This window comes from Streptomyces sp. NPDC101225, assembly GCF_044767585.1.
Classification (GTDB): Bacteria; Actinomycetota; Actinomycetes; order Streptomycetales; family Streptomycetaceae; genus Streptomyces.
This window is the reverse complement of the sequence record NZ_JBIWOE010000051.1, coordinates 1-54,083: the sequence shown is the minus strand read 5'-3', so window position 1 is coordinate 54,083 and position 54,083 is coordinate 1. Positions and strand designations below refer to the sequence as shown.

At 72.5% G+C, this 54,083-nt stretch carries 49 protein-coding genes and 2 pseudogenes; 28 read left to right on the top strand and 23 right to left on the bottom strand.

Annotated elements, in window-relative coordinates; all coding sequences use genetic code 11:
* The 10 genes and pseudogenes from ACIRPX_RS40575 to ACIRPX_RS40530 all read left to right on the top strand — a co-directional run.
* A pseudogene (locus tag ACIRPX_RS40575) lies at positions 1–95 on the top strand (acetyl-CoA acetyltransferase); the annotation flags it as partial.
* Positions 96–108: 13 nt separating this feature from the next.
* A complete protein-coding gene (locus tag ACIRPX_RS40570; RefSeq protein ID WP_404204920.1) occupies positions 109–705 on the top strand; it encodes an alpha/beta fold hydrolase in 597 nt (198 codons plus the stop codon).
* The gene (locus ACIRPX_RS40565; protein WP_404204918.1) at positions 675–890 is read left to right on the top strand and encodes an alpha/beta fold hydrolase; all 216 of its coding nucleotides are present in this window, start codon (positions 675–677) and stop codon (positions 888–890) included. The genes ACIRPX_RS40570 and ACIRPX_RS40565 overlap by 31 nt, the downstream gene beginning before the upstream one ends.
* A 54-nt stretch (positions 891–944) precedes the next feature.
* Positions 945–1,664, top strand: coding sequence for a response regulator transcription factor (locus tag ACIRPX_RS40560; protein ID WP_404204916.1), 720 nt, complete (start codon positions 945–947; stop codon positions 1,662–1,664).
* Entirely contained in the window at positions 1,639–3,156 is a 1,518-nt protein-coding gene (locus tag ACIRPX_RS40555) for a sensor histidine kinase (RefSeq protein ID WP_404204914.1), read from the top strand. The genes ACIRPX_RS40560 and ACIRPX_RS40555 overlap by 26 nt, the downstream gene beginning before the upstream one ends.
* Positions 3,157–3,320: 164 nt before the next feature.
* On the top strand, positions 3,321–4,652 hold the full coding sequence (locus ACIRPX_RS40550; RefSeq protein WP_404204911.1) for a DUF3500 domain-containing protein: 1,332 nt from the start codon (positions 3,321–3,323) through the stop codon (positions 4,650–4,652).
* 111 nt (positions 4,653–4,763) lie between these two features.
* Positions 4,764–5,681, top strand: a complete 918-nt coding sequence (locus ACIRPX_RS40545; RefSeq protein WP_404204909.1) for an aminoglycoside phosphotransferase family protein — start codon at positions 4,764–4,766, stop codon at positions 5,679–5,681.
* Between the two features lie 221 nt (positions 5,682–5,902).
* Complete coding sequence (arsM, locus tag ACIRPX_RS40540) at positions 5,903–6,814, top strand: arsenite methyltransferase (protein WP_404204907.1); 912 nt, start codon at positions 5,903–5,905, stop codon at positions 6,812–6,814.
* A 212-nt stretch (positions 6,815–7,026) separates the two neighbouring features.
* The gene (locus ACIRPX_RS40535; protein ID WP_404204905.1) at positions 7,027–7,470 is read left to right on the top strand and encodes an STAS domain-containing protein; all 444 of its coding nucleotides are present in this window, start codon (positions 7,027–7,029) and stop codon (positions 7,468–7,470) included.
* A gap of 381 nt (positions 7,471–7,851) precedes the next feature.
* Complete coding sequence (locus tag ACIRPX_RS40530) at positions 7,852–10,245, top strand: M4 family metallopeptidase (RefSeq protein WP_404204903.1); 2,394 nt, start codon at positions 7,852–7,854, stop codon at positions 10,243–10,245.
* A gap of 56 nt (positions 10,246–10,301) precedes the next feature.
* Here ACIRPX_RS40530 and ACIRPX_RS40525 read toward each other — a convergent pair whose 3' ends face one another.
* The 4 genes from ACIRPX_RS40525 to ACIRPX_RS40510 form a co-directional block, all read right to left on the bottom strand.
* Entirely contained in the window at positions 10,302–11,498 is a 1,197-nt protein-coding gene (locus ACIRPX_RS40525) for a glycoside hydrolase family 64 protein (RefSeq protein ID WP_404204901.1), read from the bottom strand.
* Between the two features lie 208 nt (positions 11,499–11,706).
* Positions 11,707–12,471 carry a dienelactone hydrolase family protein gene (locus ACIRPX_RS40520; RefSeq protein WP_404204899.1) on the bottom strand — a complete coding sequence of 255 codons (765 nt, stop codon included), beginning with the start codon at positions 12,469–12,471 and terminating at the stop codon, positions 11,707–11,709.
* A gap of 124 nt (positions 12,472–12,595) precedes the next feature.
* Complete coding sequence (locus ACIRPX_RS40515; protein WP_404204897.1) at positions 12,596–13,216, bottom strand: L-threonylcarbamoyladenylate synthase; 621 nt, start codon at positions 13,214–13,216, stop codon at positions 12,596–12,598.
* A gap of 9 nt (positions 13,217–13,225) precedes the next feature.
* Positions 13,226–13,723 carry an FBP domain-containing protein gene (locus ACIRPX_RS40510; protein ID WP_404204895.1) on the bottom strand — a complete coding sequence of 166 codons (498 nt, stop codon included), beginning with the start codon at positions 13,721–13,723 and terminating at the stop codon, positions 13,226–13,228.
* An 84-nt stretch (positions 13,724–13,807) separates the two neighbouring features.
* Between ACIRPX_RS40510 and ACIRPX_RS40505 the strand changes: the two genes are divergently transcribed.
* The 4 genes and pseudogenes from ACIRPX_RS40505 to ACIRPX_RS40490 all read left to right on the top strand — a co-directional run bounded on the left by ACIRPX_RS40505 (position 13,808) and on the right by ACIRPX_RS40490 (position 18,389).
* Entirely contained in the window at positions 13,808–14,386 is a 579-nt protein-coding gene (locus tag ACIRPX_RS40505; protein WP_404204924.1) for a TetR/AcrR family transcriptional regulator, read from the top strand.
* A gap of 61 nt (positions 14,387–14,447) precedes the next feature.
* Positions 14,448–15,632 carry a GDSL-type esterase/lipase family protein gene (locus tag ACIRPX_RS40500; RefSeq protein WP_404204893.1) on the top strand — a complete coding sequence of 395 codons (1,185 nt, stop codon included), beginning with the start codon at positions 14,448–14,450 and terminating at the stop codon, positions 15,630–15,632.
* Between the two features lie 125 nt (positions 15,633–15,757).
* Positions 15,758–17,260, top strand: a complete 1,503-nt coding sequence (locus ACIRPX_RS40495) for a helix-turn-helix domain-containing protein (protein WP_404204891.1) — start codon at positions 15,758–15,760, stop codon at positions 17,258–17,260.
* A 346-nt stretch (positions 17,261–17,606) separates the two neighbouring features.
* Positions 17,607–18,389 (top strand): annotated as a pseudogene (locus ACIRPX_RS40490) (alpha/beta fold hydrolase).
* Between the two features lie 18 nt (positions 18,390–18,407).
* Here the strand turns inward: ACIRPX_RS40490 and ACIRPX_RS40485 are convergent.
* Positions 18,408–18,941, bottom strand: a complete 534-nt coding sequence (locus ACIRPX_RS40485; RefSeq protein ID WP_404204889.1) for a DoxX family protein — start codon at positions 18,939–18,941, stop codon at positions 18,408–18,410.
* Between the two features lie 331 nt (positions 18,942–19,272).
* Between ACIRPX_RS40485 and ACIRPX_RS40480 the strand changes: the two genes are divergently transcribed.
* The gene (locus tag ACIRPX_RS40480; RefSeq protein WP_404204887.1) at positions 19,273–20,214 is read left to right on the top strand and encodes a LysR family transcriptional regulator; all 942 of its coding nucleotides are present in this window, start codon (positions 19,273–19,275) and stop codon (positions 20,212–20,214) included.
* A gap of 109 nt (positions 20,215–20,323) precedes the next feature.
* Here ACIRPX_RS40480 and ACIRPX_RS40475 read toward each other — a convergent pair whose 3' ends face one another.
* Positions 20,324–20,524, bottom strand: coding sequence for a DUF4177 domain-containing protein (locus ACIRPX_RS40475; protein ID WP_404204886.1), 201 nt, complete (start codon positions 20,522–20,524; stop codon positions 20,324–20,326).
* 107 nt (positions 20,525–20,631) lie between these two features.
* Between ACIRPX_RS40475 and ACIRPX_RS40470 the strand changes: the two genes are divergently transcribed.
* Positions 20,632–21,024: an MmcQ/YjbR family DNA-binding protein gene (locus ACIRPX_RS40470; RefSeq protein ID WP_404204884.1), complete on the top strand. Its 393-nt coding sequence runs from the start codon at positions 20,632–20,634 to the stop codon at positions 21,022–21,024.
* A 79-nt stretch (positions 21,025–21,103) separates the two neighbouring features.
* Here the strand turns inward: ACIRPX_RS40470 and ACIRPX_RS40465 are convergent, their stop codons facing one another.
* The gene (locus ACIRPX_RS40465) at positions 21,104–21,607 is read right to left on the bottom strand and encodes a hypothetical protein (RefSeq protein ID WP_404204882.1); all 504 of its coding nucleotides are present in this window, start codon (positions 21,605–21,607) and stop codon (positions 21,104–21,106) included.
* A gap of 139 nt (positions 21,608–21,746) precedes the next feature.
* Between ACIRPX_RS40465 and ACIRPX_RS40460 the strand changes: the two genes are divergently transcribed.
* Positions 21,747–22,733, top strand: coding sequence for an NAD(P)H-dependent flavin oxidoreductase (locus ACIRPX_RS40460; RefSeq protein ID WP_404204880.1), 987 nt, complete (start codon positions 21,747–21,749; stop codon positions 22,731–22,733).
* A gap of 139 nt (positions 22,734–22,872) precedes the next feature.
* Here ACIRPX_RS40460 and ACIRPX_RS40455 read toward each other — a convergent pair whose 3' ends face one another.
* From ACIRPX_RS40455 to ACIRPX_RS40440, 4 genes are all read right to left on the bottom strand, one after another.
* Positions 22,873–23,148, bottom strand: a complete 276-nt coding sequence (locus ACIRPX_RS40455) for a hypothetical protein (protein ID WP_404204878.1) — start codon at positions 23,146–23,148, stop codon at positions 22,873–22,875.
* Positions 23,149–23,328: 180 nt separating this feature from the next.
* Positions 23,329–23,523, bottom strand: coding sequence for a hypothetical protein (locus ACIRPX_RS40450; RefSeq protein ID WP_404204876.1), 195 nt, complete (start codon positions 23,521–23,523; stop codon positions 23,329–23,331).
* 138 nt (positions 23,524–23,661) lie between these two features.
* Positions 23,662–24,870 carry an MFS transporter gene (locus ACIRPX_RS40445; protein ID WP_404204875.1) on the bottom strand — a complete coding sequence of 403 codons (1,209 nt, stop codon included), beginning with the start codon at positions 24,868–24,870 and terminating at the stop codon, positions 23,662–23,664.
* The gene (locus tag ACIRPX_RS40440) at positions 24,867–25,466 is read right to left on the bottom strand and encodes a helix-turn-helix domain-containing protein (RefSeq protein ID WP_404204873.1); all 600 of its coding nucleotides are present in this window, start codon (positions 25,464–25,466) and stop codon (positions 24,867–24,869) included. Before ACIRPX_RS40440 ends, ACIRPX_RS40445 begins: the two co-directional genes overlap by 4 nt.
* A 28-nt stretch (positions 25,467–25,494) precedes the next feature.
* On the opposite strand from ACIRPX_RS40440, the gene ACIRPX_RS40435 reads away from it, so the two are divergent.
* Positions 25,495–25,983, top strand: a complete 489-nt coding sequence (locus tag ACIRPX_RS40435) for a GNAT family N-acetyltransferase (protein ID WP_404204871.1) — start codon at positions 25,495–25,497, stop codon at positions 25,981–25,983.
* Between the two features lie 15 nt (positions 25,984–25,998).
* Here the strand turns inward: ACIRPX_RS40435 and ACIRPX_RS40430 are convergent, their stop codons facing one another.
* The 4 genes from ACIRPX_RS40430 to ACIRPX_RS40415 all read right to left on the bottom strand — a co-directional run bounded on the left by ACIRPX_RS40430 (position 25,999) and on the right by ACIRPX_RS40415 (position 29,391).
* Positions 25,999–27,798, bottom strand: a complete 1,800-nt coding sequence (locus ACIRPX_RS40430; RefSeq protein WP_404204869.1) for an MFS transporter — start codon at positions 27,796–27,798, stop codon at positions 25,999–26,001.
* Complete coding sequence (locus tag ACIRPX_RS40425; protein ID WP_404204867.1) at positions 27,795–28,262, bottom strand: MarR family winged helix-turn-helix transcriptional regulator; 468 nt, start codon at positions 28,260–28,262, stop codon at positions 27,795–27,797. The genes ACIRPX_RS40430 and ACIRPX_RS40425 overlap by 4 nt, the downstream gene beginning before the upstream one ends.
* A 124-nt stretch (positions 28,263–28,386) precedes the next feature.
* The gene (locus tag ACIRPX_RS40420) at positions 28,387–28,866 is read right to left on the bottom strand and encodes an iron chaperone (RefSeq protein ID WP_404204865.1); all 480 of its coding nucleotides are present in this window, start codon (positions 28,864–28,866) and stop codon (positions 28,387–28,389) included.
* Positions 28,867–28,935: 69 nt separating this feature from the next.
* Complete coding sequence (locus tag ACIRPX_RS40415) at positions 28,936–29,391, bottom strand: carboxymuconolactone decarboxylase family protein (RefSeq protein WP_404204863.1); 456 nt, start codon at positions 29,389–29,391, stop codon at positions 28,936–28,938.
* 179 nt (positions 29,392–29,570) lie between these two features.
* On the opposite strand from ACIRPX_RS40415, the gene ACIRPX_RS40410 reads away from it, so the two are divergent.
* Together ACIRPX_RS40410 and ACIRPX_RS40405 are read left to right on the top strand one after the other, a co-directional pair.
* Positions 29,571–32,039, top strand: a complete 2,469-nt coding sequence (locus tag ACIRPX_RS40410) for an ATP-binding protein (protein WP_404204861.1) — start codon at positions 29,571–29,573, stop codon at positions 32,037–32,039.
* 123 nt (positions 32,040–32,162) lie between these two features.
* Complete coding sequence (locus ACIRPX_RS40405) at positions 32,163–32,828, top strand: TMEM175 family protein (protein ID WP_404204859.1); 666 nt, start codon at positions 32,163–32,165, stop codon at positions 32,826–32,828.
* 167 nt (positions 32,829–32,995) lie between these two features.
* Here the strand turns inward: ACIRPX_RS40405 and ACIRPX_RS40400 are convergent, their stop codons facing one another.
* The 4 genes from ACIRPX_RS40400 to ACIRPX_RS40385 form a co-directional block, all read right to left on the bottom strand.
* Positions 32,996–34,507: an aldehyde dehydrogenase family protein gene (locus tag ACIRPX_RS40400; RefSeq protein ID WP_404204857.1), complete on the bottom strand. Its 1,512-nt coding sequence runs from the start codon at positions 34,505–34,507 to the stop codon at positions 32,996–32,998.
* A 76-nt stretch (positions 34,508–34,583) separates the two neighbouring features.
* Positions 34,584–35,477: a 4-hydroxy-tetrahydrodipicolinate synthase gene (dapA, locus tag ACIRPX_RS40395; protein ID WP_404204855.1), complete on the bottom strand. Its 894-nt coding sequence runs from the start codon at positions 35,475–35,477 to the stop codon at positions 34,584–34,586.
* Between the two features lie 29 nt (positions 35,478–35,506).
* The gene (locus ACIRPX_RS40390; RefSeq protein WP_404204853.1) at positions 35,507–36,883 is read right to left on the bottom strand and encodes an NAD(P)/FAD-dependent oxidoreductase; all 1,377 of its coding nucleotides are present in this window, start codon (positions 36,881–36,883) and stop codon (positions 35,507–35,509) included.
* An 81-nt stretch (positions 36,884–36,964) separates the two neighbouring features.
* Positions 36,965–38,305: an MFS transporter gene (locus ACIRPX_RS40385; protein WP_404204851.1), complete on the bottom strand. Its 1,341-nt coding sequence runs from the start codon at positions 38,303–38,305 to the stop codon at positions 36,965–36,967.
* A 347-nt stretch (positions 38,306–38,652) separates the two neighbouring features.
* Here ACIRPX_RS40385 and ACIRPX_RS40380 point away from each other — a divergent pair, with 347 nt between their 5' ends.
* Positions 38,653–40,506 (top strand): helix-turn-helix domain-containing protein, encoded by a 1,854-nt coding sequence (locus tag ACIRPX_RS40380; protein ID WP_404204848.1) that lies wholly within the window; start codon positions 38,653–38,655, stop codon positions 40,504–40,506.
* Positions 40,507–40,645: 139 nt separating this feature from the next.
* Here the strand turns inward: ACIRPX_RS40380 and ACIRPX_RS40375 are convergent, their stop codons facing one another.
* Positions 40,646–41,311, bottom strand: a complete 666-nt coding sequence (locus ACIRPX_RS40375; RefSeq protein ID WP_404204846.1) for a GntR family transcriptional regulator — start codon at positions 41,309–41,311, stop codon at positions 40,646–40,648.
* Positions 41,312–41,405: 94 nt separating this feature from the next.
* On the opposite strand from ACIRPX_RS40375, the gene glyA reads away from it, so the two are divergent.
* The 6 genes from glyA to purU are packed head-to-tail and all read left to right on the top strand — an operon-like array spanning position 41,406 to position 48,626.
* Positions 41,406–42,722, top strand: a complete 1,317-nt coding sequence (gene glyA / locus ACIRPX_RS40370; RefSeq protein WP_404204843.1) for a serine hydroxymethyltransferase — start codon at positions 41,406–41,408, stop codon at positions 42,720–42,722.
* Positions 42,719–43,939, top strand: coding sequence for a sarcosine oxidase subunit beta family protein (locus ACIRPX_RS40365; RefSeq protein WP_404204841.1), 1,221 nt, complete (start codon positions 42,719–42,721; stop codon positions 43,937–43,939). The genes glyA and ACIRPX_RS40365 overlap by 4 nt, the downstream gene beginning before the upstream one ends.
* Before the next feature lie 23 nt (positions 43,940–43,962).
* On the top strand, positions 43,963–44,259 hold the full coding sequence (locus ACIRPX_RS40360) for a sarcosine oxidase subunit delta (protein WP_404204839.1): 297 nt from the start codon (positions 43,963–43,965) through the stop codon (positions 44,257–44,259).
* A complete protein-coding gene (locus ACIRPX_RS40355; RefSeq protein WP_404204837.1) occupies positions 44,256–47,129 on the top strand; it encodes a sarcosine oxidase subunit alpha family protein in 2,874 nt (957 codons plus the stop codon). Before ACIRPX_RS40360 ends, ACIRPX_RS40355 begins: the two co-directional genes overlap by 4 nt.
* On the top strand, positions 47,122–47,730 hold the full coding sequence (locus ACIRPX_RS40350) for a sarcosine oxidase subunit gamma (RefSeq protein ID WP_404204835.1): 609 nt from the start codon (positions 47,122–47,124) through the stop codon (positions 47,728–47,730). Before ACIRPX_RS40355 ends, ACIRPX_RS40350 begins: the two co-directional genes overlap by 8 nt.
* Positions 47,730–48,626, top strand: coding sequence for a formyltetrahydrofolate deformylase (purU, locus tag ACIRPX_RS40345; RefSeq protein WP_404204833.1), 897 nt, complete (start codon positions 47,730–47,732; stop codon positions 48,624–48,626). The genes ACIRPX_RS40350 and purU overlap by 1 nt, the downstream gene beginning before the upstream one ends.
* Positions 48,627–48,647: 21 nt before the next feature.
* On the opposite strand, the gene ACIRPX_RS40340 is transcribed toward purU, so the two are convergent.
* Positions 48,648–49,904 (bottom strand): MFS transporter, encoded by a 1,257-nt coding sequence (locus tag ACIRPX_RS40340; protein WP_404204831.1) that lies wholly within the window; start codon positions 49,902–49,904, stop codon positions 48,648–48,650.
* A gap of 166 nt (positions 49,905–50,070) precedes the next feature.
* Here ACIRPX_RS40340 and ACIRPX_RS40335 point away from each other — a divergent pair, with 166 nt between their 5' ends.
* Positions 50,071–50,931 (top strand): LysR family transcriptional regulator, encoded by an 861-nt coding sequence (locus tag ACIRPX_RS40335; RefSeq protein ID WP_404204829.1) that lies wholly within the window; start codon positions 50,071–50,073, stop codon positions 50,929–50,931.
* Positions 50,932–50,944: 13 nt separating this feature from the next.
* On the opposite strand, the gene ACIRPX_RS40330 is transcribed toward ACIRPX_RS40335, so the two are convergent.
* On the bottom strand, positions 50,945–51,682 hold the full coding sequence (locus ACIRPX_RS40330) for an NPP1 family protein (protein WP_404204922.1): 738 nt from the start codon (positions 51,680–51,682) through the stop codon (positions 50,945–50,947).
* Between the two features lie 71 nt (positions 51,683–51,753).
* Positions 51,754–53,934 (bottom strand): RICIN domain-containing protein, encoded by a 2,181-nt coding sequence (locus tag ACIRPX_RS40325; protein ID WP_404204827.1) that lies wholly within the window; start codon positions 53,932–53,934, stop codon positions 51,754–51,756.
* Positions 53,935–54,083: the final 149 nt, after the last annotated feature.

The window sequence follows — 54,083 nt, the reverse complement described above, 5'->3', positions numbered from 1 at the left end:
TCGCCCACCAACTCGCCCGCCGCGGCAGCGGCACCGGCATCGCCACCCTGTGCATCGGCGTCGGACAAGGCCTCGCCCTCGTCCTCGAACGCTGACGGAGGAGCGCGCATGCCGTCCGACCACCCCCTGCTCCACCACCGCCTCCTGGGAGAGCCCGGTGCGCCGCTGCTCGTGCTGGGCCCGTCCCTGGGGACGTCGCTCCAGGTGTGGGAGCCGCAAGCAGCCTCACTCGCCGGGCAGTTCCGCGTCCTGAGCTTCGACCTCCCGGGGCACGGCGGTTCATCGAGCGGCGTACTGCCGACCGTCGCCCCCGGTCGTACGACGGTTGACGACCTGGCGCACCTGGTCCTCGAACTCGTCGGCCATCACCGCGCCGACTGCTTCCACTACGCCGGCATCTCGCTCGGCGGTGCCGTCGGGGCACACCTCTCGGTGCACCACCCGGACCGGGTCGCCTCCCTCGCGCTCGTCTGCTCGTCGGCGCATTTCGGCACGGCCGAAGCCTGGCTCCAACGCGCCGCTCTCGTACGGCGGGAGGCACCGCCGCGCTGCTCACCGCCGTCCCGGACCGCTGGTTCGCCGACCCGGGCACGGCGGCGGGCCCCCGCGGAACGGCCCTGCTCGACGACCTCGTGGCCGCCGACGCCCACGGCTACGCGGCCTGCTGCGACGCCTTGGCGACGTACGACCTGCGCGGCGACCTGAGCCGTGTCACCGCCCCCACGCTCGTGGTCGGCGGCACCGGGGACAGCGCGACGCCGCTGGACCACTCCCGGGAACTCGCGGCCGCGATCCCCGGCGCGGTCCTGCGTACCGTCACCGCCGGGCATCTCGCGGTCGAGGACCCCGGCACCCTGCGCACGGCCCTGCTCGCCCACCTCATGAACTGATCCGGTGCTCATCTGTCACAGCACCCGCACAGTTCCCCGTGCCATCGTCGCGCCATGTCCGTTGGTGCTGTGGCCCGTGAGGCCGGGGTTCGTGTGCTCATCGTCGATGACGAGCCCGAACTCACCGAGCTGATGTCCGTGGCCGTGGCCGAGGCCGGGTGGCGGGCCTTCACGGCGGAGGACGGGCGCAGCGCGCTGCGGATCTCGCGGGCCTGCGCGCCGCACGTCGTCGTGCTCGACGGGATGCTGCCCGACGTGGACGGCGTGGAGGTGCTGCGCCGCCTGCGGGTCGAGAACGCCGGGTTGCCCGTGCTGATGCTGACGGCCCGGGACGCCGTGGAGCACAGGATCGACGGGCTGGCGGCGGGAGCGGACGACTACGTGACCAAACCCTTCTCGCTGGAGGAGGTCATGTTGCGGCTGCGCGGGCTGCTGCGCCGGGCGGGAAGCGAAGAGACGCGTGGGGAGGGACCCGTGCACGTGCTGGGTGACCTCGTGGTCGCCGAGCGGACACGCGAGGTGGAGCGCGGCGGGACGTCCGTCCCGCTCACCGCGAAGGAGTTCGACCTGCTGTGGTTCCTGATGAGCCATCCGCACCAGGTGCTGAGCAAGGCGCAGATCCTGGACCACGTCTGGAACGCGTCGTTCGACGGAGAGGGCAACCTGGTCGAGGTCTACGTGTACAGCCTGCGTGCGAAGATCGACAAGGGGCGTCCGCCGATGATCCGAACGGTGCGTGGAGTCGGCTATGCCATCAGGGCCGCGGAGGACTGACATCCAGGGGTGCGGACGCACCGGCTTGGGCGGACGCTCGCTTCGGGCCCGGCTGGTGCTGTTCATCTCCGTCACGATGCTCATCGTCTGCGCGGCCATGGCGCTGGCCACCGTCGTCGTTCAACGCGTCTGTCTGCTCGGGGACTTGGACCAGCGCGTCACCGACGCAGCCGAGCGCGGCCAGGGCGGGCTTCAGCACAGGACCGGCGACGCGACGGACCTCGGGTTCCTGAACGAGCGTGGCCAGCCCGTCGGCACGCTCGCCGCCCGCTTCGACGACCAGGGCCGCGTCCTCGCCGCCGAGGTGGTCACCGGCGACGGCCGGCAACAGGTCCTCTCCGCCGCCCAGCGCGACGCCCTGGCCGGGATCACCACGGACGGCACGCTGCACACCCGCACCGTCCCGGGCCTGGGCACCTACCGCCTCATCGCGCTCGCGGGGGACGGCGTGCCCGTACTGGCCGGGCTGCCCATGGACGACGTACAGCGGGTGATCAACGACCTCGTCGTGGTCGAGGCGGTGATCGCCGCTCTCGGGCTCGTCTTCGCGGGCGGCGTGGCCGCCGTGGTCGTCCGTCGTCAACTGCGCCCGCTTGCACGGGTCGCGGCCACCGCCGTGGAGGTCGCACGGGTGCCGTTGGACCGTGGTGAGGTGGGCGCACTGATCCGGGTTCCGGCTGCCGACACCGACCCCGGCACCGAGGCCGGGCAGGTCGGTGTCGCGCTCAACCGCCTGATCGACCACGTCGAGTGCTCCCTCGCCGAGCGTCTGCGTGCCGAGCAGGGCATGCGGCGCTTCCTCGCCGACGCCAGCCACGAACTGCGCACACCGCTCGCTTCGATCGCCGGATACGCGGAGCTGATGGACCGCGGCAGTGACCGTATCGAGCCCGAGCTGGCCTGGCGGCGCGTCTGCGCACAGTCGGCCCGCATGGCGGGCCTGGTGGAGGACCTGCTGCTGCTCGCCCGCCTCGACGAGGGACGGCCGCTGGGGAGGGCGGAGGTCAACCTGGCGACCCTGGTCGCCGAGGCCTTGTGGGATGCGCGGGCCGCGGGCGGCGATCACGAGTGGCAGCTGGCGCTACGTCTCGACGGTGGCCTGGCGTCGGTCGTCGGCGACTCGGCCCGGCTGCACCAGGTGGTGGGCAATCTGCTGGCCAACGCGCGCGTCCACACGCCGGCCGGCACCGCCGTCACGGTCGTCGTGGAGACCACGGACACGGAGTGTGTGATCCGGGTTCACGACAACGGCCCCGGCATCCCCGCCGGCCTCCTCCCCACCGTCTTCCGGCGCTTCACCCGGGCCGACGCCTCCCGCACCCGTGCGACCGGCGGATCGGGCCTCGGACTGGCCATCGCCGCGGCGATCACGCAGGCGCACGGCGGCCGTATCGACGTCGAGAGCAGGCCGGGGCGGACCGAGTTCGCGGTACGGCTTCCTGCCGCACCCCGTCCGTCCACCACCCGGTCCGCGACGCCCCCCGAACTCTAAGCATCCCCATAGATGTCCAGGTCAGAACGACTATGACCGCCGTCGGAGCGCGCTTCGCACCGCGTCCGCGCTCTCACTTCAGGTAGGCCTCAGTTCGGTCCGCCACAGTCAGGGCTCCACGGCGGTCCGGAGGGGACCTGCCATGACGAAGGGAAGCAGCGACGATGACCGAGCTCGACGCCGGAGAGCCGACGGACCGGGAGACCGACTCCGACGGTGGCCGCAGCGCCCACGCGAGCCGCCGTAATTTCATGCGGAAGGTCTTCTTCGCGAGCGGGGCCACGGCGGTCGTCACGATGGGCGGGGCCGGCGCCTGGGCCGCGATGGCCGAGGACACCACCGCTACGGCAGACGCCTCGGCCGACCCCTCGCCGAGCGGCATGCCCAGCGGCGGACCGGGCGGAGGCCCCGGCAACCAGTCGATCACCGAGGAGTTCTTCGGCCTGACCACCGACGGCAGGCGGATCGACGACCTGTTCGCGATCCATTCCACCAGGGTCGCGACCGCGCCGGTGATCACTGCGGCGAAGGCATTTCTGGCCGGCCTCACCGATGACCAGAAGACCTCGACACAGTTCACGGTCCACTCCACCGAGTGGCGGCTGTGGAGCAACGTCGACTCCTACGAGCGCCAGGGCGTCTCGCTCGCCGACCTGACCTCCGATCAGAAAAAGCTTGGCACGGCGCTGCTGGAGGCCGCCCTGAGCGCGGACGGCCTGGAGACCACGGAGAAGATTCGCCGGATCAACCAGGCGGCAGGCGAGGCGATCGGCAACACCACGTCCTTCAACGAGGACGCGTACTACTGGACGTTGATGGGCACGCCCTCGGCCCACGAGCCGTGGGGCTTCCAGTTCGACGGCCACCATCTGGTCATCAACTACTTCGTCCTCGGGGACCAGGTGGTGATGAGTCCCTGCTTCTGGGGCTCGGAGCCCACGACGATGAAGATCGACGGCGAGACGGTCACGGTGTGCCACGAAGAGGTCGCCGCCGCCCTCGCGTTCATCAACTCCCTCACCGAGGAACAGCAGACGGCCGCCATTGCCTCCTCGACCAAGTCGAACGAGTCCATGAAGGCAGGAGCCTTCTCCGACAACGCCGTCCAGGCCTACGAAGGCATCCGCGGCACCGCCCTCACCTCGGGGCAGAAGGCGAAACTCCTCGGCATCGTCGAGGCGTTCGCGGGCAGGGCGAAGGCGGACGCCGCGAAGGTCCGGATGGCCGAGGTCCGCGACCACCTCGACGCAACCTACGTCACCTGGGCGGGCGGCACCGGCTCCGACGACGCCTTCTACGTCCGTGTGCACAGCCCGGTGGTCTGGGTCGAGGTCGACTGCCAGGCACCGGGCCCGCTTGCCGGCGCGTACGGCGCCACCCAGGGCAGCGGGCCGACCCAGATGCACGTTCACTCCGTCATCCGCACCCCGAACGGCAACGACTACGGAAGGGAGCTCCTCAGGCAGCACTACCGCACCTCGCCTCACCACCGGTGAGGGACTGCCGTCCCGTCATCGTCAGTCACCCCCTCACGCCGGAGGGCCGCACCCGTCGGGTGGGGCCCTCCACGCGTCGAGGAAGGCCACCCGCGGCTAACGTAACTGCCCATGACTCAACCGGGGATCGAGATCACCGCCGAGCTGATCCGGGATCTGCTGCGCGACCAGCATCCGGACCTGGCCGATCGGCCCTTGAAGCTCGGTGCGCGCGGCTGGGACAACCAGCTGTGGCGGCTCGGCGACGACCTCGCCGTCCGTCTGCCCTGGGCGACGGAGAGCGCGGACGCGCTGCTGCGCAAGGAGCACGCCTGGCTGCCAGTCCTCGCGCCGCACCTCCCGCTGCCGGTTCCCGTCCCGCAGCGCCTCGGGGAACCGTCCGAGCGCTTTCCGCGGCCCTGGATCGTCACCACCTGGGTGCCGGGTGAGCCTGCCGACCGCGCCCCGGTCACACGGGCCGAGGAGGCCGCGGACTCCCTCGCGGCCTTCCTGACGGCGCTGCACACACCCGCGCCGGACGGAGTGCCCGCCGGCCGTGGCCGCGGGGTACCCCTGGCCGACCTCGCCGACGGGTTCGCCCAAGGGCTCGCCACGGCCGCCGAGTCGGAGCTGATCGCCGACCCGGAGGGCGTCCGCGCCGTATGGGACGACGCCGCGGCCGCCCCTGCCTGGACGGGCCCGGCGCTCTGGCTCCACGGAGACCTGCACCCCGCCAACGTCCTCACCGCCGACGGCGCGTTGTGCGGCGTCATCGACTTCGGCGACATGTGCGCGGGCGACCCGGCCTGCGACCTGGCGGCCCCCTGGACGCTCCTGCCGGACGGCTTCACGGACCGCTTCCACGACGCCTACCGGCCGGGCGTCGACTCCGCGACCCGACGCCGCGCTCGCGGCTGGGCGGCCATGCGGGCCCTCGGCGGCATCCTCATCGGAGACGCGGGGGACCGGGGCCGTCCCGGTGGCAAATCCACCTGGGGCCCACCTGCCCACGCGACGCTACGACGCCTCGTCGACTCGGCCCGCCGCTGAACCGGGCGCCCGCCGCGGGCTGGACCACGCGACCCCGCGCCACCGCCACGCACTGCTCAGGACCGCTGCGGACCGGGCGGGTGCGCCCGTCGGCCGCCCGCCGCCCCGGGCCGATCACCCCGGCCTTGTTTCGACATGCCTCTATATTGACGTGTCTCGATTCAAGGCGCAAGCTTGCAGCAAAGCCGGGGCCGTCGAGCCTCTTCACCGAGGAGTGCGCCATGAGTGATCAGCCCACCGACCTGCGCGAGGCCGTCCGCCTGCGGTATGCGGCGGCGGCCGTGAAGGTCGCCGAAGGCGGCAGCTCCTGCTGCGGGCCCGAGCCGGTCGAGGCCGACGAGCACTTCGGCTCGGCCCTGTACGCCGCGGACGAACGCGACGCACTGCCAGCGGAGGCCGTCGCCGCCAGTCTCGGCTGCGGGAACCCCACCGCCGTGGCCGAGTTGCGCGAGGGCGAGCGGGTGCTGGACCTCGGCTCGGGCGGCGGCATCGACGTGCTGCTGTCCGCGCGCCGGGTGGGCCCGACGGGCAAGGCGTACGGCCTGGACATGACCGAGGAGATGCTGGCCCTGGCCCTTGCCAGCGCGGCCGAGGCAGGTGCCACGAACGTCGAGTTCCTCAAGGGCACCATCGAGGCGGTCCCGCTGCCCGCCGGCACGATCGACGTCGTCATCTCCAACTGCGTGATCAACCTGTCCACGGACAAGCCCGCCGTGTTCGCCGAGACCTTCCGCGTGCTCAGGCCCGGCGGCCGGATGGGCGTGTCCGACGTCGTCGCCGACGACGCGCTGAGCGCCGAGCAGCGGGCCGAGCGCGGCGACCACGTCGGCTGCATCGCCGGGGCCCTGTCGTTCGCCGAGTACCGGGCGCACCTGGAGGCCGCCGGCTTCACGGACGTCGCGATCACACCGACCCACGTCGTCGCCGACGGGATGCACTCCGCCGTCGTCCGCGCGAGGAAGCCCATGGCGCAGGCGAAGGCCGCCGGTGCCGTCGGGCCGGCGGCGGGCGCGCGGGCGGAGGACTCCTGCTGCGGCGTCACCGCGTGCTGCACCCCGGCGGAGGAGGCGGCCGACCCGTCCCTGACCGCCGACGAGGCCAAGAGCGCCTCCGGATGCGCCTGCCGGAGCTGACTCCGCACCGCTCGCGGGCAGCCGGACGGGTGGACCGCTTCCGCCGGACTGCGTCGATCACGCCGGTTGCCCGGTTGCGTCCCTCACGCTTCCGGAGAGAGGGTGTGCGTGCGGTCAGGCAGCGGCCACGCCGGTCGTCGTGTCGGATGACGCATCCGCGACCGGCGCCCCGCACGACGCATGCGTTCGACCGGACCGTGGAGCGTGGCCTGATGACGAGCCGTACCCCCCTGACGGTGCTGCCGACCACCGACCAGGTGGCGGTGGTCCGCCTGTCCGGCGCGCTGGACGCGGACACCTGTGCCGACCTGGCGCGGGAGCTGGATCGGCACCTCGACCGGGCGGCCCGGCACGGGCTGCGGCTCGTGCTGGACGTGGCCGGTGTGGAGGTGGTGAGCGCGGCGGCCCGCCGGGCCGTCCAGCGGGCCACGGACCACCTCGCCCACACACCCGTCCTGGTGGTCGCCGCGAGGCCCTCGGTCCGTACGGTGCTGGAGCAGGCGCACCTCGCCGGTATCCGCCTGCACGCCACCCTCGCCGACGCACTGGCCGACCTGCCCCTGCCCCTGGCCCTTCCGCCCTCCCCGACCGTCGCCTCGAGCGCACTCCGGTCGGGGCCCACGTCTGCCGGACCGGACGGCCTGCCGCAGCGGTAACCCGGGCCAGGGGGCCGGGCAATCCCCCTCCCGGGGGCGTAACCATGCCCGCCGGCCTGACCGCGGTTGCCGTCAATGAGTCCTGCGGACCTGGCGGCCCGTCAATTTCCCTGCGCACCCGCCTGCTTGCCTCGCAAACCGGCCCGCCGCGCACAGAGGGATATCCCTAGAGTGTTCCCGGCGCGACCCTATGGTGCCCGCGCACCGATGACATGGCCCGGTCAACACTGTCATTCTCCCTTCAACTGCCGCACCACCCCCCACGTTCTTCTCATCACGCAGTGACGGCCCGTCCCGCACAGCCCGTCTCGTCCCGGTCAGTACACCCGTCTGTCCGGTCTGTCATGGCCGCCCCACGCGGCCGCAGCAGTAGGAGAACGAGTGAGACGCATCCCCCGCAAGCGCACGGCGCTCGGAGCCCTGGCCTCCACCGCGGCTCTTCTCGCCGTCGGCATCCAGTCGGTCCCGGCGAGCGCTCAGTCCGCCGCTCCCCACCCCAGCCCCCTGCGCGCCGGTGGCCTGGAGGCCAAGCTGAGTCCGGCGCAGCACAGCGCGCTGATCAAGAGCGCCCAGGGCAGGACCGCGGCGACCGCGCGCTCCATAGGCCTCGGCGCCAAGGAGAAGCTGGTCGTCAAGGACGTCGTCAAGGACAACGACGGCACCGTGCACACCCGTTACGAGCGCACCTACGCGGGCCTGCCCGTCCTCGGCGGCGACCTCGTGGTGCACACGCCGCCCGCCTCGCTGGCCAAGGGCACGGTGAGCACGACCTTCAACAACAGGCACACCATCAAGGTCGCCTCCACCACCGCGACCTTCAGCAAGTCCGCCGCTCAGAGCAAGGCGCTCAAGACCGCCAAGGCCCTCGACGCCGAGCGGCCCGCCGCGGACAGCGCCCGCAAGGTGATCTGGGCGGGCACCGGCACCCCGAAGCTCGCCTGGGAGACGGTGGTCACCGGCCTGCAGGACGACGGCACACCCAGCCGGCTGCACGTCGTCAGCGACGCCGACACCGGCAAGGAACTCGGCCGGTTCCAGGACATCGAGACGGGCACGGGCAACACCCAGTACAGCGGCACCGTCACGCTGAACACCACGCTGTCCGGGTCGACCTATCAGCTGTACGACACCACGCGCGGCGGTCACAAGACGTACAGCCTCAACAACGGCACCTCGGGCACCGGCACCCTGATGACCGACTCGGACGACGTCTGGGGCACCGGCTCGGGGTCCAACACCCAGACCGCGGGCGCGGATGCCGCCTACGGCGCGCAGGAGACCTGGGACTTCTACAAGAACACCTTCGGGCGCAGCGGCATCAGGAACGACGGTGTCGCGGCCTACTCCCGCGTCCACTACAGCAGTGGCTACGTCAACGCCTTCTGGGACGACAGCTGCTTCTGCATGACCTACGGCGACGGCTCCGGCAACACCCACGCGCTCACCTCGCTGGACGTGGCCGGCCACGAGATGAGCCACGGCGTCACCTCGAATACGGCCGGGCTCAACTACTCCGGTGAGTCAGGCGGGTTGAACGAGGCGACCTCCGACATCTTCGGCACGGGCGTGGAGTTCTACGCCAACAACAGCAGCGACGTCGGCGACTACCTCATCGGCGAGAAGATCGACATCAACGGCGACGGCACCCCGCTGCGCTACATGGACAAGCCGAGCAAGGACGGCGGCTCCGCGGACAGCTGGTACTCGGGCGTCGGCAACCTCGACGTGCACTACTCCTCGGGCCCGGCGAACCACATGTTCTACCTGCTCTCCGAGGGCAGCGGCACGAAGACCATCAACGGCGTGACGTACAACAGCCCGACCTCCGACGGCGTCGCCGTCACCGGCATCGGGCGGGCCGCGGCCCTGCAGATCTGGTACAAGGCGCTGACGACGTACATGACGTCCAGCACCAACTACGCCGGAGCCCGCACCGCCGCCCTGAACGCGGCCGCCGCGCTGTACGGGACCAACTCCACGCAGTACGCCGGGGTCGGCAACGCCTTCGCGGGCATCAACGTCGGCAGCCACATCACCCCGCCGTCGTCGGGCGTCACGGTCACCAACCCGGGCAGCCAGTCCTCCACCGTCGGCACGGCCGTGAGCCTGCAGATCTCGGCCAGCAGCACCAACAGCGGCTCACTGACGTACGCCGCGAGCGGACTGCCCACCGGCCTGTCGATCAACAGCTCCACCGGTGTGATCTCCGGTACGCCGACCACGGCCGGCACCTACAGCAGCACCGTCACGGTGACCGACAGCACCGGCGCCACCGGCACCGCCTCCTTCACCTGGACGGTCAGCTCCAGCGGCGGCGGCACCTGCACCGGGGCGCAGCTCCTGGGCAACCAGGGCTTCGAGTCGGGCAACACCGTCTGGAGCGCGACCAGCGGAGTCATCACCAGCGCCAGCGGTGAGGCCGCGCGCAGCGGCTCCTACAAGGCCTGGCTCGACGGCTACGGCACCACCCACACCGACACCCTGTCCCAGTCGGTGACCGTGCCCGCCGGCTGCAAGGCCACCTTCACCTTCTACCTGCACATCGACACGTCGGAGACCACCAGCAGCACCGCCTACGACAAGCTGACGGTCACCGCCGGTTCCACGACCCTGGCGACGTACTCCAACCTCAACGCCGCCTCCGGCTACTCCCAGAAGTCCTTCGACCTGTCCTCGTACGCGGGCTCGACCGTCACCCTGAAGTTCAGCGGTGCCGAGGACTACTCCCTGCAGACCAGCTTCGTCGTCGACGACACCGCCGTCACGACCAGCTGACCGCACCCGATCGCGGACCGGCCTCACCCCACGCACGCGGGGTGAGGCCGTCGGCGTCAGCTGAACGGGTCGAGGGTCAGCTCCGCCCCCTGCGGGCTGCCGTCGTGGACGAGCGACTCCTGGTGGCCGACGTCGTCGAAGGCGAACGCATAGGCCTTTCCGTCGGCCATCCGGTCGTGGATCGCCCGGGCGTACTCGTTGGTCACCGAGTCCTTGTAGAAGTCCGCGGAGGACGAGTCCGGCTGGTTCGGGTGGGTCAGCAGCGTGGTGCGGTTGAAGCCCGCGCACAGGGTCCGCGAAATCGGGCCGCGCACCTGGTCGTTGGGCGCGTCGAGCAGCTTGTGGCAGCCGAAGACGCTGTCCGCGTCCGGCTTCTGGAAGGTGGTGACCACCTTGCCGGAGCCGTCGGTGAAGTTCATGACGCCCCCGGACACCGTGCCGTAGTACTTGGTGTCCGGCTGATCGCCGAACGGCGTCACGGTCAGGGTCGACGACGCGTACTTCTGCCATACGCGGTCGATGTAGTCGTCCATCACGGACGCCGGCAGCGCGCCGGACTCCAGTCCGTGCCCCGGGGCGAGTGCCCGCAGGACCGTCCCGTCGGACCGCGTCTCGATCAGCTTGGACCAGCCGGACTTTCCGCGCAGGTCGTTCAGGACGCCGTTGTAGCCGCCCGGCGTGAGGTGCCCCGTGGTGGCCGTGCTCCCGTCCGATCCCCGCACGCCGACCGCGTAGGGCGCGGAGAACATGTCGACCTGCGTGCTGTTGAGCCACAGGCCGGAGTCGTTGAGCGTGTACTCGGACCAGTTGAAGAGGATGTCGTGGTTCGGGTCGCCCGGGTTCTGCACCGCGGGCTGCACCAGGCCACCGGTGGTCAGCCTGAACACGAGCTTCTGCCCGTAGGAGAAGTAGACACGCCCCGAGAACTTGGGGATCCGGATCGTCTTCGACCGGCCTGTGCCGGGCCCCGCGATGGAGGCGTCCGGTGCGTCCGTCGGCGGGTTCCCGCCGGCCGGCCACGCGTGGAAGGTGCCGTTCGCGTCCGCCCAGCCCTGCCGGCCCGTCGAGAGCAGGGTGCCGATGGTGTAGACGTAGACCGGTTCACTGCGGCCGGAGTTGTTGGTCACCTTCAGGGGGATCGTGTCGGGCACCGCCGCCTTGGCGGACGACGGCGACTGGATGGCGATCACCGCGGCGATCAGCGCGGCTGCGGCTGTGGGGGCCAGCAGACGGCGAGTTGACTTGTGGTGCACGCTCCACCTCCGTGTGTGGGGTCACTCGAGGGGAATTGGTCCGTACCTCGTGATGAGAGCGCTCTCAAACTGGCATCGGGGTTGCGGGCATGTCAACCTGTGGGACCTGTGGGACCTGTGGGAAACGAGGGCGCCCGCGGGGTCGAACCCGCGGGCGCCGGCGGTGATGTGTCACCGGCCCCGTTCAGGAGGCCGGGAGAGTCCTTGCTCAGGAGGCCGGGAAGGTCCTGGCCAGGAGGTCGAGCAGAGCCGCCCAGTGCCGCTCGTCCGCCTCCTTGTCGTAGGCGGCCGTATCGGCCTGCGTGTATCCGTGGTGCGCGCCGGGGTACACCTCGCAGCGGTGCCGCACACCCGCCGACGTCAGGGTCTCCGCCAGGAGCCGCTGCTGCTCCGGCGGCATGGAGCCGTCCTGGTCGGCGTGCCCGAAGTACAGCTCGGCGGTGACGTCCTTCGCCACCAGGTGGGGGCTGTCCGGCGCGTCCGTCGCCAGCCGTCCGCCGTGGAAGCCGGCCGCGGCGGCGACCCGGTCCGGGTAGGTGCCGGCGGTGAACAGGGCCAGCCGCGCGCCCATGCAGTAGCCGCTGAGGGCGACCGGGCCGTCGGCCGCGAGCGGGGAGTCGGCCAGCCACTGGAGGTACGCACCCGCGTCCCGCATGGCGAGGTCGGGGGTGAGCGCCTGCATCACCGGCGCGATCTGCTCCCAGATCTGCGGCCGTTGCGAGGGGTCGATGAACTCGGGCAGGTCGAAGACCGGGGTGCGGGCGTGCCGGTGGAAGACGTTCGGCACCAGGACCGTGTAACCGGCCCCGGCCAGCCGGTCGGCCATGGCCCGCAGATGCGGACGCAGTCCGAAGGCGTCCTGGTAGAGCAGTACGGCGGGGTGCGGGAGGCCGTCGGCGGGATGTGCGAGATAGGCGTCGGCGACGCCGTCCGCGGTGGTGATGTCAACGGCTGTTCCCTGAACGGAGGTCATGGGGGACCACCTCTCTGCGCACGGTGCGGCGAAGCGACTTCTGCGGGCCCGACGGGCCGGACACGGACATCGTTGCACGTGCCACGCATCGGCCCGCCGTGGCCCCCGCCCTGACCGGAACCGCTCATTCGAAGCGCGTGACGTCCCCGGCCCCGCGCCGCACGATCTCGGCCTCGCCGTCGGAGAAGTCGATGACCGTCGTCGGTTCGGTGCCGCAGTCCCCGGAGTCCACCACCGCGTCCAGCACGTGGTCCAGGCGGTCCTTGATCTCCCAGCCCTGGGTCATCGGCTCCTCCTCGTCGGGCAGCAGCAGCGTGCTGGACAGCAGCGGCTCGCCGAGCTCGGTGAGCAGGGCCTGGGCGACGACATGGTCGGGGATGCGGACGCCGACCGTCTTCTTCCTGGGGTGCTGCAGCATGCGCGGCACCTCCCTCGTCGCCGGCAGGATGAAGGTGTAACTGCCGGGCGTCGAGGCCTTGATGGCGCGGAACACGTCGTTGTCGACCCGTACGAACTGGCCGAGCTGCGCGAAGTCCTGGCACACGAGGGTGAAGTGATGCCGGCTGTCGAGCCGGCGGATGGACCGGATGCGCTCGATGCCGTCACGGCTCCCGAGCCGGCAGCCCAGTGCGTAACAGGAGTCCGTGGGGTACGCGATGAGGGCGTCCGCACGGATGCTCTGCGCGATCTGGGAGATGGCACGAGGCTGGGGGTTGTCGGGGTGCACGTCGAAGTACTTCGCCATCCGCCGAGCTTATGCCGTCGCGACCTTGGCGACGAACGCGTCGACGTTGGCCACGGTGCGCCGGATCTTCTCCTCCAGGGAGATCGTCTCGTGCAGCCGCGCTCCGGGGCCCGCGTCCCGCTTGCCCCGCACGTACAGCGAGCAGGCGAGATCGCTGCACATGTAGACGCCCACCGAGTTGCCCTGCTGGCCGGCCTTGCCCGCCTTCGGCGCGACCATCAGCGAGACGCCTCCGGAGTGGGTGGTCAGGCACATCGAGCACATGCTGCGCCGCTGCTGCCCGACGGCGGCGGCCGAGCCGCGCATGGCCACGGCCTTCGCGCGCCCGTCGTCCCCGACGGTGACCAGGTACGCGCGATCGGGGGCCTGCGGATCGCGCCAGCCGAGGTAGTCCAGGTCCTCCCAGGGTCGGTCGGCGAGGTCGCGGGGGACGGACAGGCGCTGGGCCGCGCCCTTGCTGCAGTTGATGAAGGCGGCGCGGATCTCGCGTTCGGTCAGTGGTTCCATAAGCGCATGCTAGATTGCCTAAATGACTTAGGCAAAATAATAATGGCCTATGGAAAATGGCCCGTGGGAGCGGAGAGGGAGGTTGTGGTGCGCGCAGGGCTGACCACGGAGCGGGTCGTGCGGGCGGGTGCGGAGCTGGCCGACGAGGTCGGCTTCGAGCAGGTGACCGTCTCGGAGGTGGCCCGGCGTTTCGGCGTCAAGGTGGCGAGTCTGTACTCGCATGTGAAGAGCTCTCACGACCTCAAGACCCGGATCGCGCTGTCCGCCCTGGACGAACTCGCCGACCGCGCCGCAGACGCCCTCGCGGGGCGGGCCGGCAAGGACGCCCTCACCGCCTACGCCGACGCCTACCGCGACTACGCCCGGGGGCACCCCGGACGTGCGGTCGCGGCCAGGATGCGCCTCGACCCCGAGACGGCGGCCGCCGGCGCCGGCGTCCGGCACGCCCAGATGTCCCGCGCGATCCTGCGCGGCTACGACCTGACCGAACCGGACCAGACGCACGCCGTACGGCTGCTGGGCAGCGTCTTCCACGGCTACGTCAGCCTCGAAGCCGGCGGCGGCTTCAGCCACAGCGCCCCCGATTCCGAGGAGAGCTGGAGACGCATCCTGGACGCCCTCGACGCCTTGCTGCGCAACTGGCCCGCCGGCCCCACCCCTTGAGTCCGCCGGCCCGACCGCTCGAACGCGTCAACCCCACCCCTTGAACACGAGGCAGGAGGCCATGGGTACCCAGTACGAGTGGATCACGACCCCCAACACCGCCGGGCTGCTGCGCGGCGCCCTCGACGTGGAGCGCACCGAGCGGGGACTGCTGCCGCACCGGCTGCCGCCCTGGGCCCGCGCCCAGTGCCCCGATCCGCAGCTGGCCATGGCCGAGTCGCAGCCCTCGGGCGTCCGGCTGGCCTTCCGCACCCGTGCGACCGCCGTCGAGCTGGACACGGTGCCCACCAAGCGCCGCTACGCCGGTGCCCCGCCCCGTCCCGACGGTGTCTACGAGCTCCTCGTCGACGGCCGCCCGGCCGGCCGGGGGAGCGTCGCGGGCGGCGACGTCGTGACCGTCGACATGGCGGCCGGCACCGCCGAGCTCCGCTCCGGGCCCGCGGGCACCCTGCGCTTCACCGGCCTGCCCGACGGAGACAAGGACGTGGAGATCTGGCTCCCGCACAACGAGACCACCGAGCTGGTCGCGCTGCGCACCGACGCACCCGTGGCACCGGCCCCGCCGAGCGGCCGCAAGGTGTGGCTGCACCACGGCAGTTCGATCAGCCACGGCTCCGACGCGGCGGGCCCCACCACCACCTGGCCCGCGCTCGCCGCCACCCTGGGCGGTGTGGAACTGATCAACCTGGGGCTGGGCGGCAGCGCCCTGCTCGACCCGTTCACGGCCCGCACCCTGCGCGACACGCCCGCCGACCTGATCAGCGTCAAGATCGGGATCAATCTCGTCAACACCGACCTGATGCGGCTGCGTGCCTTCACCCCCGCCGTCCACGGCTTCCTCGACACCGTCCGCGAGGGCCACCCCGACGCACCACTGCTGCTCGTGTCCCCCATCCTGTGCCCCATCCACGAGGACACGCCCGGCCCGACCGTTCTGGACTTCCACACCCTGAGCGACGGCCGGCTCCGGTTCCGCGCCATGGGCGACCCGGCCGAGCGCGCCGAAGGCAAGCTGACCCTGGGCGTCGTCCGGGACGAGCTCGAACGCATCGTGACCCAGCGGGCGGCCGACGACCCGAACCTCCACCACCTCGACGGCCGGGACCTCTACGGCGAAACCGACGCCGTCGAACTGCCGCTGCCCGACCAGCTCCACCCGGACGCCGCCACCCACCTGCGCATCGGGGAGCGCTTCGCCGGACGGATCTTCGCCGCGGGAGGTGTGTTCGCGGGCCCGGACAGCTGAGACGTTCGAGGCGTCCCCCTTCTCGCCCTGACACCTGCCGTACTCGTGTCACCTCCGGGCATGCGTGAGGTAACGTCCCCGACCGACATGCCGAGGTCGACGCGAGGGACGAGGAGAAGGCCGAGATGGCTGGCCGACAGGACGGGGGCCGCCCTGAGCAGGTGACGGATGCCGAGGGCGCCGGGTGGGCGCAGGAACTGCTGGACCACCTGCGGCCGACCGGGCGGGACATCCGCCGGGTGGTCACCTGGCTCGCGGACGCGGTGGACGGGACGGCCTGTCTGCAGGACGACACCGGGCGCGTCCTGGCCGGCACGCCGACACCGCTGGACGAGGACCTCGTCGCCGACCTCGTCTCCGGCCGTATCGCCTCCGCCGCCTGGGACGACGCGGGGCTCCATCTGCGGCTGGTCGGCGTGCAGCGGCCGCGGCCCGCCTCGGCCGGTGTCCTGTCGGTCTCCCGGACGAGCCCCTTCGACCGGCGGGCCTCCGACATCGTGACCCGTACCGCCCAGGTGGTCGAACTGCTGCTCAGGGCACGGGAGTCGACGGCGGCCGGGCGGCGCCTGCGGCGTGCGACGTCCGACCTCCGCCTGGCCATCCTGCAACTGCTGATGGTCGAGGACACCGTCTCCGCCCGCCGCGTCGCAGCGGGCCTGTGGCCCGGCCTGCTCGACACCGACACCGCCTGCGTCTACGTCCTCGAGGGCAGCGCCGAGGAGCGCGACCGCATCGCCGAGGAGTGCCTGACCGCCACGGCGGACCAGGCTCTGGTCGTGCGCTGCCCCGCGGTGGACGCACACGTCATCGTCGTCGCTCCCCGTGACGCGGCGTCCGCCGAGCTCAGGCTGGTGGTGGGCCGCCGTCCCGACACCTTCCTCGGCGGCAGCGCCCCGCAGAGCCTGGTCCGCACCGCCACCGCCTACGGGCAGGCGGTCAGCGCGCTCGCCGTCGCCCGCTTCCGGCCCGACCAGCAGGCCGTGTACGCCGAACGCACCCACCCCGAGCGGCTGATGGACCCGGCCGTGCTGCACGGCTGGACGGCTCGGGTGCTGCACCCGCTCGACACCCTGGCGCACCACACGCGCGCGGAACTCCTCGCCACCACCCGGCTGGGCCTGGAGTTCACCGCGGTGAACGCCGCCAAGATCCTCGGCGTCAGCCGCAACACCGTCCGCGCCCGCATGGACCGTCTGGAGAGCCTGCTGCAGGCGGACTTCACCGACCTCACCGCCCGCGCCGTCGTCCATCTCGCCCTCAACACCCGGGTCGGCCTGTCCGAGGAGACGCACGAGACCCCTCCCGCCGGGGCGGCCCGTCCCGGGCTCGGCGACCTGCTGGCCGGCCTCGCCCTGCGCACCTGGGCGCACGGTCTGCTCGGGCGTCTGGAGTCCGACGCCCGCGACCTGCGCCGCTCCCTGCGCGCCTGGATCGCCGCCGGGGGCAACGCCGAACGCGCCGCACAGCTGCTGGGGGTGCACCCGCAGACGGTGCGCGAACACGTGCGCAGCGCGGAACCCGTCCTCGAACGCCAGTTGCTCGCCTCGGGCAGCGATCTGTACGAGGTCGTCCTCGCTCATCTGGCCCTCGGTGAACTCGACCGGCCCGCATTCGGCCGGACGAACTAGGAACTTCCGGACTCACTTGTGCACAGGTGAGCCCCGAGGCCGCCGCAGCGGGCATGGACGCGGTTCACAACGCATCCGCTCGGCACGTAAGTTCGACGGGCCGCGGGGGCACGACCGGAACGGGGGACCGGTCGCGCCCTCTCGCGGTTCTACGCCCGTAGCCGCGCCGGAGGCGGTGTCCCCGGCCCTCGGGCCGCCGCGCCCGGCGCAGTGCGCACCGGGGCCGCACGTCCTCTCGCGCCCGAACGGGATCCCGCCGCTCCGCCCGCCCGGGCCCGCCTGTGACGCCCGTCCCCGGCTGCCGCTATGCTACCGGCCAGTAACCGGATGCATCCAGGAGGCACCGATGCCGCAGCTCGCAGTCGACGGCGCAGAGCTGACGTACGACGACGAGGGTCCGCGCGACGCCGACGCCCTTCCCCTGGTGTTCATCCACGGCTGGACGGCGAACCGGCACCGCTGGGACCACTAGACGGCCTACTTCGCCGGGCGGCGCCGGGTGATCCGCCTCGATCTGCGCGGCCACGGCGACAGCACCGGTGCCGGGGTGCGGACCATCGCGGAACTGGCCGACGACGTCGTCGCCCTGCTCGACCACCTGGAGGTCCGGCGGGCGGTGCTCGTGGGCCATTCGATGGGCGGCATGATCGCGCAGACCATCGCCCTCGACCACCCCGAGCTGGTCGAACGCCTCGTCCTGGTCGACTCCATCAGCCGCATGACCTACAGCCGCGGCCGGGGCCTGCTGATGGGGGCCTCGACACTCGTCCCGTTCAAGCTGTTCGTCGCCGCCAACGTCCGGCGCGCCTTCGCACCCGGCTTCCCCCGTGAGGAGGTCCGGGCGTACACCAGGTCCGCCGAGGCCGTCCCCCGCGAGGTCGTCATGACGCTCTACGGCGCCATGCGCGCCTTCGACGTCCTGGACCGGGTCGGCGAGATCCGCGTCCCCACCCTCCTGATCCACGGAAGCCACGACATCCAGCTCCCCGTGCCGCAGATGCTGCGCATGGCGACGGCGTACCCGGACGCGGTGGTGCGGATCATCGACGCCGGCCACGAAGTGCCGGTCGAGAAGCCGGCGGAACTGACCACGGCCATCGACCGGTTCGTCACTGCCCCCGGCGGGTGAGGTGCCGGGGCCGCTCGGTCAGCTGCTCAGCCTGGCCTTGACCCCGCCGACCGCCGCGGCGGGGCGCGCCGTGGCGCGCATGGACCGGCTCACCAGGTGCGCCTCGCGCCGCAGGTCGTGTGCGGCGTGCCGGCCGCGCCACGCCAGTGAGGGCGCACCGGCGGTGTCGTCGGCCGCGATCAGCAGCCCGCCGAGCATCGACACGTTCTTCAGGAAGTGGATCTTCTGCCGGGCGCGCTCGTCGGGATCCTCCGCCTCCCAGAAGCGGTGACCCGCCAGGGTGGTCGGCACCAGCGTGGCCGCCATGGCCAGCGCGGCCGGCCGCGGCAGGCGCCCGCTGCCCAGCAGCAGACCCGCCACCACCTGGACCGCTCCGTTGAGACGTACGACCTGTTCGGTGCGGTCGGGCAGCACGTCGATCCGTTCGGTGACCGGCTGGACGACCGGCTCGGCCACCGGGGCGACCCGTTCCGGAGCGCGCAGCGCGTTGATGCCGCCGGCGACGAACATGGAGGCGAGCATGGGCCGGCCGACCAGGCGCAGGAGACTCATGGCCCTCTCCTCGGGTGTGGGTGCGGGAAGGGACCTCCCGGGTTCCCCGCGATCTGCGGTCGATGCCACGTCCACCGGCCAGGTGCGGGCATGTCGCTCACCGAAGCCGCGGGCTGCCTTTCTCGCGTCTTTCGCCGTCCTCCCTCACGCCGTTCGGGCGACCTCGGCGTGTGCGCAGCTCTCTGTGGCGGTGGCGATCTGATCTCCCGCGGACAGCCCCCGCCGGGGCCTGCCGGCCGGGGGCCGTCGGCGGGACTCCGATGTTCTGAGCACGGTGCATGTCGGGCATGAGCCCGATGCATGTCCAGCACCAGTAGTATGCGTTGTCGTCATGGACTTCACCGACGTCTCGCTGACCGCGCTGCGCGTCCTGCGCGCGGTGGCGGAGCAGGGAACCTTCACCGCGGCAGCCGCGTCGCTGGGCTACACCCAGTCCGCCGTCTCCCGGCAGATCGCCGCCGTCGAGCGGGTGGCGGGCGCACAGCTTCTGGAGCGGCGGCGCGACGGGGTACGGCTGACCGCGGCGGGCCGGGTCGTGATGCGGCGCGCGACGGTCGTGCTCGACGAGATCGACGCCGCCGCACGTGAACTCTCCGGACTGCCCGGGGAGTCCGGCACGGTCCGGCTGGGCTGGTTCCCGAGCGCCGGAGCCGTCCTCGTGCCCGCCGCGCTCGCGGTCCTGCGCCGCACGGACCCCGGCATCGACGTGGTCACCCGGGAGGGCACGACCCCCGCGCTGGTGCGCGCCCTGCGGGCCGGCAGCCTGGACCTGGCCCTCCTCGCCTCGGTGCCGCCGTTCCGCCCGCCGGACGCCGAGTCGCCCCCGCTGGCACTGCGGACGCTCACCGAACGCGCCCTGTGCCTGGCCGTGCCGGCGGGCCACCCACTCGCCCGCGGCGACTACGTCGACGTCACCGATCTGCGCGGACAGCGCTGGATCGCCGGCCCCAGCTCGGGCGAGGACCGGCTCATGGGGGTCTGGCCCGGCCTGGACGAGCGGCCCGACATCGCCCACACCGCCCGGGACTGGCTGGCCAAACTCCAGCTCGTCGCCGCGGGGTGCGGCCTGACGACCGTGCCCTCGTCCCTCGCCCCCGCGGTGCCGCCGGGCGTGCGCGTCCTGCCGGTGCGCGGCGGGCCCCAGGAACAGCGGCGCCTCCTTCTGGCCCACCTCCCGCAGGCTCCGGCGGAGCCGGTGACCCGCGTGGCCGCGGCCCTGCGCGCCGCCGCGCTCGACGCGGACACGGCGGCCCTCTCCGTACCGTCCCCGTGAGCCGGGAGGGCCGAAGCCTCGGCTCTGGCCGCGGCTGCGGACGGTGCCGCTGAGACGGCGAAGGGCCCGCGCACCGCGCGGACCCTTCGCCGGACGTGCCGGAGCGGTCTCAGGAACGAGGCCGCTCGAAGGTGAGCAGCAGCCCCTCCACCGCACCGGGACCTATGCGTCCCTTCACGTCGGCCGAGGTGACGGCCTTGAGACGCCAGCCGTCCTCCGCGTGCTTGTTGAGGACCTTCTCCAGCTTGTCGCTGTCCAGAGCGTCACCGATCAGCGACTCCCTGAACGTGACCACCTTGTACTCGTACATGACTGCGGCGTCCTCCTGTGAATGGGCGGCGGTGCGGGGACCAGCCAACCATGACGCCACACCGCCGCACACTGCCGGACCGGCCTTCGTCGTTCTACCGTCGTCGGATGGCGACCTGGGACGACGTACGGCACCTCGCGCTCGCTCTTCCCGAGAGCGGCGAACGGCTCTCGCGGGAGCTCGCGCAATGGCGCGTCAAGGACAGGCTCTTCGTCTGGGAACGGCCGCTGCGGCGCGCCGACCTCGAGGCGCTCGGCGACGCGGCACCGGAGGGGCCGATTCTCGGCGTACGGGTGGCGGACGTCGGGGTGAAGGAAGCGCTGGTCGCCTCCGACCCCGGCGTCTACTTCACGATTCCGCACTTCGACGGCCATCCGGCGGTCCTGGTCCGCCTCGACCGGATCGGCATCGCCGAGCTGAAGGAGCTGATCGAGGAGGCGTGGCTTCTGCGGGCCCCCGAGCGGCTGGCGCGGCAGTACCTCGACGCGAGCGGTTCCTGAACCCGTCGGGAAGGTGGACCGGTCGGGGCGGTGGACCGGCCGGGCGACGTGGGGCGGTCCGCGGCCGTGGACCGGTGCGTCAGCCGCCGTCGCCGGCCGGTTGGTCGCCGTCCGCCCCGGCATCGGCGGTCGGCCAGTGTGCCAGCGAGATCATCCGCATCACGCGGTGGATGAGATATCCCGCCAGCGGCAGCTCGATGAAGAGCGCCAGCGCCGCCGACAGCCAGACCTCCCGCGTGCCGAAGGCGAGCGACACGTCGAACCACGCGTCGCCGATCAGCAGCACGGCGGTCGCGAGTCCCGACACGATCACGGCCCGGTGGCGCAGCCGCCCGAAGACCGCGGTGGCGGCCATCGCGGTCAGGAGCAGGACGTCGAAGCCCACCCAGGCGACGCGCCAGTGGTGGACCTTGTAGCCGGAGGGCAGGGACAGGGCCAGCACCACGGTCCACGGGACGAGGGCGACGGCGGAGACGGTCAGCACTTCCAGGGTGTGCTTTCGGTGCCTGCGGATGCGCTCCAGCAGTTCGGGGTGCGGCGCCGGTGCGGCCCCTCTGAGCTCGTCGACCTGTGTGTCGCTCACGTCGCCTGCTCCGTTCTCGTACGTGCTGGGGCGGGTCAGGCCCTGGTTTCCCCTGTTTCCTTAGTGACAAGTCGATCGCGCGGGGCATTCCCGGCAGACGCGCGGACGAAGTGCAGCGGCAGGGGCGATGATGACCGCCATGGCCTTGACGACGACGTTCACGAAGCTTTTCGGCGTACGGCATCCGATCGCACTGGCACCGATGGGCGGCTCGGCCGGCGGTGCGCTGACCGCGGCCGTCTCACGCGGCGGCGGCTTCGGAATCCTTGGAGCGGGCGGGGGAGACCCGGACTGGCTCGCCGGGCAACTGCCGCTCGTGACGGGGAGCGGGGGCCTGCCATGGGGTGTGGGGTTCCAGGCCTGGGCGGTCGGCGTCGAGACCGTCGACCGCGCGCTGGAGCACGGCCCGCGGGCGGTCATGCTCTCCTTCGGCGACCCCGGCCCGTTCGCCGCGCGCGTCCGTGCGGCGGGCGCGGCGCTGATCATCCAGGTCACCGATGTGGACGAGGCCCGCCGCGCCGTGGACCTGGGAGCGGACGTGATCGTGGCCCAGGGGACGGAGGGCGGGGGACACGGCGCCCGGCGGGGGCGCTCCACCCTGCCGTTCGTACCGGTCGTGGTGGACTTGGCCGCACCGGTGCCCGTGCTGGCGGCCGGCGGCATCGCCGACGGACGGGGTGTGGCCGCCGCCCTGGCGCTCGGCGCCGCCGGAGCGCTGCTCGGCACCCGTTTCCAGGCGACGCATGAGGCGCTGGTCGACCCCGCGGCCGCCAAGGCGATCGTGGAGGGCCGCGGGCAGGACACGGAACGCAATCGCGTGCTGGACATCGCCCGCGGTTCGCGCTGGCCGGCGCGTTACACGGCGCGCACCCTCGGCCATCCCTTCCTGGACCGCTGGCGGGACAGGGAGGCCGAACTCGCCGCCGACCCCAGGGCCCGGCAGGACTATCGCGAGGGTGTGGCGCGCGGCGATCTGCCGCCGCTTCCGGTGTGGGCGGGGGAGGGTGCCGACCTCGTCGACGACCTGCAGTCCGCCGCCGACCTCGTCGGCGCGCTCGCGGAACAGGCGGAGCGGGCGCTGGCACGGGCCGGCGGTCAGGAGCCGGAGGGCGCGCCGGGCCCGTGACGCCGGCGAGCCCCGCGGCCCGCACCTCGTGAGGGGCGCGGGGCGAGCCGCGGGGCTCGGGGGCCGCTCTCAACTGCGTCGAGACGGCGAAGTGGTCGAAGGGGCGGGGGAGTTGAGGCTCGGTCCGGACGGTTGCCGGTCAGCCGTGGCAGATCAGGACGATGAGGCCGTCGCAGTCGTCGCCGTCGTCGTCCCAGCCGCCGTGTCGGTGGTGGGCGGCGCGGTCGTCGTGGGCCTGGGACTGGGCCGTGGCGCCGTGCGGGGCGGGCGGCGCCGCCATCGCCGGTGCCGCCGTCCCCGCGAGTGCCGCGCAGGCGAGGCCCAGGGCGGCACCCATCGCGAGTATTCGGGGAATGCGGGAGCCGGTCTTCTCGGAGTGACGGGAGCTGCTGGGGTCGAGCTCTGCAGTGTTCATGCAGTCACCGTGCCTGCCCCCGCGGGTGATTTCGCGCCGGGCGAGCCGACCGGGTGAGACCCGCGCTTCCGGCCGATCGCCCGATCGGCCCACGTCGGAGGCGGAGTCGGAATCCCGCTGGAGCCCGAGCCCGAGCCGGTGCCGACCGGCGCCGAGCCGTGAGCCGGGGGTGAAGCCGGGTCAGAGACCCAGGTCGACGGCCAGGCAGGAGAAGGACATCCACGACGCCTCGGGGTTGTAGGCGCCCCTCGCCGGGTCGTGCGCCGAGGCCTGCCTCTCCTCGACCATCTCCTCGAAAACAATGCGCTCGGGCAGCTTCCCGAAGCGTGCGTGCCGTACTGCCGCAGCGCTGTCCACGGCGTCGTGGTTCTCCATGGCCGACCTCCGCTCGATCGATGGCGGACCGCGTCCTCATCGTGTGACGGGCCTCAGAATCACACCGCAAAGCGTCACCTGTCAAGGCAGTGACGCATTCCAAGTGTACTTGTCCTGCGGCTGGTTGCCCGGGGATCGTTACCGGTGAAGCCGGTGACGCGCCGTGAGGTCGGGCCTCGACGGCCGGTGCGGCCCGCCTGGCCGTACGGTGACGGCGACGGCCAGGAGCAGCGCGCCCATGGCGGCGCAGGCCGTGCCGCGCCAGCCGGCGACGGCGAGCAGGGGCGCGGCGAGGGCGGTCCCCGCGGCGCCGATCGTGAAGTACAGCACGAGGTAGACGCTGCTGAGGCTGCCGGAGCGGCCGGGGTCGAGGGCGATGACGCGGCTCTGGTTGGCCGCCTGGGCCGCGAAGCAGCCGGCGTCGAAGAGGGCGAGACCCGCCGCCGTGACGAGCGGTCTGCCGAGGCCGGTCGCGAGCAGCGCGACCCCCGCCGCGGCGGCCAGGACGGAGGCCGTGATCACCGCGCGCGGGGCGTACCGGTCGGTGAGACGCCCGGTGAGCGGGAGGACGGTGAAGCCGAGCAGCCCGGCCAGGCTGTACAGGCCGATGGCCGTCGGGGAGAGCGCGTGGGGCGGCCGGGCGAGAGCCAGGGCGAGAGCGACCCAGATCAGGGTGAAGGCGAAGTACCACAGGCCGCCGGCCGCCACCGCCTGCCGCAGCGGCGCCACGTCGCGCAGCAGTGGGGGGAGCGACGCGAGCGTCGCGCGATAGCCCCGGTCGGGGTGCGGACGGCGCCGGGGCAGCACCAGGACCGCGGCGCACGCGCCGAGCAGGGCGAGGCCGGCGAAGACGAGGAGCATCCACCGCCAGCCGAGCAGATCGGTGAGAGCGCCTCCCGCGAGCCGGCTGAGCAGGATGCCGGCCGACATGCCGGCGGCCACGACGGCGACGCCGGCTCCGCGGCGTCCGGGCCGGGCGTGCCGGCCCGCGATGGTGCCGGCCTGGGCCGCGACGCTCGCGGCCGCGCCGATGAGCACGTAGGCGGACAGGAGTACGACCGCGTCCGGCGCGAGGGCGGCGACGGTGAGGGCGGCGGCCAGCGCGGTGAGCTGCGTGCCGACCAGACGGCCGGGGGAGAGGTGGTCGGTGAGCGGGAGCAGGAGCGCGAAGCCGACCGTGCAGCCGACGAGGGCGGCGGTCGGGACCAGCCCGATCACGGCCGGGGAGACACGCAGGTCTGCGGCGACGACGCCGAGGGCGGGCTGGACGGCGTAGTTGTTGGCGATCGCCGTGCCCGCGATGACGGCGAGGAGGAGGGTGCCGCCGCGTGGGAGGTGCCGGGTCACGGCCGTGTGCCGCGGGCGAGGACGACGGCGTAACGGCATTCCGCCCCGCTGTCGTTGGCGAAGATCCGGTCGGTGGGATCGCCGAGTTCGATGGTGTCGCCCGCCTCCAGCTCGTGCACGGTCGCGCCGTCGTGGAAGGTCAGACGGCCGTCGAGGACCCACACGACCTGCCGCACGAAGGCGAAGGCGGCGGCCGGGTAGGGCACGCGGGCGCCGGCCGGGAGCCGGATCTCGGCGATCTCGGCGGGAAACCGGGGGCTGGTGATCTGGCGGCGACGGTAACCGGTGGCGGGGTCGCGCCACTCCGCCGCCTCGGCCCTGCGGCCCACCCCCGCACCGCCCGCTGCCTCGCCCGCCTCCGGCGGTGTGCCTTCCGCGAGGGCGAGCAGGGAGGCGACGCTCAGCTGGAAGGCGGCCGACAACTTGCCGAGCACGACGGCCGTGGGGCTGCTCTCGCCCCGCTCGATCCGGCTGATCATGGCCTGCGAGACACCGGAGGCACCGGCGAGCTGGGCCAGGGTCCAGCGGCGCCGCTCCCGTTCCGTGCGGACCCGTACGGCGATCTGCGCGACCAGGGGATCTACTATGTTGGACATGAATCCAATATACGAGAGAAGCCGGACGGTGACAGTACGTCCGGCACGGGCCGGTGACGTGGAGACCGTCCGGGCCATCCGCAACAACGCCGTCGGGCACTCGACGGCCCTCTGGACGCAGACCCCGCAGTCCCCCGAGGAGGCGGCCGACTGGCTCGCCGGCCATCTGGAGCGCGGCTCGGCGTTCGTGGCCGAGACCGGCGGAGAGGTCGCCGGGTTCGCCGTCTACGGCCCGTGGCGGGCGCTGGACGGATACCGGCACACCGTGGAGGACTCGGTGTACGTCCGGGAGGGCCGGCACGGGCTCGGTATCGGCACCGCGCTGCTGGCCGCGGTCGTCGACGGGGCGCGCGAGGCGGGCCACCACGTCGTGATCGCCGGCATCGAGGCCGGGAACGCGGCCTCGATCCGGCTGCACGAACGCTTCGGCTTCGAGCACGTCGGCACCGTGGCGGAGGCCGGCACCAAGTTCGGCCGCTGGCTCGACCTGACCCTCATGCGGCTGCCCTTGTCCTGAACTCCCGGTGCGCCGCTACGACCCCGTGTTGTCGCGGGGCTGCTCCTCCTCGTGGACGTCGCCGGCCGGAGCGCGCCGGTCCTGGCGCGTCGTGTGCGGACCCTCGTGCGCGGCCTGGTGGCTGCCGCGCAGGGCCGAGGCGACGGCGGAGACCAGGGCCATGCCCGCGGCCACGCCGAACACGATGGTCAGGCCGTGGTGGAACGGCCCGGAGACCAGTCGCGGGAAGAAGGTGTGGCCGGTCAGCGCCGCCCGCTGGGCCGAGGTCACGTGGTCGAGGGCGCCGTCGGACGCCAGCAGGTGCTCGATGGGGTTGTTGCCGAGGAACGTGGCGAACAGCGTGCTCACCGGCGGCAGCGAGGCCGCATGCTCGGCCGCGCCGGCCGGTACACCGTGGGCCTGGAGCCCGCTGCTCAGGGTCCCGGGCAGCGACGAGGCGAGCCCGGAGACCATCAGCGAGAAGAACACGCCGATGGACAGAGCCGTGCCGGAGTTCTGGAAGGTGGAGCGCATGCCCGAGGCGACACCCCGGTACTCGGGCCGCACACTGCCCATGATCGACGACGTGTTGGGCGCGGAGAACATGCCCTGTCCCAGCCCGCTGAGCAGCAGGAGTGCCGCGAACATGCCGTAGTCGAAATCGACCGGCAGCGTGAGCAGGCCGAGGAACGAGGCCGCCACGACCACCAGTCCCGCCGTGGAGAACAGGCGAGCGCCGAACCGGTCCGACAGGAATCCGGAGACGGGCCCCGCTATCAGGAAGCCGACCGTGAGCGGCAGCATGAAGACGCCGGCCCACAGCGGGGTGTCCTCGAAGGCGTAGCCGTGCAGCGGCAGCCAGATGCCCTGGAGCCAGATGATGAGCATGAACTGCAGGCCGCCGCGTGCGATCGCGGTGAGCAGGGCGGCCAGATTGCCCGCGGCGAAGGCGCGCACCCGGAACAGCGCGAGGTGGAACATGGGCTCGGCCACGCGTGTCTCCACGTAGCAGAAGAGCAGCAGCAGTCCGGCGCCGCCGAACAGGCCGGTGAGGACCCAGGGGTTGCCCCAGCCGGTGGCGCTGCCGCCGTAGGGCTGGATGCCGTAGGTGATGCCGGCCAGCAGGATGCCCGCGCCGACGGCGAAGGTGAGGTTGCCCAGCCAGTCCACGCGGCCGGGGCGGCCCGCCGAGGTCTCGCGGAGGCTGAGGTAGGACCAGATCGTGCCGGTGACGCTGATCGGGACGCTGATCCAGAACACGGCGCGCCAGTCGACGGCGGCGAGCAGGCCGCCCGCGAGGAGGCCGAGGAACTGGCCGGCGAGCGCGGTGATCTGGTTGATGCCCAGGGCCATGCCGCGCTGCCGGGCGGGGAAGGCGTCGGTGAGGATGGCGGCCGAGTTGGCGGTGAGCATGGAGCCGCCGAAGGCCTGCACGATGCGCCAGAGGATCAGCCACAGGGCGCCGGCGCCCGCGTGGAACGGGTCCAGGGACAGCGCGACGGAGGCGCACGCGAAGATCAGGAAGCCCAGGTTGTAGATCCGCACCCGGCCGAACATGTCGCCGAGCCGGCCGAGGACGACGACCAGCACGGCGGAGACCAGCAGATAGCCCAGGATCATCCAGAGCAGGTAGCCGATGTTGCCCGGGGCGAGCGGGTCGAGGCCGATGCCGCGGAAGATCGCGGGCAGCGAGATGATCACGATCGAGGCGTCCATCGTGGCGATGAGCACGCCGAGCGTGGTGTTCGACAGCGCGACCCACTTGTAGCCGGGGCCGGGCGGAGTGTCCTTCCCGCGTGCCGGGCGCAGGGCGCCGAACGCGGACGGCCCGGTCACAGCCGCTCCGCCAGCCGGTCCAGCAGCGGAAGGGCCGCCGCGAGCGCGGCGCGCTCGTCCGCGGTGAACTCCTCCAGGACGGTGCCGAGCCGGTGGACGGACTCGGAGCGGCGCTCGGCCAGCATGGCGCGTCCCTCCTCGGTGATCGCCACGATGCTGCGCCGCCCGTCCGCCGGGTCCGGGCTGCGGCCGACCAGGCCGCGCCGTTCCAGCAGTGTCAGGGTGCTCGCCATCGCCTGCGGGCGGACCCGCTCCATCTCGGCGAGGGACGTCGGGGTGTCCGGGCCGTCGTGGCTGAGCCGGGCCAGCACCGACACGCCGGAGAGGGACACGTCCCCCACGGCGTGGGACTGGCGCAGCCGCCGGGTCACCCGGCCCATCGCCAGCCGCAGGTCGGACGCGAGCTGCGCGATGTCGCCCGGGCCACGGGTCTCGGCGCCACCCGCGCCGCTGTTCGCCTTCATGGGTACTAAGCCTAGATTTATCAGTTGGGACTGCTCAATCAATTGTTAGTAAATGCCCCGGCCGGCGGCACCCGTCGCGGTGCCGCCGGCCGGGGCCGTGCGTGCGCGGTCGTCGCGCCGGGCGTCAGCCGGCCGCCCGCTCGACAAGGGCGGCGATCCTCGCCTCGACGTCCGCGCTCGGCCCGGCGAGGGCGTACGCGGTCGGCCACATCGTGCCGTCGTCGAGGTGCGCCGAGTCGCTGAAACCCAACGTGGCGTACCGCGCGTTGAACTTCTGCGCGCTCTGGAAGAAGCAGACGACCTTGCCGTCCCTGGCGTACGCGGGCATGCCGTACCAGAGTTTCGGCGCGAGGTGCGGCGCGCTCGCCCTGACGACGGCGTGGATCCGTTCGGCCACGACGCGGTCCGAGTCCCGCATCTCGGCGATCTTCGCGAGGACGGCGGCCTCGTCCTCGGCCGCCTTGCCGGCCGGCGACGCGCGGCGCGTGGAGGCCCTGACCTCCTGGGCGCGCTCCTTCATCGCGGCCCGCTCCTCGGCCGTGAAGCCCCCGGACTCCCCGGCGGTGGCGGTGCGGCTCCCTGCGGTCTTCCGTGCGTGCGCCATGACTGTTCCTCCAGTGGTGTGAGTACGGCGGTCGTGTCCTCGTGCGGGGCGCCGTGCGCCCCGGAGGCGTCAGCCCCAGGCGCCGGCGATCTGGAGGGTGGTGGCGTTGAGGCGGTTGAACAGGTTGGTGACGCCGATCATCAGGACGATCGCGGCCAGCTGCTTCTCGTCGAAGTAGGTGGCGGCCGTGTCCCAGATCCCGTCGCTCACCGCGTCGGGACGGTCGGCCAGCCGCGTGGCGGCCTCGGCCAGTGCCAGGGCGGCCCGCTCCTCCTCGGTGAAGTACGGCGCCTCCCTCCAGGCGGCCACGGTCGCCAGGCGCTCGTCGCTGAGGCCGGCCTTGCGGGCCGTCCTGGCGCCCATGTCGACACAGGCGCTGCAACCGTTGATCTGGCTGACCCGCAGGTGCACCAGCTCCAGGGTCTGCTCGTCCACCCCACCGCCGTGCACGGCCTCGACGAGCTGCTGGATGGGCTGCATCGCGTCGGACAGGACAACGGCGGGGTTCCGCATACGGGACTGCATCTCGGTGCGTTCCTTCCGGTCGGTGCCCCGTTCCTCCCGGGGCGTGGTTCCATGACAGCCGGACCGGCGCGCACAAACCATGGCGATGGGACACCGTGGGACAGCCGAAACGGCCTTGACCAGGAGCGTTTCGGCTCGGAAGACTTCTGCCCGAACGGGACGGCGACGACGGGGGAACGATGGACGGTCGGGACGGCACGGCGAAGGCGGACCCTCAGGAGGAGCTGGCGGCCCGGCTGCGCCTGCTCCAGGAACTGTCCGGGCAGGGCGTACGGGCCCTCGCGCGCGACGCCGGCCTGAGCTCCTCGTCGCTCTCGCGCTACCTGAACGGCCGGACCGTGCCGCCGTGGCCCGCGGTCGTCGCCCTCTGCCGCCTCGTCAAGCGCGATCCGCGGCCCCTGCGTCCGCTGTGGGAGCGGACCTCGAACCCCCTTCCCGCGCCTCCGAGGAGCAGCCGCCAGGCCCGGCCGGTGCCCCGCAACGACCTGCCGCGCGACGCGCCGGACTTCACCGGACGCCAAGCGGCGCTCGCCGCCGTGCTGGCCGCGATCGACAGCCACGGCGCGGTCTCCCTCGACGGCATGGCGGGCGTCGGCAAGACCTGCCTCGCGGTGCACGCCGCGCACCGGCTCGCGACCGCCTTCCCGGACGGCCGGCTCTACGTGGACCTGCACGGCTTCACCGAGGGACGGCCTCCGCTCGACCCCGACTCGGCGCTGCGGACGCTGCTCGGCGCGCTCGACGTCCCCTCCGAGAAGGTCCCGCAGGAGGGCGTCGAGCAACTGGCCGCGTGCTGGCGCTCGGAGCTGGCCCACCGGCGGGTCGTCGTGGTCCTCGACAACGCCGCCGACGCCGAGCAGGTACGCCCGCTGCTGCCCGGCGCCGGCGACTCCGTCGCCCTGATCACCAGCCGCAACCGGCTCCTCGGCCTGGACGAGGTCCCCCCGGTCTCGCTCGACGTCCTCGACGCGCGGGAGAGCGCCGAGCTGCTGGCCCGGGCCAGCGGTGACCCCGGCGGCCCCGACGGCCGGCTCGGCCGCGACCCGGAGGCCGCCGCCGAGGTGCTGCGCCTGTGCGGCCGTCTGCCGCTGGCCCTGCGGCTCGCCGGGGCGCGGCTGCGGCACCGGCCGGGCTGGACGGTGGGCGTCCTCGCGGAGCGGATGGCGCAGGGCCCGGGCGAGTTGGACGCCGCGTTCGGCGCCGCCCTCGCCATGTCCGTCCGGCAGCTGAACCGCTCCCAGGCGCGCCTGTTCCGGCTGCTGGGCCTGGTGCCGGGGGAGTCCTTCGACGCGTACCTGGTGGCGGCGCTGGCGGACGTACCGCCGCACAGCGCCCGGGAGATGCTGGAGGACCTGCTCGACGCCCACCTCGTCCAGCAGCCCACGCCCGACCGTTACCGGCTGCACGACCTGGTCCACCAGCACGCGCGCCGGGCCGCGACGGAGCAGGACCCGGCCGCCGAGCGGGAGCGGGCCCTGCGCCGGGTGCTCGACTACTACGTGCACGCCGCGGCGGCCGCCGACGCCTCGATGCCGTTCGCCTCACCCTCGCGGGCGGCCGCCGCGGTCCCGCCACCGGCCCAACTGCCCCGGTTCGCGGACAAGAACGCGGCCTTCGGCTGGCTGTCCGCCGAGTACGGCAACCTCGTCGCCGCCTTCGAGACGGCGGCCGCGCTCGGCGCCGACGCGCACCTGCGCGAGCTGCCGCGGTTCCTGCGCGCCTACTTCGCGCGCCGCTGCGGCACCACACACCTCAACGCCCTCTTCGAGCGGTCCCTCGCCGCCGCCGAGCGCCTCGGCGACCCGCTCCAACTGGCCGAGGCGCACAGCGACCTGGGCTTCGCGCGCTACAACGCGGGCCGGATGGCGGAGGCCGCCGCCGCGTACGAGGCGGCCGGGCTGCGGCTGTCCGAGACCGGGGACCCGCGCACCGAGGCCGAGTTGACCATGCGGCGCGGCTATCTGGCCTGGGACGCGGGAGACGTGGAGCAACCGCTGGACCTGTTCCGGCTGGCGGGCAAGCTGTACGAGCAGGCCGGCTGCCCGACCGGCGCGGCCGGCGCGGCGGCGGCCGAGGCCTGGGCCATGCTCCAGCTGGGGCAGCGCGAGGAGGCGGCGCGCCGGGCCCGTGAGGTGCTGGCCGTCCCGCACACGGACCCCGCATGGCCGCCCGCGCTGACCGCCCGCATCACCCTCGGCGTGGCCGTCGCCCGCGAGGAGCCCGACGAGGCGGCGGACCACCTCCACCGGGCCCTGGCCGTCGCCCGCGAGGACGGGCACCTCAACAACCAGGCGTGGTGCCTGAACTGCCTCGGCGTCGCCCTGCGGCAGATGGGCCGGTACGAGGAGGCGCTGGCCGGCCACCGCGAGGCGTTCGCGCTGCTCGACGAGTTGTTCGAGGAGCACTGGAAGATCCATTTCCTCAACGGGTACGGCGAGACCTGCCGCCTCGCCGGGCTGCCCGAGGAGGCGCTGCGACTGCACCGCCAGGCACTGGAGATGGCCCCGCGCCTGGGCAACCGCTACGAGGAGGCGCTGGCCCACGAGGGCATCGCGACCGTGCTGGAGCAGACGGACCCGGACCGGGCCGCCGGCCACCGTGCCGCCGGACAGGCCGTTCTCGAGGAGCTGACCACCCGGGCCGGCTGACCGGGGCCCCGCGACCGGCACCACACCCCAACTGCCGTTCTCCCCCTGGGCGTTCACACGGGGCGCCGCACCTCGTGATACACAGGCGTCTCCATCCCCTCGATGAACCCAGGTGCCCCTCGCATGTCCCACCGCCTCCCCGGTCTCTTCCGCCACGACGTGGTCGTCGGGCCGGAACGACTGGCCTTCTTCGGCGACGCCGTGTTCGCCATCGCGATCACCCTGCTCGCCCTCGACATCAGCGTCCCGGAGGGCCTGTCGCACGCGGAGGTCGCCCACGCGATCCGGGAGGCGGTGCCCGCGATCGGCGCCTACCTGCTCAGCTTCGCCGTCATCGGCGTGCTCTGGCTGGCCCAGCACTCCCTGTTCCGCCTGCTCGCCACCGTCGACCGCTGGCTGCTCCACTGCTGGTTCGCCCTCCTCGCGGTCGTGGCCGCACTGCCCTTCCCCACCAAGCTGATCAGCGAATACGGCGACACGGCCGCGGCGACCGTCTTCTACGCGGCGTCCATCGCCCTGGCCGTCGCCCTCTACGGCGCGATGTACGTCCGCCTGCTGACGAAGCCCGCGCTGACGGTCGCGGGCGCCGAGCGGCCGCAGCTGACCGAGGGGTTCCGCCGCAGCGTCGTGATGGCGCTGGTCTTCGCCACGTCCGTCCCGGTTGCCTTCTTCTCGCCGACACTGGCCAAGTACTGGTGGCTGCTGGCGGTTCCGGCCAACCAGCTGTTCCGGATGCTGCCCGCCGGCGCGGAGCGGCGGGCCGAGGAGGAGCCCGCCGAGTCCGGCTGAACCGGCGGCAGGCGCCGTCCGGCGTCGGGACGCGGCATCACGACGGCGTCGCCCTGGTCCACGCGTTGCCGCCGAGCATGAACGCGTGGGCGGGCCCCCAGGACTGCCAGCTGGGGGCCACCGATGCCGGTCCCCCTCCTGGGTGAACGCCTCCTGGGCGGACGGGCTCAGCGCTCGTGGTTGTGCATGACGTGTTTGGTGCGCGAGTAGTCGTCCAGTGCGTAGAGCGACAGGTCGCGGCCGTAGCCGGAGCCCTTGAAGCCGCCCCAGGGCACCTCACCGGCCAGCACCAGATGGGAGTTGACCCAGACGGTGCCGAAGTCGAGGCGCGCGGCGACGTCATGGCTGCGGCGGGCGTTCTCGGTCCACACCGACGCCGACAGCCCGAGGGGTACGGCGTTGGCACGCCGTACCGCCTCGTCCTCGTCGGTGAAGGTCTCGACGGTGACCACGGGGCCGAAGATCTCCTCGCGGGCGGCTTCGGCCCCTTCGGGCACGTCGACCAGGACGGTCGGGGCGACGAAGTAGCCGGGCCCGTCGAGGGCCTGGCCGCCGGCCGCCGCCCGGATGCCGTCCGCCTTCGCGCGCTCCAGGTACCCCGTGACCCGCGCGAAGTGCGCCTCGGAGACCATCGGACCGACCTCGACGTCCTCGCCGGCCTGCGGCTCGCCGACGATCAACTCCTTCACCTCGCGCACGAGATGCTCGACGAACGGCTCGGCCACCGATGCGTGCACGAGGACACGGCAGGCCGCTCCGCACTCCTGGCCGGAGTTCCAGAAGCCGGCGACGCGCAGGGACGAGGCCGCGGCGGCCAGGTCGGCGTCCTCGAAGACCACCACCGGCGCCTTGCCGCCGAGTTCGAGGTGCACCCGCTTGAGGCTCCCGGCGGCCGCCCGGGCGACGGCGCGGCCGCTGGCGACCGATCCGGTCAGCGCGATCATGTCGACGTCCGGATGCTCGGCGAGCCGGGCGCCGACGACGGGTCCGCGGCCGTTGACCACGTTCAGCACGCCCGCCGGCAGCAGGTCGGCGACGAGTTCGGCCAACTTCAGGGTGGTCAGGGGTGTCTGCTCGGACGGCTTGAGGACCAGCGTGTTGCCTGCGGCGAGGATGGGCGCGATCTTCCAGGCGGCCATCAGCAGGGGGTAGTTCCACGGAGTGACCACGCCGATCACGCCGAGCGGTTCACGCAGGATGAGCGACAGGTGGTGCTCGGCGTAGTCGCCGGCGGCCATGGAGGTGGTGGCGCGCAGCGCACCGGCCATGAAGCGGAAGGTGTCCACGGTCATGGCGACGTCGTCGCGCGAAACCGCCATCGGCTTACCGGTGTTGGCCGACTCCAGCCTGCTCAGCATTTCGCCGTGCCCGGCCACCCGGTCGGCGACGGCGTGCAGCACCTCGGAGCGTTCCTTGGGGACCATGCGCGCCCACCCGCCCTTGGCGGCCACCGCGGCGGCGACCGCCCGGTCGATGTCCTCGGCGCCGCCTTCCGGGATGCGGGCGACGACCTGCTCCGTACAGGGGTCGACCACGTCGATGACACGGCCCGTCGAGCCCGCGACGAAGTCGCCGTCGATGAAGTGCCGGGCCGGAGGGAGGTCGGCGGCGGTGATCAGGGGCGGTACGTCGGCGGCGCGGCGGACGGCGGCCGTCGTGGGGCCGGCGGTGGTGGTCATGATCAGTGACTCCTCGTGTGGTCGGGTGCGGCAGCCGGCCGGTCGGGACCGGCAGCCTGACGTGTCGTGGTGCCTGTCACGCCCGCGGCTGCGGAAGCCGCTCGACCAGGGCGGAGATCGCCGCGGTCGTGGCGGAGTCGAGCGGGAGCAGCGGCTCGCGCGGCACTCCGACGGGGAACCCGGTGGCGTTCACGGCGGCCTTGACCGCCGGGATGAACGGAGCGGCCATGATGGCGTCCATCAGGGGGTAGACCGCCGCCCATTCGGCGCGTGCGCGGTCGAGTTCCCCGGCGCGCAACGCCCGGTGGATCGAGACGAGTTGGGCCGGCATGACGTTCGCCGTCCCGGCCATGACGCCGGCCGCCCCCTCGGACAGCGCCTGGAGGAGCAGGCTGTCCCAGCCGACGAAGGTGGAGATGACGTCGCCGTAGGTGTGGATCAGCCGCCCGGCCTGGGCCATGTCGGCGCTGGTGTCCTTGATGTACCGGATGTTCTCGACCTCACGGGCGAGCTGCCCGACCGTCTCCGGCCGGAGGTTGACCCCGGTCGCCCCCGGCAGGTTGTAGAGCATCACCGGGATGTCCACGGCACCGGCCACGGCGCGCAGGTAGTGCAGCGTCTCGTCGAGCGTCAGCGGCTCGTAGTAGGGGGCCACCACCATCAGGACCGAGGCACCGGCGCCCTGCGCGTGCCGGGACAGCTCGATCGCCTCCCTGGTGCTGAGCGCACCGGTCTGCGCGATGACCGGCACCCGCCCGGCCACCTGGTCCACGACGGTCTCGACCACATGGCGGCGCTCCGCCCCGCTCATCGCCGCGAACTCACCGGTGGAGCCGCAGGCGACGACGCCGTCCACCCCGCCGTCGACGCTGCGGTCGACCAGGCGGCGCAGTGTCTTCTCGTCGATCCGCCCGTCCGGGGCGAAGGGGGTGGCAAGGGCGGTCAGGACGCCGCTGAGCTGTACGGACATGAGCAGTCTCCTTGACGGGTAGGGGGGGTTCAGGCCGCGGCGAGGTCGCGTGCGGCGGTCTGCCGGTCGGTGGCCAGCAGGCTGCGCACCTCGTGGGCGGCGGACAGCCCGGACTGGATCGCGGTCTCGGTGTAGAGGGTGCCGAGGTAGTCGCCGGCCAGGAACACCCGGCCGCCGCGGCGGGTCAGGGTCTGCTGGAGCTTGCCGCGGCCGGGGAAGCAGTAGGGCGCACCCGTGGGCCAGCGCTGCACCTCGGCCTCCACGACGTTGCCCGCGAAGCCCGGCAGCACCTGGTCCAGGTCGTCGAGGTAGATCCGCCGGATCGTGTCGTCGTCGTGCTCCAGCAGGTCGCGCGCCGGACTGCCGGGCGAGAACGTCATGATGCTGCTGCCCGGACGGCGTTGTGCCGCGTAACCGTGCACGACGTTCGACATGTTGAGCGCGACGTTGAAGGACCGCTTCGGTGTGGCGATGCCGTAGGCGTCGTCCCAGACCTGGGGCCCGGTCTCGTCGCTGAGGAAGGCCGCGCTCACGTAGGGGCCGTAGACGACCTTCGACAGGGCCTCGCGGACGTCCCGGTCGAGGTCGACCGCGACGCGGTGCGCGACGGTCGCGGGCGTGGCCAGGACGACGTAGCGGGCCTCGACCTCCTGCTCCACGCCGTCCTGCCGGTGACGGACGACGACGGAGCCCTTCTTCTGGACGATCTCGTCGACCGTCGCGTTCAGCCGCACCCGGTGCGACAGGGACGCGGCGATGCTCTCGGTGAGGGTGGACGGGCCGCCGAGGATGCTCTGCGAGAGTCCGCCGCCGATGTTCCACACCAGGCTGAAGTAGCCGACCCCGGCGCCCGCCGAGAGCTGGTCGATGTCGGCGGCGGAGCGGGTGACCGTCGGCTTGAACAGCGCCTCGGCGTCCTCGGGCAGGTCGCCGATGAAGTCCTTGAAGGACCGGTCGTTCATGAAGTCGTAGATGCGCTGCTGGTGCTGCGCGGCGGTCTCGTCGCGCCGGCGCCGCACGATGCGGGCGTAGCGCGCCACACGCAGGGCGACCTTGGCGCCCGCCTTGACCATGCCGATCCGCGACTCGAGGGACATGGGGATGCGGAAGGGATAGGTCTCCACCCGGCCCTTGAGCAGCAGCTTGCCGTTCATCGACAGCCCGGCCAGCGAGCCGGGCACCGGAACGGAGTCCACTCCGGTGTTGTCCAGCAGCCACGACGTCGCCGAGTTGCCGCCGGCGTAGACGTGTCCGCCCCAGTTCATCCAGTACGGTCCGCGGCGCTCCGAGCGGATGCGCCCGCCGACGCGTGCCTCGGACTCCAGCAGCAGTGTGTCCCAGTGGCGCAGCCGCCAAGCGGCGGCCAGTCCCGCGATGCCGCCTCCGACGATCACCACGTCCTTCATGGGTTACCTCCTGCATAGGGCGATGGGAGTTGGTTCGGTGCGGCCGGGCCCCCGCCCGGAGCCGGGGGCCCGGGGCGCCGGTCAGACGCCGGCGGGGCGGCCTACCGGCTGGACCTTCGGCGTCAGCGCTGCGGCCTCGTGCAGGGACATGCCGCGGGTCTCGGGTGCCCACAGGACCGAGACGACGGCGCCGACGGCGTTGATCGCGGCGGCGGCGATCATGGTGCCGCCGATGCCCCAGCCGGTCAGGACCATGGGGACGAGATAGGTGCCGACGGCGGCGCCGATGCGGCTGGCGGACGAGGCGAGCCCCACGGCGGAGCCGCGCACCTCGGTCGGGAAGAGCTCGTTCGGGTAGACCCACTGCAGGATCTGGGTGCCGCCGATGATGACCGCGTAGGCGCCGAAGAGCACCATGACCACGGCGGCGGGGGCGCCGGGGAAGATGCCGAGGAGCAGCAGGGCCAGGCCCGACCAGACGAAGCTGTGGATGACCAGGGGGCGCCGGCCCATGCGGTTGACGAAGAACAGCGCGATCACACAGCCGATCAGGAACATCACCGTGATCAGCGCCGATCCGATGTTGGCCAGTGAGCCCTGGAGGTTGAGCGCGCCGAGGATCTTGGGGCCGAAGGCGTAGACGGCGAAGAGCGGAACGATGGAACAGGTCCAGAAGACGGAGATGTAGAGCATCCGGCCGCCGTAGCCGGAGCGCAGGATCGCCTTGAGGTCGACGTTCTCGCGCTCCTCCTCGTCGGCCAGGTCGGCGATCGTCGCGTCCGGACCGTAGACCGTCCTGAGGACCTCCTCGGCCTCGTCCGTACGGCCCTTGTTCGCCAGCCAGCGCGGCGACTCGGGTGTGCCGAGCCGCAGCAGCACGATGACCGTGGCCGGCAGCGCGGCGCTGGCCAGCATCCACCGCCAGCCGTCGTCACCGCTCTGCAGCAGTGCCTCGCCGACGACGTAGGCCACTGCGGCGCCCACGAACCACATCACGACCAGGCCGCCCAGCAGCGGGCCGCGGTAGCGGCGCGGGGTGAACTCGGCCAGCAGCGAGGTGGCGATGGGGTAGTCCGCGCCGACCGCCATGCCGATCAGCAGCCGCAGCATGAACAGCCACACCGGGTCGGACGCCCAGAACTGGACCACCGAACAGACGATGATGGCGACCAGGTCGATGGTGTAGAGGACCTGCCGGCCGAACTTGTCGGTGAGATAGCCGCCCACGAACGCACCGACGAAGACCCCGATGAGCGCGGAGGCGCCGAGCAGTCCCTGGGCGGAGTCGGACAGACCCAGCTGCGGGGTGATCTGCACCATGGCGACGCCGATGATGCTCAGGACGTAGCCGTCGAGGAACGGGCCTCCGGAGGAGTACAGCGCGAGCTTCTTGTGGAAGCGCGACAGGGGCGCGTCATCCACTCTGTTTCCTGCGTTCACGGTCATCACGGCCTCCGGGAGCGGGTCCCGGACGTACCTCTGCACGGTAGGTCCGGGCCAGGTCGGGGTTGATGGCTTGTCTGCGGTACCGCCCGGTCGCCGTGTGGGGACCGGGCCGGGAACCCTGCGGTTCCGGTGCCGCGAGCGCTGATCGGGGAGCCCGTGGGCCCGGCCCGACCAGGCGAACTCGCGGATTCTGGGGGACGCCGGCGGCGTGGCCACCGGATGGCAACGAAGTATGTGAAGGCCCCGGCCCGGCAACAACGCCCCCGGATCCGCAGGGGCCGCGGGGCTGGGTCCGAGTCAGAAGTTCGGCTACGGTTGCGGTCATGGCAGGCCGTCCCCGCGACACCGTGGTCCTCACCGAGGAGGAGCGGGCCGTGCTGCTCGCGGTGACCCGCAGCCGTACCTGCCCGCAGGCGCGGGCCCTGCGGGCGCGGATCGTGCTCGCGTGCGCGGACGAGCCGACCAACACCGCCGTGGCCGAACGTCTCGGCGTCTCGCGCGACATGGTCACCAAGTGGCGCGGCCGGTTCCTCGCCGACCGGCTGGACGGCCTGGCGGAGCGGCAGCGGCCGGGCCGCCCGCCGACGGCCGACGACGACGCGGTGGCGCACGTCCTCGTGCGCACCCTCACCCCGCCCCCGCCGGGGGCCGGGCGAGGCTGGTCGACCCGTTCCATGGCGGCCGAGACCGGTCTGAGCCAGAGCACGGTGAGCCGGATCTGGCGGACCTACCGCGCGCGGCCGGGGGAGCGGGTCACGGCCGCGCCGCGCCGGGCCTGGTCGCTGCCGGGCCGGGCCGAGGAGATCGTCGGCCTGTTCGTCGCGCCACCGGTGTGCGTGCTCGCCGTGACGGCCCGTTCGGGGCGCGGCGCGTCCGTGCGCACCTCCGGGACGACCGCGGCGGGCCGGCTGTTCGGCCGGGACCGGGAGGCGGCCCATGTCCTCGCCGTGGCCTGCGCGTTCGCCACCCTGCGGGGTGGGACGAACGGGGAGGAGACCGCCGGTGCGGATCACCCGGCGCTGCACGCGTTCATCGAGCAGGCCAGGTCGGCGGCGGGCCCCGGCGCGGGCGTGCACCTGCTGGCGTACGGCATCCCGGCCGGACACCGCACCACCGACGGACAGGACGCGGCCGGGCACGGACGCCCGCGGTGGCACCGCGCGCCCAGCGCCGAGGCGTGGACGGACGAGGTCCAGCGCCTCCTGGCCGCCGACGACCCGCTTCCGCGCGAGCCGGCATCCGACCTGCCCCGCCTCCGGGACGCGCTGCTGACCTGGTCCACCACCTGGACCCCGTCCGCGGCCGCCTTCACCCGTGTCGCCCCGCCACGGCCGTCCTACGACCGCCCGGCCATCTGCGGCCCTGACTCTGACTCGAACCTTCTCGACGGGCGCTCAACGGACCATGGCGGCGGGACGGCGGCAGCGGGGCGGCGCCCGTCCGCCGACGGTTCGCCGGGGGCGCCCGTCACCACCGATCCCGTCGTGGGCATGCTGCGCGAAGCCCTGCTCACCGGGGGACACCGCTCGGGCGACCGCGTCCGGGAGGCACCGCTCGCCGTGCGTCTCGGACTCAGCCGCCGGGTCGTGCGCGCGGGCCTGCACGCGCTGGCCGAGGAGGGCATGCTCGACCTGCTGCCGGGTGGCGCGACGGCGATCCCGGTCATCACGGCCAAGGACGTGCTCGACCTCTACGCCCTGCGTGCCAGCCTCGGGGCACTGCTCATGCGCCGGGTGGCGATGTTCGGGCGCGAGAACCTGGCCCCTGCCTCGGCGGCCCTGGCGGAGGTCCGGACGGCCGCCCGGGACAACGATCATCTCCGCATCCGCGAGGACGACTTGAGATACCAGGACGCCCTCGCCCGGATCGCGGACCTGCCGCAGGCCGCCCACACCTTCGAGCGGCTCACCGCCCGGCTGCGCATGTTCGTGACGGTCCTCGACATGAACTACAGCCAGGCCTGCGACACGATCTACAACGAGGACGCCGTCGTGCACGAGGCGCTGCTCAACGCCGACGGGAACGAGGCGGCCCGGCTGTGGCGGGTGAAGATCGAGCGCTGTGTGCGCTACATGATCGCCCAGCTCCCCGAGGACGACGTGGCGCCGTATCTGTGGACCACGCTGGCCGGCAGGCCCCGGATGCGGGCGGGGGAGGCGCGGGGCGGCGCGCACTGAGGCGCGGTGAAGGTGCTGCGGGCCGGCGTGCACCGACCGGCGGTGCAGGCGTCGCGGGCCGGCGCGCACCGACGCGCGATGAAGGCGCCGCGGGCCCGCGCGCACCGGAATCCGGTGGAGCTGCCGCGGGCCGGCGGTCTCAGACCACGGCGCGAACGGCCCGCTCGAACCCCTCGACATGGCCACGGGCGAGGTCGGCGGCCCGGTCGGCATCCCCGCCGACGATCGCCTCGATCAGCGGCCCGTGCTCCCCGATGTGGCCCGCCATGTCCGGCAGCCGGTCGATGAACAGGCACCAGATACGGGTGGCGAGGTTGTCGTAGCGGACGAGGGTGTCGTCCAGATACGGATTGTGCGTGGCGGCGTAGATGGAGCGGTGCACCTGGAGGTCGAGGTGCAGCAGCTCGGTGGCGTCGTCACGGAGGGCGGACGCGCTCTCCAGCTGCTGCCGCAGGGACGTCAGGGCGGCCCGGTCCGCGGCCGTGGCGCGCCGTGCGGCCCGGGCGGCGGCCAGCGGCTCCAGCTCCTGGCGCACCTCGGAGATGTGGGCGAGGTCGGTGATGTTGACCTCGGTGGCGAAGGTGCCGCGCCGGGGATAGGTGGTGATCAGGCGCTCGGACTGGAGGCGCTTGAGCGCCTCGCGCAGCGGTGTGCGTCCCACGCCGAGGGACTGGGCCAGCTGGTCCTCGTTGATCGGGGCGCCCGGGCGGATCTCGAGCATGACGAGCCGGTCACGGACGGCGCGGTAGGCGCGCTCGGCGAGGGAGAGCTCCGCGCCGCCGGGCTCGATCGCCACCTGCTGCATGAAGCCCCCTTGACCTCGCCGTCGAGCTCCCATACCTTACCGCACAAGCTGATATATCAGTCGCGTTTTAGTCGTCTCTCAGGATGGTGCGCAGATGGCAACCACCCCGTCGATCACCAGGGTCACCTCCCCCCTCTCGCGCCCGCTCGGCGAGCTCGATCCGGATGTGGCGACCGCGGTGAGCGCCGAGCTGCACCGCCAGCAGTCGACACTCGAAATGATCGCCTCGGAGAACTTCGCCCCGGCCGCCGTCATGGAGGCCCAGGGCTCGGTGCTGACCAACAAGTACGCGGAGGGCTACCCGGGCCGCCGCTACTACGGCGGCTGCGAACATGTGGACGTCGTCGAGCAGTTGGCCGTCGACCGGGTCAAGGCCCTGTTCGGCGCCGAGGCCGCGAACGTGCAGCCGCACTCGGGCGCCCAGGCCAACGCGGCCGCGATGTTCGCGCTCCTGCAGCCCGGCGACACGATCCTCGGTCTCGACCTCGCGCACGGCGGGCACCTCACCCACGGCATGCGCATCAACTACTCCGGCAAGCTCTACGACGTCGTGCCGTACCACGTGCGCGAGTCCGACATGCGCATCGACATGGACGAGGTCGAGCAACTCGCGCTCGCTCACCGACCCCGGATGATCGTGGCCGGCTGGTCGGCCTACCCCCGGCAGCTGGACTTCGCCGCGTTCCGGCGGATCGCCGACGCGGTGGGCGCTCACCTGATGGTGGACATGGCCCACTTCGCCGGACTGGTCGCCGCGGGACTGCACCCCAGCCCCGTCCCGTACGCCGACGTCGTCACGACCACCACGCACAAGACCCTCGGCGGACCGCGCGGCGGTGTGATCCTCAGTCGGGCCGGCCTGGCCAAGAAGATCGACTCCGCGGTCTTCCCGGGCCAGCAGGGCGGCCCGCTGCAACACGTCATCGCGGCGAAGGCGGTGGCCTTCAAGGTCGCGGCCGGTGAGGAGTTCAAGGAGCGCCAGCGGCGCACGCTCAAGGGCGCGAAGATCCTCGCCGGGCGCCTGCTGGCCGACGACGTCGCCGAGGCCGGCATCACCGTCCTCACCGGCGGCACCGAGGTCCACCTGGTCCTCGTCGACCTGCGTAACTCCGCGCTCGACGGACAGCAGGCCGAGGACCGCCTGCACCGCATCGGCATCACGGTCAACCGCAACGCGGTGCCGTTCGACCCGCGCCCGCCGATGGTCTCCTCGGGGCTGCGGATCGGCACCCCGGCCCTGGCCACCCGCGGCTTCGGCGACGCGGAGTTCCGCGAGGCGGCCGACATCGTCGCGCAGGCACTCAAGGACGAGCGGCTCGGCGACGAGCGCGCCGGACAGCTGCGTGACCGCGTCGAGAAGCTCGCCGCCGCGTTCCCCCTCTACCCCCACCTGATCGGAGGCGCGGCGTGACCGCCGAACCGCTGCCGGAACACCCGGACTTCCTCTGGCGCACCCCCGAGCCGCGCTCCTCCTACGACGTCGTCATCGTCGGGGCGGGCGGCCACGGCCTGGCCACCGCCTACTACCTCGCCAGGAACCACGGCATCACCAACGTCGCCGTGCTGGAGAAGGGCTGGCTGGCGGGCGGCAACATGGCCCGCAACACCACGATCATCCGCTCCAACTACCTGTGGGACGAGAGCGCCGCCATCTACGAGCACGCGCTCAAGCTGTGGGAAGGGCTCCCCGAGGAGCTGGGGTACGACTTCCTGTTCAGCCAGCGCGGCGTCCTCAACCTCGCGCACACCCTGCAGGACGTCCGCGAGGGCATGCGCCGCGTCAACGCCAACCGCTTCAACGGCGTGGACGCCGAGTGGCTGGAGCCGGACCGGGTCGCCGAGGTCTGCCCCATCCTCAACGTCTCGTCCCGTACCCGGTATCCGGTCCTCGGCGCCACCTTCCAGCCGCGGGCCGGCATCGCCAAGCACGACCACGTGGCGTGGGCGCTGGCCCGCCGCGCCGACGAGATGGGCGTGGACCTGATCCAGGGCTGCGAGGTCACGGGCTTCCTCAAGGACGGCGACCGGGTCGTGGGCGTCGAGACCAACCGAGGCCGCATCCTCGCCGGCCGGGTCGGCCTCGCGGCCGCCGGCCACAGCAGCGTGCTCGCCGAGCGGGCCGGATTCCGGCTGCCGGTGCAGTCCCACCCGCTCCAGGCCCTGGTCTCCGAACTGCACGAGCCCGTGCACCCCACCGTCGTCATGTCGAACCACGTACACGTCTACGTCTCCCAGGCGCACAAGGGCGAGCTGGTGATGGGCGCGGGCGTCGACGCGTACAACGGCTACGGGCAGCGCGGCTCGTTCCACGTGATCGAGCAGCAGATGGCGGCCGCCGTCGAGCTGTTCCCGGTCTTCGCCCGCGCGCACGTGCTGCGCACCTGGGGCGGCATCGTGGACGTCACCCCGGACGCCTCCCCGATCATCGGCACCACCCCCGTCGAGAACCTCTACGTCAACTGCGGCTGGGGCACGGGCGGTTTCAAGGCGACACCGGCCGCCGGCTGGACCTTCGCCCACACCATCGCCACCGGCGCGCCCCATCCGCTGAACGCCGCCTACACACTCCAGCGGTTCCGCACGGGCGCGTTGATCGACGAGCACGGCGCAGCAGCCGTGGCCCACTGACCGCCCGCAGAGAGAAGGACACCGTGCTGCTGATCACCTGCCCATGGTGCGGTCCGCGTGACGAGACCGAGTACCACTACGGGGGACAGGCCCACGTCCCCCACCCCGAGAACCCGGCGGAGCTGACCGACGAGGAGTGGGCCGAGTACGTCTTCTACCGGGACAACCCCAAGGGCCCCTTCGCGGAGCGCTGGATGCACAGCATCGGCTGCCGCCGCTGGTTCAACGTCCTGCGCGACACCGTCAGTCACGAGGTGCTCGCCGCCTACCGGCTCGACGAGCCCCGCCCCGCACCGCCCCAGGCCGGAGGGAACCGATGACCGACCAGCACCGCCGGCTGCCGCACGGAGGCCGCGTCGACCGCGGCGGCGTGCTGCGCTTCACCGTCGACGGACGGGAGATGACCGGCCACCCCGGCGACACCGTCGCCTCCGCGATGCTGGCGAACGGGCTCGTCGAGGTCGCGCCGTCCCTCTACCGCGGCCGCCCGCGCGGCATCGTCGCCGCCGGTCCCGAGGAGCCCAACGCCCTGCTGCAGATCGCGGGTCCGTGCTCGGAGGGCATGCTCCCGGCGACGACGGTCGAGCTCCACGACGGACTGACCGCCACGACACTCTCCGGCATGGGCCGCCTCGACCCGGCGCCCGACCCCGCCGTCTACGACAAGAAGTACGTGCACACCGACGTCCTGGTCGTCGGCGCCGGACCGGCCGGGCTGGCGGCCGCCGCGACCGCGGCCGGCTCGGGTGCGCGCGTCGTCCTCCTCGACGACCAGCCGGAGCCCGGCGGTTCGCTGCTGTGCGCACGCACCGAGACGGTCGGCGCGCGGACCGCCCCGGAGTGGGTCGCCGACGTCCGCGCGGCCCTGGACGCCGCGCCCGAGGCCGTCGTGCTGCAGCGCACCACGGCCTTCGGTTCGTACGACGACAACTACGTCCTGGCCCTCCAGCGGCGCACCGACCACCTCGGAGCGGCCGCCCCCGAAGGCGTCTCGCGCCAGCGGCTGTGGCACATCCGCGCGCGCCAGGTGGTCCTGGCGACCGGTGCGCACGAGCGGCCGCTGGTCTTCGCCGGCAACGACCGGCCCGGCGTGATGCTCGCCGCGGCCGTCCGCACCTACCTCAACCGCTACGGCGTGGCGCCCGGTTCGCGGGTGGTGGTGAGCACGACCAACGACAGCGCCTACGACACCCTCGCCGACCTGCACGCCGCGGGCATCGGCATCGCCGCCGTCGTGGACGTGCGCCCCGAGCTCTCCCAGCGCGCGGCCGAGGTGGCCGCGGCGACCGGCGCACCGGTGCTCACCGGCAGCGCGGTCGTCGGCACCGAAGGCGACGGCCGGCTCACCGGCGTCACCGTCCAGGGACTCGACGGGACCGGCCAACTCACGGGTGAAGCACGGTCGTTCGCGTGCGATCTGCTCGCCGTGTCGGGCGGCTGGAGCCCAGTGGTGCATCTGCACAGCCAGCGCCAGGGGAAGCTGCGCTGGGACGAGGACCTGGTCGCGTTCGTGCCCGACGGCACCGTGCGTGATCAGCAGGTCGTCGGCGCGGCCCGGGGGACCTACGGTCTCGACGGCTGTCTCGCCGAAGGCGCGCGGGCCGGTGCACGGGCCGCTACGGACGCGGGATTCCCGGTCGCCGTGCCGCCGCCGGTCGACACGCGGTCCACGGCCGGTCCGACCCGTGCGCTGTGGCTGGTGCCCGCGCCGACCGGTGAACCGGCCACGTGGGACAGCCACTTGGTCGACCTCCAGCGCGACGTCACCGTCGCCGACGTCTGGCGGTCCACCGGCGCCGGCATGCGCAGCGTCGAGCACGTCAAGCGCTACACCTCGCTCGGCACGGCGAACGACCAGGGCAAGACCTCGGGCGTCAACGCGATCGGAGTGATCGCCGGGGCCATCGGCGGCTCGCTCGGGGAGATCGGCACCACGGCCTACCGCGCGCCGTACACCCCGATCGCCTTCGCCGCCCTGGCCGGCCGTGAGCGCGGCGAGCTGTTCGATCCCGAGCGCACGACCTCCGTCCACGCGTGGCACGTCGCGCACGGCGCCGAGTTCGAGGACGTCGGGCAGTGGAAGCGCCCCTGGTACTACCCCCGCCCCGGCGAGGACATGGACACGGCCGTGGCCCGTGAGTGCCGGGCGGCCCGCGAGGGCGTGGCGTTCATGGACGCCTCCACCCTCGGCAAGATCGAGATCTGGGGCGCGGACGCGGGCGAGTTCCTCAACCGCGTCTATACCAACGCCTTCAGGAAGCTCAAGCCCGGCATGGCCCGCTACGGCGTGATGTGCAAGCCCGACGGCATGATCTTCGACGACGGTGTGACGCTCCGCCTCGACGACAACCGCTACTTCATGACCACCACGACCGGCGGCGCCGCCGGAGTCCTGGACTGGCTGGAGGAGTGGCTGCAGACCGAGTGGCCCCACCTCGACGTCCACTGCACCTCGGTGACCGAGCAGTGGTCGACGATCGCCGTCGTCGGCCCGAAGTCCCGCGCGGTTCTCTCGCACCTCGCGCCGGACGTCGACCTGTCGGCGGAGGCGTTCCCCTTCATGGCGTTCCGTGAGACGACACTGGCCTCCGGCATCCCGGCCCGCATCTGCCGGATCTCCTTCTCCGGCGAACTCGCCTACGAGATCAACGTCTCGGCGTGGTACGGCCTGACCGTCTGGGAGCAGGTGCACGAGGCCGGGCAGCCGTACGGCATCACCCCCTACGGCACCGAGACCATGCACGTCCTGCGGGCCGAGAAGGGGTACATCATCGTCGGCCAGGACACCGACGGCACCGTGACACCGCAGGACGCCGGCATGTCCTGGGTGGTGTCGAAGCAGAAGGACTTCATCGGCAAGCGGTCCTACTCCCGCGCCGACACCTCCCGCACCGACCGCAAGCAACTGGTCGGCCTGCTGCCGGGCGACCGCACGACCCGGCTGCCGGAGGGCACCCAGCTCCTCGCGCCGGACACCCCCTTGGAGACGGTGCCCGTGCCGATGCTCGGCCACGTCACCTCCAGCTACCACAGTCCGGCGCTGGGCCGCCCCTTCGCCCTCGCCCTCGTCGCCGACGGGCGGGCCAGGATCGGCGAGACCCTCCTCGCCCCGGTGGGCACCGACCTGGTGCCCGTCGAGGTGACCGACTTCGTCCTCTACGACCCCGAAGGGACCAGGCGAGATGGCTGAACCGACGATCGGGGCGCGGACGAGCCCGCTGGCGCACCTGGAGGAGCGGATGCGCGCCGCCACGGTCACCGGAGCGCGCGGCGTCGCACTCGACGAGTGGCCGTTCGTCACCATGGTGAACGTGCGCGTCGACCCCGCCTCGGCGGCGGCCGGCCGCATCGAGAAGACCCTGGGCGCACCCCTCCCCAGGGAGTGCGGCCGGATCTCGGCCTACGGCCCCCACACGGCCGTATGGCTCGGACCCGACGAATGGCTGGTGCTCTCCCAGACCGAAGTGGCCCCCGTGGTCGACGAGTTGACGGAGGCACTGGCCGGGGACCCCGGCTCGGTCGTGGACGTCTCGGCGAACCGCACCACGCTCGAACTGCGCGGCCCGGCCGCCCGCCAGGTGCTGGAGAAGGGCTGCCCGCTGGACCTGCACCCCCGCGCCTTCGGACCCGGCCGCGCCGTGTCGACCACGGTCGGACCCGTCCCGGTGCTCCTGTGGCAGGTGAACGAGGCCCCCACCTACCGGCTCTTCCCACGCGCCTCGTTCGCCGACTACCTGGCCCGCTGGCTCATCGACGCGATGAGCGAGTACCGCGGCCCGGAGGTGCCCTGATGACGACGACCACCACCGAACTCCGGCAGACCGCCGCCACGACGCAGGCCGAGCACGTCCTCACGCTCGACTGCCCCGAGGCCCCCGGCATCGTCCACGCCGTCTCCGCGTTCCTCGTCGACCACGGCTGCGACATCGTCGACAACCAGCAGTTCGGCGACCGCCGCGAGGGCCACTTCTTCCTGCGGATGCACATCACCACGCCCGGCGGCGCCGGCGTCACCGGCGCCCTGCGCCGGGACTTCGCCGACGTGGCCGCCCCGTTCGCCATGCGGTGGCACCTCGAACCGGTCGGCACCAGACGCCGCGTCCTGGTCATGGTGTCGCGCCACGGCCACTGCCTCAACGACCTGCTCTACCGCGTGCGCAGCGGTGACCTGCCCGTCGACGTGGCCGGTGTGGTCTCCAACCACCGCGACCACGAAGGACTCGTCGGCTGGCACGGCATCCCGTTCTTCCATGTGCCGGTCACCGCCGCGACCAAGCCCGCGGCCGAGGCCCGGCTCCTGGAGATCGTCGACTCGCTGGACGTCGAACTCGTCGTGCTGGCGCGCTACATGCAGGTCCTCTCCGACGACCTGTGCACCCGGCTGGCCGGTCGCGTGATCAACATCCACCACTCGTTCCTGCCGAGTTTCAAGGGCGCCAAGCCCTACCACCAGGCGCACGAGCGGGGTGTCAAACTCGTCGGCGCGACCGCTCACTACGTCACCGCCGACCTGGACGAGGGCCCGATCATCGCCCAGGAGGTCATGGACGTCGACCACAGCCACACCCCCGAGAAGCTCGCCGCCATCGGCCGCGACGCCGAGTCGTCGGTTCTCTCGCGCGCGGTCCGATGGCACTGCGAGGGGCGGGTGTTCGTGCGGGGGAGGCGCACGGTCGTGCTCCGCTGAGAAGCGGGGCGCGGCCCCGGATCAGCTCGCGCGGGCCCGCCGCCCCAGCAGGGCCACCACCGCCAGCAGGACGAGCACCACCGCCGTGAACCAGGTCATCGCCCCGGCCGTCGAGGTGTACCGGCCGGCGACTCCGAGGCCGACGGGGAGCAGGGCCAGGCCGAGGTAGGAGACCAGGAACAGTCCGGCCAGTGCCTCACCGCGCCGGGCCGGGGCGGCCATGCCCGCGACGGAGCCCACGGCGGACTTGAAGAGCATGCCGGCACCGGCGCCGGCGACGAGGCCGGCGAGCACGAACACGGAGAGGTTCGCGGTGTGCACGCCGACCGCGAGGACGGCCACACCGGCGGCCTGGGCGAGCAGCCCGGCGTTGCGGCGGGCCCGCGAGGACAGCCGGCCGGTCAGCACCTGCGCCGCGGCGGCCGCGCCGAACACCACGAACACGATCAGCCCGGCCAGCGCCCGGGACGGGTGGTGCAGGGTGCCGCCGACGAAGCCCGGGACCAGGGAGGTGAAGAGCCCGAAGACCGCCAGCGACGTGAAGCCCGCGGCGGCCGCGGCGAGGTACCCGGCCCGGTCGCCGTGGTCGGCGCTCACCCGCTGAGGCCGGTAGGCGGGCCTGCCGACGGGCTTCTGCACCGTCTCCGGGGTCAGCGCCACCGCGGCCACCCCGATGAGCAGCGCGGCGCCGGCCACGGCGTACGGCAGGCGCAGCGGTGCGCCGAGGTACTGGGCCAGCAGGCCGGCCACCAGCGGGCCGAGACCCAGACCGCCGATGTTCGCCGCCGTCGACACGATCTCGAAGCGCTGCGGCGACCCGTCCGGCCGGTGCGCGCTGTGCAGATCGTGCAGATGGGCGGTGGCCGTCGACGTGAGCATACCGACCCCGAGCCCCGTGACCAGGCGCGCGACGAGCAGCACGGGCAGCGACGGGACGGCCAGGAACAGCGCCGCCGCGATCAGTTCCAGCACCAGCGCCGCGATCAGCACCTTCTTGCGGCCGACCCAGTCCGAGACGTGCCCGGCGAGCAGCAGGCTGACGAGGACCCCGACGGCGTAGACGGCGAACACGACCGTCACGGTGAACGTCGAGAAGCCGTCGCGCGCCTGGTAGAGGGGGTACAGCGGGGTCGGCACCGTGGAGAACGCCATGGCCGTGACAAACACCGCCGCGATCGTCCAGAACCCGGCGCCGTAGGCGCGGGCGCCGGCGGGCCGGGCCGCCGGCCCGGGGCCGGCGTCGCCGTGAGCTGGGCGTGTGGCCGACGACATGGACATCCGAGCACTCCGATCCCTGGTGGTGTGACCGCGGCGGACCGACCTGGGCGGCCGCCGTTCACCTGCTCCAACAGGTGCTCACCGCGCTTGCTTCCCCCCGTAGCGGAGATGATCGACGATGACGGTAATCTCTTCTGGAGATGGACGGTGGAAGGCGGGCGGGCGCATGGAGCTGCGGCAGATGGCCGTCGTCGTCGCGGTCGCCGAGGAAGGCGGATTCAGCGCGGCGGCGCGGCGGCTGCACGTGGTGCAGTCCGCCGTCTCCGCGACGGTGCGCGCCCTGGAGCACGAGCTGGGCGCCCGGCTGTTCCGGCGCACCACGCACCGGGTGACGCTGACCCCTGCCGGGCGGGCCTTCCTGGCGTCCGCCCGTACGGCCCTCCAGGCCGCCGAGGAGGCGCGCGCCGCCGTCGCCCTGGCGCAGGAGGAACTGCGCGGGGAGATCACCGTCGGCGTGATGCAGGGGCTCTACGCCGGTCTCGCCCCGGGACTGGCCGCCTTCCACCGGGAGCATCCGGGCGTGGCGGTGCGGCTGCGGCAGGCGCCCGCCGACGACATCCCGCAGGACCTGCGGGAGGGCACCGTCGACCTGGCCGTCGTCGCCCTCGACTCCACGCGGCTGCGCGGGCTCGCGACCAGGGCGCTGGCGCGGGAGGAGATGGTGCTGGTGGCCGCCCCGGCGGAGGCCCGGCTGCCGGAGCGGCCGGTGACCCTGGCCGAGGCGGTCGCGCTGCCGCAGGTCGACTTCCCGCAGGGCTGGGCGATCCGCACCTCGGTGGACCGGGCCCTGCGCTCGGCCGCCGTCGAACGCGCCACCACCTTCGAGGTGAACGACGTGCTCGGCGCCACCGACCTGGTGCGCCACGGCCTCGGCGTCTGCATCCTGCCCGCCTCCCTGGCCGCCCGTTTCCCCGACCTGTCGGTGCGCCGCTTCGCAGCGCACGCACCGACCTGGCGGATGAGGGTCGTTCACCCCAGAGGGGACCTGCCGCCCGCTGTGGCCGAACTGCTGCGCCACATCGGGTAGACGACGTACGGGATCAGGCGTTCGGGTCGAACGCGATGCCCGACGGCATCGAGTGGGCGAGGCCGTACTCGAAGTCCCCGTCCTTGATCTTGATGGTGGCCGCGCCGAAGTCCGCGCTCAGCAGCTTGTCGCGGTAGCCGGCGGGATAGCCGTTCCAGCCCACCAGGCGCGGGTAGAACCAGCCGCCGGTCACGTTCTCCGGAGGGTCGTCGTTGGAGTTGGCGAAGCGGAAGTCATGGGTCGAGATGCCGTCCTTGTGGTAGACGATCTTCGGATGCGTGCCGTCGAAGCGGATGGCGGAGGCGGCCGCCACCTGGTAGCCGCTGTGCTGCGACACCGACACGTACCGGACCTGGTTGTCGTTGATCCACACGACCACGTGCTCCCAGTCGTGCCGGTGGCCGATGGCCGCGGGACCCAGCGTGGCCTGGTCCTTCTCGAAGTAGCTGGCGTACATCACGGCGCACCAGCCGTTGTTGCACTTCTCGCGTGAGTACGTGTTGGCGTTGGCGAGCTGGGCGTAGTCGTGGCAGTGGCCGTTGACGTCGCCGCCCGGCTTCAGGCCGGGGTTGATGGTGCCGTCGGCGCCGATGGCCGCCGTGGCGTAGCAGCCGTCGCCGTCGTAGTCGTAGGCGGGGGAGAAGCTCTGCTCCAGGCCGTCGGCGCTCTGCGGCAGCAGTGTCAGCACGTCGGCATCGGCCTGGGCCGGGAGGGCCACCACGAGCGCCAGGGCACCGAGGACGGCGGTGATCGCCGACCGGCGGGCCCTCCTCGCGGAGGACGCGGAGGACGCGGAGGACAAGGGGTTGCGCACGTCGGCTCCTACGGGTAGCTGGTCAGGTTGGCCACGTTGCTCCCGGAGTTGGACGGGCCTCCGGTGTCGTTGACGACGTGGCTGATCGTGCCGGTCCCGCCGAGGGAGACGGTCACCATGTCGGTGAAGCGGACCCCCGGGGTGGTCGGTGCCTCGATGGCGTGCGCCGCCACCACACCCGGATTGACGTTGAAGTAGCAGTAACTGCCCAGACCGTACGCCTGGTGGCTGGTGACCGAGTCGGCCACCTTGTAGGCGGCATAGCCCTGCGTGGCGCCGTTCATCCAGGCCGCCTGGTTCGGCGGGTCGTAGGGCATCTCGTTCTGGAAGAAGTACGTGCGGCCGCCGTTGCCGTTCCAGACGGTCTGGTACTTCTGGAAGTGCTCCACGAACAGGCCGTACATGGTGACGTCGTCGCCGTTGACGATCATTCCGGTGTCCGCGGTGTTGCTGGTCCAGCCGACGCCGCTGCCGTGGTCGGCGCGCCAGATCCACATGTGGTCGCCGATGACGTCGTCGCTGTTGACGACGAGGCTCGTGGTCGCCTTGCCGACGCCCGCGCCGCCGACGCGGAAGTAGACGTCGTGCAGCGAGGTCGGGTCGGCCGTGTGGGAGGCGGAGGAGCCGTTCGGCCCGACCTCCAGCAGGGAGGGCGAGTTGGCCGTGCCCGCGTCGAACAGCAGGCCCGCGACCTTCACGCCGTCGACGTCGGCGACCTTCATCGCGGTGACGCCGTTGTCGGGGACGAACGTGGCCAGGCCCAGACCGAGGACGACCGTGTCGGCGCGATCGACGCGAAGGGTCTGGTCGAGGTGGTAGACGCCGGGAGTGACCAGGAGGTTCTTGCCCGCGGCGAGGGCGGAGTTGATCTGCGAGGCGGTCGCGCCGGGCTTCACGACGTAGAAGCTGTCCAGCGAGAGCGAGGTGCCCGAGGCACCGCCGGACCAGCTGGTGCCGGAGGAGTCGGTCCGCACGGACGGCACGAAGACCCGGTAGGCACCGGACGCGTCGACGTAGAGGAACGGCTTCTCGCGGGTGACCGGGCTCCGGGCGACCGTGGTGTACGGCGGCTTGGGGAAGGTGGTGGCGGGGACGCCCGTGCTGCCGGCGAACACCATGTTCCAGTTGGAGCCGGTCCAGCTGCCCAGTTGGGAGTTGCGGGTCAGCCACTGCTGCTGGCTGCCGGAGTCGACCTGGCCGTCGATCTTGCTGTCGGCGAGGTAGCCGCCGCTGGACCAACCGCCGTCGTCCAGGGCGAGGTTGCCGCGCAGATGCATACGACGGTACGGCGCCGCCTGCGAGACCGCCCAGCGGTCGGCACCGCCCGACGGGTTGACCGAGAGGTTCTCCGCGCCGCGCCAGAAGTTCTGGGTGGCGTTGCCCTGGAACCAGTCGGCCTCGGCGTGCACCGCGCCGTTCACCGTCACCGCGTCCGGCGACAGCCCGAGGCCCAGCACCTGGGTGTAGAAGCCGACGTTGACGTCGGCACTGTAGGCGCCGGGCTTGAACAGCACGGCGTAGCGCTGGGAGCCGAACTGGTTCGTCTCCTGCTGCCGGAAGACCGAGGTCAGCTTGGCCTGGATCGTCGAGGACGACATCGAGGGATCGAAGACCGTGACGTTCGGGCCCAGATCGGGGTCGGGGCCCGACGGGGAGACGGGGACCACCTGGAAACGCTGGGCGGCGGTGCCGTTGCAGGCGAACTGGACGAACTGCACGCTGTCGGCCGTCGACGCACCGGGGTCGTCCAGGCACTTGCCGCTGTTGCGGTTGACGAAGTGGTAGGCACCGCCGCCGTCGTCGACGGGCAGCCACTGCTGGTTGGCGCCGCCGCCGTACGTCCACAGGTGGACCTGTGCGCCGTCGGCGGTGGAGACGTCGGCCACGTCCACGACCTGGCCGGTGTCGTTGGCGTTGTCGATGCGGACGTATCCGTCGCTGGTGGCGGTGAAGCTCCAGCGCTGGGCGTCGGTGCCGTTGCAGGAGTACTGCTGCACGACGGTGCCGTTGGCGGTGGCGGCCGCCTTGGCGTCGAGGCAGCGGCCGCTCGCGGCGTTCATGACGGTGGCGAAGCCGGTGGGCAGCGCGGTGGCCGCGGCCTGCGCGGGGGTGCCGCCGAGCAGTGACGCGGCGGTCACGGCCACGACGGCGGCCGCGACGGATCTGCCGTGGCGTGGAAGGGAAGGCATGGGTTTCTCCTTGCCGGAGGCGGGGGTGGCCACTGGGGTCGGCTCGACGGGACGTCAGCCGGTGTACTGCGAGAGGACGCGGGTGTAGTCCCAGTCGGACTGGCCGACTCCGGAGCAGCTGTCGGTGCTGCCGCCGGTGCAGGGGCGGT

Excerpts from the sequence above, each read along its gene's own strand:
- ACIRPX_RS40570 (WP_404204920.1), top strand. The coding sequence starts at position 109 with ATGCCGTCCGACCACCCCCTGCTCCACCACCGCCTCCTGGGAGAGCCC.
- ACIRPX_RS40560 (WP_404204916.1), top strand. The coding sequence starts at position 945 with ATGTCCGTTGGTGCTGTGGCCCGTGAGGCCGGGGTTCGTGTGCTCATC.
- ACIRPX_RS40555 (WP_404204914.1), top strand. The coding sequence starts at position 1,639 with ATGCCATCAGGGCCGCGGAGGACTGACATCCAGGGGTGCGGACGCACC.
- ACIRPX_RS40550 (WP_404204911.1), top strand. The coding sequence starts at position 3,321 with ATGACCGAGCTCGACGCCGGAGAGCCGACGGACCGGGAGACCGACTCC.
- ACIRPX_RS40545 (WP_404204909.1), top strand. The coding sequence starts at position 4,764 with ATGACTCAACCGGGGATCGAGATCACCGCCGAGCTGATCCGGGATCTG.
- arsM (WP_404204907.1), top strand. The coding sequence starts at position 5,903 with ATGAGTGATCAGCCCACCGACCTGCGCGAGGCCGTCCGCCTGCGGTAT.
- ACIRPX_RS40535 (WP_404204905.1), top strand. The coding sequence starts at position 7,027 with ATGACGAGCCGTACCCCCCTGACGGTGCTGCCGACCACCGACCAGGTG.
- ACIRPX_RS40520 (WP_404204899.1), bottom strand. The coding sequence starts at position 12,471 with ATGACCTCCGTTCAGGGAACAGCCGTTGACATCACCACCGCGGACGGC.
- ACIRPX_RS40515 (WP_404204897.1), bottom strand. The coding sequence starts at position 13,216 with ATGGCGAAGTACTTCGACGTGCACCCCGACAACCCCCAGCCTCGTGCC.
- ACIRPX_RS40510 (WP_404204895.1), bottom strand. The coding sequence starts at position 13,723 with ATGGAACCACTGACCGAACGCGAGATCCGCGCCGCCTTCATCAACTGC.
- ACIRPX_RS40500 (WP_404204893.1), top strand. The coding sequence starts at position 14,448 with ATGGGTACCCAGTACGAGTGGATCACGACCCCCAACACCGCCGGGCTG.
- ACIRPX_RS40495 (WP_404204891.1), top strand. The coding sequence starts at position 15,758 with ATGGCTGGCCGACAGGACGGGGGCCGCCCTGAGCAGGTGACGGATGCC.
- ACIRPX_RS40485 (WP_404204889.1), bottom strand. The coding sequence starts at position 18,941 with ATGAGTCTCCTGCGCCTGGTCGGCCGGCCCATGCTCGCCTCCATGTTC.
- ACIRPX_RS40480 (WP_404204887.1), top strand. The coding sequence starts at position 19,273 with ATGGACTTCACCGACGTCTCGCTGACCGCGCTGCGCGTCCTGCGCGCG.
- ACIRPX_RS40475 (WP_404204886.1), bottom strand. The coding sequence starts at position 20,524 with ATGTACGAGTACAAGGTGGTCACGTTCAGGGAGTCGCTGATCGGTGAC.
- ACIRPX_RS40470 (WP_404204884.1), top strand. The coding sequence starts at position 20,632 with ATGGCGACCTGGGACGACGTACGGCACCTCGCGCTCGCTCTTCCCGAG.
- ACIRPX_RS40460 (WP_404204880.1), top strand. The coding sequence starts at position 21,747 with ATGGCCTTGACGACGACGTTCACGAAGCTTTTCGGCGTACGGCATCCG.
- ACIRPX_RS40455 (WP_404204878.1), bottom strand. The coding sequence starts at position 23,148 with ATGAACACTGCAGAGCTCGACCCCAGCAGCTCCCGTCACTCCGAGAAG.
- ACIRPX_RS40450 (WP_404204876.1), bottom strand. The coding sequence starts at position 23,523 with ATGGAGAACCACGACGCCGTGGACAGCGCTGCGGCAGTACGGCACGCA.
- ACIRPX_RS40440 (WP_404204873.1), bottom strand. The coding sequence starts at position 25,466 with ATGTCCAACATAGTAGATCCCCTGGTCGCGCAGATCGCCGTACGGGTC.
- ACIRPX_RS40425 (WP_404204867.1), bottom strand. The coding sequence starts at position 28,262 with ATGAAGGCGAACAGCGGCGCGGGTGGCGCCGAGACCCGTGGCCCGGGC.
- ACIRPX_RS40420 (WP_404204865.1), bottom strand. The coding sequence starts at position 28,866 with ATGGCGCACGCACGGAAGACCGCAGGGAGCCGCACCGCCACCGCCGGG.
- ACIRPX_RS40415 (WP_404204863.1), bottom strand. The coding sequence starts at position 29,391 with ATGCAGTCCCGTATGCGGAACCCCGCCGTTGTCCTGTCCGACGCGATG.
- ACIRPX_RS40410 (WP_404204861.1), top strand. The coding sequence starts at position 29,571 with ATGGACGGTCGGGACGGCACGGCGAAGGCGGACCCTCAGGAGGAGCTG.
- ACIRPX_RS40405 (WP_404204859.1), top strand. The coding sequence starts at position 32,163 with ATGTCCCACCGCCTCCCCGGTCTCTTCCGCCACGACGTGGTCGTCGGG.
- ACIRPX_RS40400 (WP_404204857.1), bottom strand. The coding sequence starts at position 34,507 with ATGACCACCACCGCCGGCCCCACGACGGCCGCCGTCCGCCGCGCCGCC.
- dapA (WP_404204855.1), bottom strand. The coding sequence starts at position 35,477 with ATGTCCGTACAGCTCAGCGGCGTCCTGACCGCCCTTGCCACCCCCTTC.
- ACIRPX_RS40390 (WP_404204853.1), bottom strand. The coding sequence starts at position 36,883 with ATGAAGGACGTGGTGATCGTCGGAGGCGGCATCGCGGGACTGGCCGCC.
- ACIRPX_RS40380 (WP_404204848.1), top strand. The coding sequence starts at position 38,653 with ATGGCAGGCCGTCCCCGCGACACCGTGGTCCTCACCGAGGAGGAGCGG.
- ACIRPX_RS40375 (WP_404204846.1), bottom strand. The coding sequence starts at position 41,311 with ATGCAGCAGGTGGCGATCGAGCCCGGCGGCGCGGAGCTCTCCCTCGCC.
- glyA (WP_404204843.1), top strand. The coding sequence starts at position 41,406 with ATGGCAACCACCCCGTCGATCACCAGGGTCACCTCCCCCCTCTCGCGC.
- ACIRPX_RS40355 (WP_404204837.1), top strand. The coding sequence starts at position 44,256 with ATGACCGACCAGCACCGCCGGCTGCCGCACGGAGGCCGCGTCGACCGC.
- ACIRPX_RS40350 (WP_404204835.1), top strand. The coding sequence starts at position 47,122 with ATGGCTGAACCGACGATCGGGGCGCGGACGAGCCCGCTGGCGCACCTG.
- purU (WP_404204833.1), top strand. The coding sequence starts at position 47,730 with ATGACGACGACCACCACCGAACTCCGGCAGACCGCCGCCACGACGCAG.
- ACIRPX_RS40340 (WP_404204831.1), bottom strand. The coding sequence starts at position 49,904 with ATGTCCATGTCGTCGGCCACACGCCCAGCTCACGGCGACGCCGGCCCC.
- ACIRPX_RS40335 (WP_404204829.1), top strand. The coding sequence starts at position 50,071 with ATGGAGCTGCGGCAGATGGCCGTCGTCGTCGCGGTCGCCGAGGAAGGC.
- ACIRPX_RS40325 (WP_404204827.1), bottom strand. The coding sequence starts at position 53,934 with ATGCCTTCCCTTCCACGCCACGGCAGATCCGTCGCGGCCGCCGTCGTG.